General features: G+C 72.4%; 52 protein-coding genes and 1 tRNA gene (1 of these 53 running past the window's edge). 24 read left to right on the top strand and 29 right to left on the bottom strand.

Features of this window, described 5'->3' with window-relative positions; all coding sequences use genetic code 11:
- Window positions 1-3: 3 nt before the first annotated feature.
- From KG102_RS15340 to KG102_RS15355, 4 genes are all read left to right on the top strand, one after another.
- The gene (locus tag KG102_RS15340) at window positions 4-945 is read left to right on the top strand and encodes a carbohydrate ABC transporter permease (RefSeq protein WP_208212793.1); all 942 of its coding nucleotides are present in this window, start codon (window positions 4-6) and stop codon (window positions 943-945) included.
- Window positions 938-1,858: a carbohydrate ABC transporter permease gene (locus tag KG102_RS15345; RefSeq protein ID WP_208212794.1), complete on the top strand. Its 921-nt coding sequence runs from the start codon at window positions 938-940 to the stop codon at window positions 1,856-1,858. Before KG102_RS15340 ends, KG102_RS15345 begins: the two co-directional genes overlap by 8 nt.
- A 66-nt stretch (window positions 1,859-1,924) precedes the next feature.
- On the top strand, window positions 1,925-3,232 hold the full coding sequence (locus tag KG102_RS15350; RefSeq protein ID WP_208288185.1) for an ABC transporter substrate-binding protein: 1,308 nt from the start codon (window positions 1,925-1,927) through the stop codon (window positions 3,230-3,232).
- 168 nt (window positions 3,233-3,400) lie between these two features.
- Window positions 3,401-4,606, top strand: a complete 1,206-nt coding sequence (locus KG102_RS15355; protein ID WP_208212796.1) for a dolichyl-phosphate-mannose--protein mannosyltransferase — start codon at window positions 3,401-3,403, stop codon at window positions 4,604-4,606.
- A gap of 6 nt (window positions 4,607-4,612) precedes the next feature.
- Here the strand turns inward: KG102_RS15355 and KG102_RS15360 are convergent, their stop codons facing one another.
- From KG102_RS15360 to KG102_RS15370, 3 genes are all read right to left on the bottom strand, one after another.
- Complete coding sequence (locus KG102_RS15360) at window positions 4,613-6,064, bottom strand: serine hydrolase domain-containing protein (RefSeq protein WP_208212797.1); 1,452 nt, start codon at window positions 6,062-6,064, stop codon at window positions 4,613-4,615.
- 77 nt (window positions 6,065-6,141) lie between these two features.
- Window positions 6,142-8,718 carry an ATP-dependent Clp protease ATP-binding subunit gene (locus tag KG102_RS15365; protein ID WP_208212798.1) on the bottom strand — a complete coding sequence of 859 codons (2,577 nt, stop codon included), beginning with the start codon at window positions 8,716-8,718 and terminating at the stop codon, window positions 6,142-6,144.
- A gap of 137 nt (window positions 8,719-8,855) precedes the next feature.
- Entirely contained in the window at window positions 8,856-9,497 is a 642-nt protein-coding gene (locus KG102_RS15370) for a helix-turn-helix domain-containing protein (protein WP_208288184.1), read from the bottom strand.
- Between the two features lie 175 nt (window positions 9,498-9,672).
- Between KG102_RS15370 and KG102_RS15375 the strand changes: the two genes are divergently transcribed.
- From KG102_RS15375 to allB, 3 genes are read left to right on the top strand one after another with little or no spacing between them, the layout of a single operon-like run.
- Entirely contained in the window at window positions 9,673-11,274 is a 1,602-nt protein-coding gene (locus tag KG102_RS15375) for an NCS1 family nucleobase:cation symporter-1 (RefSeq protein WP_208212800.1), read from the top strand.
- 3 nt (window positions 11,275-11,277) lie between these two features.
- Complete coding sequence (locus KG102_RS15380) at window positions 11,278-12,036, top strand: aspartate/glutamate racemase family protein (RefSeq protein ID WP_208212801.1); 759 nt, start codon at window positions 11,278-11,280, stop codon at window positions 12,034-12,036.
- Between the two features lie 26 nt (window positions 12,037-12,062).
- Window positions 12,063-13,400, top strand: a complete 1,338-nt coding sequence (allB, locus tag KG102_RS15385) for an allantoinase AllB (RefSeq protein ID WP_208288183.1) — start codon at window positions 12,063-12,065, stop codon at window positions 13,398-13,400.
- Window positions 13,401-13,404: 4 nt separating this feature from the next.
- Here the strand turns inward: allB and KG102_RS15390 are convergent, their stop codons facing one another.
- Window positions 13,405-14,085 carry a YoaK family protein gene (locus KG102_RS15390; RefSeq protein WP_307802829.1) on the bottom strand — a complete coding sequence of 227 codons (681 nt, stop codon included), beginning with the start codon at window positions 14,083-14,085 and terminating at the stop codon, window positions 13,405-13,407.
- 26 nt (window positions 14,086-14,111) lie between these two features.
- On the opposite strand from KG102_RS15390, the gene KG102_RS15395 reads away from it, so the two are divergent.
- From KG102_RS15395 to KG102_RS15425, 7 genes are read left to right on the top strand one after another with little or no spacing between them, the layout of a single operon-like run.
- Window positions 14,112-15,194, top strand: coding sequence for an acetamidase/formamidase family protein (locus KG102_RS15395; RefSeq protein WP_208288181.1), 1,083 nt, complete (start codon window positions 14,112-14,114; stop codon window positions 15,192-15,194).
- Window positions 15,191-16,699 carry an AtzH-like domain-containing protein gene (locus tag KG102_RS15400; protein ID WP_208288180.1) on the top strand — a complete coding sequence of 503 codons (1,509 nt, stop codon included), beginning with the start codon at window positions 15,191-15,193 and terminating at the stop codon, window positions 16,697-16,699. The genes KG102_RS15395 and KG102_RS15400 overlap by 4 nt, the downstream gene beginning before the upstream one ends.
- Entirely contained in the window at window positions 16,696-17,904 is a 1,209-nt protein-coding gene (locus KG102_RS15405) for a pyridoxal-phosphate-dependent aminotransferase family protein (protein WP_243883885.1), read from the top strand. The genes KG102_RS15400 and KG102_RS15405 overlap by 4 nt, the downstream gene beginning before the upstream one ends.
- Window positions 17,904-19,148: an allantoate amidohydrolase gene (locus KG102_RS15410; RefSeq protein ID WP_208212806.1), complete on the top strand. Its 1,245-nt coding sequence runs from the start codon at window positions 17,904-17,906 to the stop codon at window positions 19,146-19,148. Before KG102_RS15405 ends, KG102_RS15410 begins: the two co-directional genes overlap by 1 nt.
- Window positions 19,149-19,160: 12 nt before the next feature.
- The gene (locus KG102_RS15415) at window positions 19,161-19,967 is read left to right on the top strand and encodes a Cof-type HAD-IIB family hydrolase (protein ID WP_256440356.1); all 807 of its coding nucleotides are present in this window, start codon (window positions 19,161-19,163) and stop codon (window positions 19,965-19,967) included.
- Entirely contained in the window at window positions 19,964-20,494 is a 531-nt protein-coding gene (locus tag KG102_RS15420) for an alpha/beta hydrolase family protein (protein ID WP_208212807.1), read from the top strand. Before KG102_RS15415 ends, KG102_RS15420 begins: the two co-directional genes overlap by 4 nt.
- Before the next feature lie 33 nt (window positions 20,495-20,527).
- On the top strand, window positions 20,528-21,580 hold the full coding sequence (locus KG102_RS15425; RefSeq protein ID WP_208288179.1) for an aminotransferase class V-fold PLP-dependent enzyme: 1,053 nt from the start codon (window positions 20,528-20,530) through the stop codon (window positions 21,578-21,580).
- Window positions 21,581-21,622: 42 nt separating this feature from the next.
- Here KG102_RS15425 and KG102_RS15430 read toward each other — a convergent pair whose 3' ends face one another.
- The 7 genes from KG102_RS15430 to KG102_RS15455 all read right to left on the bottom strand — a co-directional run bounded on the left by KG102_RS15430 (window position 21,623) and on the right by KG102_RS15455 (window position 27,652).
- Entirely contained in the window at window positions 21,623-22,177 is a 555-nt protein-coding gene (locus KG102_RS15430) for an O-acetyl-ADP-ribose deacetylase (RefSeq protein WP_208212809.1), read from the bottom strand.
- Window positions 22,178-22,966: 789 nt separating this feature from the next.
- Entirely contained in the window at window positions 22,967-23,401 is a 435-nt protein-coding gene (gene dtd, locus KG102_RS15435) for a D-aminoacyl-tRNA deacylase (protein WP_208288178.1), read from the bottom strand.
- Entirely contained in the window at window positions 23,398-24,363 is a 966-nt protein-coding gene (locus KG102_RS15440; RefSeq protein WP_243883962.1) for an asparaginase, read from the bottom strand. Before KG102_RS15440 ends, dtd begins: the two co-directional genes overlap by 4 nt.
- On the bottom strand, window positions 24,357-24,698 hold the full coding sequence (locus KG102_RS18845) for a DUF2516 family protein (RefSeq protein WP_249667354.1): 342 nt from the start codon (window positions 24,696-24,698) through the stop codon (window positions 24,357-24,359). The genes KG102_RS15440 and KG102_RS18845 overlap by 7 nt, the downstream gene beginning before the upstream one ends.
- Before the next feature lie 70 nt (window positions 24,699-24,768).
- A complete protein-coding gene (locus tag KG102_RS15445) occupies window positions 24,769-25,887 on the bottom strand; it encodes an FUSC family protein (RefSeq protein WP_249667355.1) in 1,119 nt (372 codons plus the stop codon).
- Window positions 25,884-27,071 carry a CAF17-like 4Fe-4S cluster assembly/insertion protein YgfZ gene (gene ygfZ / locus KG102_RS15450; RefSeq protein ID WP_208288176.1) on the bottom strand — a complete coding sequence of 396 codons (1,188 nt, stop codon included), beginning with the start codon at window positions 27,069-27,071 and terminating at the stop codon, window positions 25,884-25,886. The genes KG102_RS15445 and ygfZ overlap by 4 nt, the downstream gene beginning before the upstream one ends.
- Window positions 27,068-27,652, bottom strand: coding sequence for an FABP family protein (locus KG102_RS15455; RefSeq protein ID WP_208288175.1), 585 nt, complete (start codon window positions 27,650-27,652; stop codon window positions 27,068-27,070). Before KG102_RS15455 ends, ygfZ begins: the two co-directional genes overlap by 4 nt.
- Before the next feature lie 198 nt (window positions 27,653-27,850).
- On the opposite strand from KG102_RS15455, the gene KG102_RS15460 reads away from it, so the two are divergent.
- Window positions 27,851-28,222 (top strand): DsrE family protein, encoded by a 372-nt coding sequence (locus KG102_RS15460; RefSeq protein ID WP_208212814.1) that lies wholly within the window; start codon window positions 27,851-27,853, stop codon window positions 28,220-28,222.
- Here the strand turns inward: KG102_RS15460 and KG102_RS15465 are convergent.
- From KG102_RS15465 to KG102_RS15475, 3 genes are all read right to left on the bottom strand, one after another.
- Window positions 28,219-28,671, bottom strand: a complete 453-nt coding sequence (locus KG102_RS15465) for a DUF4395 domain-containing protein (protein ID WP_208212815.1) — start codon at window positions 28,669-28,671, stop codon at window positions 28,219-28,221. The genes KG102_RS15460 and KG102_RS15465 overlap by 4 nt on opposite strands.
- 87 nt (window positions 28,672-28,758) lie before the next feature.
- Window positions 28,759-29,220 carry a thioredoxin family protein gene (locus KG102_RS15470; protein ID WP_208212816.1) on the bottom strand — a complete coding sequence of 154 codons (462 nt, stop codon included), beginning with the start codon at window positions 29,218-29,220 and terminating at the stop codon, window positions 28,759-28,761.
- A gap of 1 nt (window position 29,221) precedes the next feature.
- Complete coding sequence (locus tag KG102_RS15475; RefSeq protein ID WP_208288174.1) at window positions 29,222-29,956, bottom strand: hypothetical protein; 735 nt, start codon at window positions 29,954-29,956, stop codon at window positions 29,222-29,224.
- A gap of 215 nt (window positions 29,957-30,171) precedes the next feature.
- Between KG102_RS15475 and KG102_RS15480 the strand changes: the two genes are divergently transcribed.
- From KG102_RS15480 to KG102_RS15490, 3 genes are all read left to right on the top strand, one after another.
- Window positions 30,172-30,900, top strand: a complete 729-nt coding sequence (locus KG102_RS15480) for a winged helix-turn-helix transcriptional regulator (protein WP_208212818.1) — start codon at window positions 30,172-30,174, stop codon at window positions 30,898-30,900.
- 63 nt (window positions 30,901-30,963) lie between these two features.
- Window positions 30,964-32,244 carry a Na+/H+ antiporter NhaA gene (gene nhaA / locus KG102_RS15485; RefSeq protein ID WP_208212819.1) on the top strand — a complete coding sequence of 427 codons (1,281 nt, stop codon included), beginning with the start codon at window positions 30,964-30,966 and terminating at the stop codon, window positions 32,242-32,244.
- 11 nt (window positions 32,245-32,255) lie between these two features.
- The gene (locus KG102_RS15490) at window positions 32,256-33,194 is read left to right on the top strand and encodes an alpha/beta fold hydrolase (RefSeq protein ID WP_208288173.1); all 939 of its coding nucleotides are present in this window, start codon (window positions 32,256-32,258) and stop codon (window positions 33,192-33,194) included.
- Between the two features lie 3 nt (window positions 33,195-33,197).
- Here KG102_RS15490 and nth read toward each other — a convergent pair whose 3' ends face one another.
- Window positions 33,198-33,896 (bottom strand): endonuclease III, encoded by a 699-nt coding sequence (gene nth / locus KG102_RS15495; RefSeq protein WP_372438140.1) that lies wholly within the window; start codon window positions 33,894-33,896, stop codon window positions 33,198-33,200.
- Between the two features lie 162 nt (window positions 33,897-34,058).
- On the opposite strand from nth, the gene KG102_RS15500 reads away from it, so the two are divergent.
- Window positions 34,059-34,472: a hypothetical protein gene (locus KG102_RS15500; RefSeq protein WP_208288172.1), complete on the top strand. Its 414-nt coding sequence runs from the start codon at window positions 34,059-34,061 to the stop codon at window positions 34,470-34,472.
- A gap of 130 nt (window positions 34,473-34,602) precedes the next feature.
- Complete coding sequence (locus tag KG102_RS15505) at window positions 34,603-35,280, top strand: Crp/Fnr family transcriptional regulator (protein WP_208212822.1); 678 nt, start codon at window positions 34,603-34,605, stop codon at window positions 35,278-35,280.
- Between the two features lie 23 nt (window positions 35,281-35,303).
- On the opposite strand, the gene KG102_RS15510 is transcribed toward KG102_RS15505, so the two are convergent.
- Genes KG102_RS15510 through KG102_RS15520 form a run of 3 tightly spaced genes read right to left on the bottom strand, consistent with a single transcriptional unit; the run spans window position 35,304 to window position 36,289 of the window.
- Complete coding sequence (locus KG102_RS15510; RefSeq protein ID WP_208212823.1) at window positions 35,304-35,798, bottom strand: RidA family protein; 495 nt, start codon at window positions 35,796-35,798, stop codon at window positions 35,304-35,306.
- Complete coding sequence (locus KG102_RS15515) at window positions 35,798-35,956, bottom strand: DUF4177 domain-containing protein (protein WP_208212824.1); 159 nt, start codon at window positions 35,954-35,956, stop codon at window positions 35,798-35,800. Before KG102_RS15515 ends, KG102_RS15510 begins: the two co-directional genes overlap by 1 nt.
- Window positions 35,957-35,995: 39 nt before the next feature.
- The gene (locus KG102_RS15520) at window positions 35,996-36,289 is read right to left on the bottom strand and encodes a WhiB family transcriptional regulator (protein WP_208212825.1); all 294 of its coding nucleotides are present in this window, start codon (window positions 36,287-36,289) and stop codon (window positions 35,996-35,998) included.
- Between the two features lie 227 nt (window positions 36,290-36,516).
- Between KG102_RS15520 and KG102_RS15525 the strand changes: the two genes are divergently transcribed.
- From KG102_RS15525 to KG102_RS15535, 3 genes are all read left to right on the top strand, one after another.
- Complete coding sequence (locus KG102_RS15525) at window positions 36,517-38,952, top strand: transglycosylase domain-containing protein (protein WP_208212826.1); 2,436 nt, start codon at window positions 36,517-36,519, stop codon at window positions 38,950-38,952.
- Window positions 38,952-39,911, top strand: a complete 960-nt coding sequence (locus KG102_RS15530; RefSeq protein WP_249667356.1) for a metallophosphoesterase — start codon at window positions 38,952-38,954, stop codon at window positions 39,909-39,911. The genes KG102_RS15525 and KG102_RS15530 overlap by 1 nt, the downstream gene beginning before the upstream one ends.
- A 48-nt stretch (window positions 39,912-39,959) precedes the next feature.
- A tRNA-Pro gene (locus KG102_RS15535) sits at window positions 39,960-40,036 on the top strand.
- A gap of 79 nt (window positions 40,037-40,115) precedes the next feature.
- On the opposite strand, the gene KG102_RS15540 is transcribed toward KG102_RS15535, so the two are convergent.
- The 7 genes from KG102_RS15540 to KG102_RS15570 form a co-directional block, all read right to left on the bottom strand.
- Window positions 40,116-41,126, bottom strand: a complete 1,011-nt coding sequence (locus KG102_RS15540) for a LacI family DNA-binding transcriptional regulator (RefSeq protein WP_208288171.1) — start codon at window positions 41,124-41,126, stop codon at window positions 40,116-40,118.
- A gap of 75 nt (window positions 41,127-41,201) precedes the next feature.
- A complete protein-coding gene (locus KG102_RS15545; protein WP_208288170.1) occupies window positions 41,202-43,166 on the bottom strand; it encodes a right-handed parallel beta-helix repeat-containing protein in 1,965 nt (654 codons plus the stop codon).
- 43 nt (window positions 43,167-43,209) lie between these two features.
- A complete protein-coding gene (locus tag KG102_RS15550; protein WP_208288169.1) occupies window positions 43,210-44,169 on the bottom strand; it encodes a glycoside hydrolase family 43 protein in 960 nt (319 codons plus the stop codon).
- A 28-nt stretch (window positions 44,170-44,197) separates the two neighbouring features.
- A complete protein-coding gene (arfA, locus tag KG102_RS15555) occupies window positions 44,198-45,709 on the bottom strand; it encodes an arabinosylfuranosidase ArfA (RefSeq protein WP_208288168.1) in 1,512 nt (503 codons plus the stop codon).
- A 112-nt stretch (window positions 45,710-45,821) separates the two neighbouring features.
- On the bottom strand, window positions 45,822-47,159 hold the full coding sequence (locus KG102_RS15560; RefSeq protein WP_208288167.1) for an ABC transporter substrate-binding protein: 1,338 nt from the start codon (window positions 47,157-47,159) through the stop codon (window positions 45,822-45,824).
- 48 nt (window positions 47,160-47,207) lie between these two features.
- A complete protein-coding gene (locus KG102_RS15565; protein ID WP_208288166.1) occupies window positions 47,208-48,116 on the bottom strand; it encodes a carbohydrate ABC transporter permease in 909 nt (302 codons plus the stop codon).
- Window positions 48,113-49,066, bottom strand: a complete 954-nt coding sequence (locus tag KG102_RS15570) for a carbohydrate ABC transporter permease (RefSeq protein WP_249667357.1) — start codon at window positions 49,064-49,066, stop codon at window positions 48,113-48,115. The genes KG102_RS15565 and KG102_RS15570 overlap by 4 nt, the downstream gene beginning before the upstream one ends.
- Before the next feature lie 451 nt (window positions 49,067-49,517).
- On the opposite strand from KG102_RS15570, the gene KG102_RS15575 reads away from it, so the two are divergent.
- Window positions 49,518-50,591: a LacI family DNA-binding transcriptional regulator gene (locus tag KG102_RS15575; protein WP_208212833.1), complete on the top strand. Its 1,074-nt coding sequence runs from the start codon at window positions 49,518-49,520 to the stop codon at window positions 50,589-50,591.
- Between the two features lie 25 nt (window positions 50,592-50,616).
- On the opposite strand, the gene KG102_RS15580 is transcribed toward KG102_RS15575, so the two are convergent.
- The 4 genes from KG102_RS15580 to cbhB form a co-directional block, all read right to left on the bottom strand.
- On the bottom strand, window positions 50,617-51,480 hold the full coding sequence (locus KG102_RS15580; RefSeq protein WP_208212834.1) for a DUF4097 family beta strand repeat-containing protein: 864 nt from the start codon (window positions 51,478-51,480) through the stop codon (window positions 50,617-50,619).
- Window positions 51,477-52,145, bottom strand: a complete 669-nt coding sequence (locus tag KG102_RS15585) for a response regulator (protein WP_208212835.1) — start codon at window positions 52,143-52,145, stop codon at window positions 51,477-51,479. The genes KG102_RS15580 and KG102_RS15585 overlap by 4 nt, the downstream gene beginning before the upstream one ends.
- On the bottom strand, window positions 52,133-53,500 hold the full coding sequence (locus KG102_RS15590; RefSeq protein ID WP_208288165.1) for a sensor histidine kinase: 1,368 nt from the start codon (window positions 53,498-53,500) through the stop codon (window positions 52,133-52,135). The genes KG102_RS15585 and KG102_RS15590 overlap by 13 nt, the downstream gene beginning before the upstream one ends.
- 138 nt (window positions 53,501-53,638) lie before the next feature.
- Window positions 53,639-56,305 carry the 3' portion of an exoglucanase CbhB gene (cbhB, locus tag KG102_RS15595; RefSeq protein ID WP_208288164.1) on the bottom strand. Its footprint extends 327 nt past the window's final position, so 2,667 of the gene's 2,994 nt are visible here — the last part of the coding sequence; its start codon lies beyond the right edge, outside the window; the stop codon is at window positions 53,639-53,641.

Raw genomic sequence — 56,305 nt, forward strand, 5'->3', positions numbered from 1 at the left:
GACATGTCCGTAGTGACGGAGCTGCGCCGGACCGCCAAGGTCGCGAAGCCGGCGCCCTCGCGGCGCTCCCTGCGCAACGGCGACGGACGCGCCGCGGCGATCTTCCTGCTGCCGTGGTTCCTGGGGCTGGGCCTCATCACCATCGGCCCCATGGTCGCGTCCGGTTACCTGTCCTTCACGGACTACAACCTGCTGCAGCCGCCGCAGTGGACCGGCCTCGAGAACTACGCGCGCCTGTTCGAGGACCCGCGGCTGCTCAACTCACTGCGCGTCACGTTCACCTACGTGTTCACGGCGGTACCGCTTCAGCTGATCGCCGCGCTGGGGCTCGCGCTGATGCTCGACCGCGGGCTGAAGGGCCTCCCGTTCTACCGGTCGGTCCTCTACCTGCCCTCCCTGCTGGGCGGCTCCGTCGCGGTCGCCATCCTGTGGCGTCAGGTGTTCGGCGTCGACGGCCTGGTCAACTCGTTCCTCGGCCTGTTCGGCATCGAAGGGAAGGGCTGGGTCTCGGACCCCGAGACCGCGCTCAGCACCCTGGTGCTGCTGCACGTCTGGACGTTCGGCGCCCCGATGATCATCTTCCTCGCCGGCCTGCGGCAGATCCCGGAGATGTACTACGAGGCGGCCGCCATCGACGGCGCGGGCGTGCTGCGCAGGTTCCGCTCGATCACGCTGCCACTGCTCACGCCGATCATCTTCTTCAACTTGGTGCTCCAGGTGATCGGGGCGTTCCAGAGCTTCACGCAGGCCTTCGTCGTCTCCGGCGGGACCGGCGGGCCGGCCGACTCGACGATGTTCTACACGCTCTACCTGTACCAGAAGGGCTTCACGGCCTTCGACATGGGGTACGCCTCGGCCATGGCGTGGCTGCTGCTCCTCATCGTCGCGGCGATGACGCTGGTCAACTTCTTCGCCTCCAAGTTCTGGGTCTTCTACGATGACTGAGGTCCACGTGCGCGACACGCCCCCCACGACGCTGACGGCCCTCGCCGCCGAGGCTCGGCCGCTGCCGCACCGCCGCTCCCCCTGGCCCGACCGCCGCCGCTCGGCGCTCAAGCACCTGGGCCTCATCGCGCTCTGCGTCCTGATGCTCTACCCGCTGCTCTGGCTGCTGGTGAGCTCCTTCAAGCCCACCGAGCTGATCTTCCGGGACGTGTCACTGATCCCCACGGACATCGACCTGAGCAACTACTCCGAGGGCTGGAACGCGCTGCAGTACCCCTTCGGGCGGTACCTGCTGAACTCCGCGGTCATCGTGCTCGGCTCGCTGCTCGGGAACCTGGTGGCCTGCTCGATGGCGGCCTACGCGTTCGCCCGCCTGGAGTTCCGCGGCCGGCGGCTGTGGTTCGCGGTCATGCTCATGTCGATCATGCTGCCGATCCACGTGATCATCGTCCCGCAGTACATCCTGTTCGCGAAGCTGGACTGGATCAACACGTTCCTGCCGCTGATCGTGCCGAAGCTGCTGGCCACGGACGCCTTCTTCATCTTCCTCATGGTCCAGTTCTTCCGCGGCATCCCCCGCGAGCTGGACGAGGCCGCGCGCCTGGACGGCTGCGGGCACGGCCGCATCTACCTGCGGATCATGCTGCCGCTGTCGCTGCCCGCTCTGGCCACCACGGCGATCTTCACGTTCATCTGGACGTGGAACGACTTCTTCAGCCAGCTCATCTTCCTGGTCAGACCGGACATGTACACGGCGCCGGTCGCGCTGCGCACCTTCCTGGACTCGACGGGCGCCAGCTCGTGGGGCCCCATGTTCGCGATGTCGATCGTCTCCCTCATCCCCGTCTTCCTCGCGTTCCTCGTCGGCCAGAAGTACCTGGTCAAGGGGATCGCGACGACGGGCATCAAGTAGCACCACCGCACCAGATCCGCCGGCCTTGAGACAGCACACCGTCGTCCTCGTCACCCAAGGAGAACCATGCGCCCCCGTCCATCCCTCCGCGCAGGAGCTTTGCTGGCTGTCGCCGCGCTCGCGCTGACCGCCTGCGCCGGCTCGGCCGACGAGCCCGCCGCCTCGCCGACCTCCTCCGGCCCGCCCGAGCCCGTGGAGATCCGCTTCTCCTGGTGGGGCTCCGACACCCGCCACGAGCTGACCCAGCAGGTGCTGGACAAGTTCACGGAGAAGTACCCCCACATCACCGTGGTGCCCGACTACACCGACTGGAACAGCTACTTCGACAAGCTGGGCACGGCGGTCGCCGGCGGGGACGCCCCCGACGTGATCACGCAGGAGGAGCGGTTCCTCAACGAGTACGCGTCGCGCGGCGTGCTGGCCGACCTGAACGAGCTGGGCCTCGACACCTCGAAGGTCGACGAGGGCGTGCTGCAGTCGGGCACCATCGACGACGCGCTGTACGGCGTCGCGACCGGGGTGAACGCCTACGCGATCATCGCCGACCCGACGGCGTTCGAGGCGGCCGGCGTCGAGATGCCGGACGACTCCACCTGGACGTGGGACGACTACGTCGAGATCGCCGAGCAGATCTCGACGGCCACCGGCAAGTCCGTCTACGGCGCCCAGGACTACGGGTTCAACGAGCCCGGGTTCTCGATCTACGCCCGCCAGCGCGGTGAGGCCCTGTACACCGAGGACGGCGAGCTCGGGTACGACGACAAGACGATCGCGCAGTGGTGGCAGCACTCGCTCGACCTGCAGGCCAACGGCGGCCAGCCCGACGCCGCGACCACCGTCGAGGTCGACGCGGGTGGCCCCGAGCTGTCGCTGGTGGGCACGGGCAAGGGCGCCATGGCGTGGTTCTGGACCAACCAGCTGACCGCGATCACCAACGCGTCCGGCAAGGAGCTCAAGCTGCTCCGCGTCCCCGGCGAGACCGAGGAGGAGCGCACCGGCATGTACTTCAAGCCGGCCATGTACTACTCGATCTCGGCCAAGTCCGAGCACCCGGAGGAGGCCGCGCTGCTGGTCGACTTCCTGCTCAACGACCCGGTGGCGGGCGAGATCATCCTGTCCGACCGTGGCCTGCCCGCGAACACCGACGTCCGCGCCGCCGTCGAGGACAAGTTCTCGGCCACCGACAAGCAGGCCGCCGAGTTCCTGGCGGGCCTCGAGGCCGACATCGTCGACGGTCCCGCCGTCCCGCCGGTCGGTGCGGGCCAGGTCGCCGAGATCACGCGGCGCATCAACCAGGAGGTCCTGTTCGGCCGGATGACGCCGGCCGAGGCCGCCAAGCAGTTCCGGCTGGAGGTCGAGTCGGCCATCGGCTGACCCGCGCACCACGACGCGACGCCCGCGCCCCGCACCGAGGGGCGCGGGCGTTGCGCTGTCCACCGGTGCGGGAGCCCCGCGTATCTCGAGCCTGCTGTTTCGACTCCTTCGTGTCACCCTCGACGTGAGGGCGCCGCCCGGTGCGGCTCATCCGGGGAGAGGGACGTCATGTCGGAGCAGGTCCTCGCGCGAGGTGCGGTCGCGTTCGACCCGGCCACCCACGGGTTCGCGTTCCCCAACGCGTTCGTCAACGAGGTCCTGACCCTGCCCAACGGCGCGAAGATCACGACCGCGGGCCGCTGCGGCGGCATGGCGTACGCGGCGCTGGACTACTTCCTCGCCGGTCAGCCGGCGCCCGCGTGGCGCGCGGACCTGTGGGCGCCGGGGCGCGTCCCGCCCGACAGCCACTGGCTCGCGCAGCTGTTCACCCAACGCCTGCGCGACTCGTTCCTCACGGGCTCCGCCGCCAAGTTCGTCACGTGGTCCATGCACTCCGACGACGAGACCTGGGTGTTCAAGGGCGTCTCCCGCTGGACCAAGGAGGAGGAGCTCCCCCGGCTCATGGCGCTCATCGACCGAGGGCGGCCCGCGGTCCTCGGGCTCGTGGTCGCGCGGGGTCTCGGCGCCATCGGCGACAACCACCAGGTGGTCGCGTACGGCTACGAGCACGACCCGGCCTCGGGGCGCACCACGGTGCGGATCCACGACAGCAACACCCCGCGCAGGCCGGTGACCCTGACGTCGGACCGGGACCAGGGCGACTGGACGGCGTCCAACGGACGCCGCTGGCGCGGCTTCTTCGTGCAGGACTACACCCCCCGGCCACCGCGGGTGCCGACCGGGCACCCGCCGGGGGTCAAGGACGAGGTGCGCACCGGCGACACCGTGACGCTGTCGCACGTCTGGACCGGCCTGACGCTGCACTCCGACGACCAGCGCTACGCCCAGCCGGGCACCGACGGCGCCCAGCTGATCACGTGCGTCCCCGGTTCCGGCGACGACGCCCGCTGGCTGCTCGTCGGCGCCGACGTCCCCGACGGCACGGATCTGCGCAACGGCTCGGTGGTCCGCCTGCGGCACGTGTCCACCGGCCGCTGGCTGTCCAGCACCGCCGGGGTGCGCTCCCCGCTGTCCCGCCAGCAGCAGGTCGGTGCCTCGCCGTCGCCGGACGCCTCGGCGGACTGGCGCATCGAGGTCGTCGACGACCGTCCGTGGACCGCAGGTGCCCGCGTCCGGCTGGTGCACGTCGCGACCGACGCGGCCCTGCACTCGCACCGCGCGGCCGACCCGCGACTGACCGCGGGCCGGCAGGAGGTCACCGGCTACCCGGGCCGCGACGTCAACGACTGGTGGACGGTCCTCGAGCTGGGCTGAGCCGGCTCAGCCGATCCAGACGTCCTCGTCCTGCGAGACGGTGCCGGTCAACTGCGGCGCCGTCGTCGGCCCGAAGCTGACGTTGATCCCGCTGTCGACGGCGACCTGGTCCCCCGTCACGGTCGCGGTCGCCGTGACGACGAACGGGGACTCCACGAACCTCGCGGTGAGCACGTAGGTGTCCGGCGACGTCCAGGTGCCGCTGACCAGCATGTCTTCGGGGTCGGGACGCCGCAGCGTCGTGCGCGTGAGCACCGGCTCGGCGTGCCCGACGGAGAGGATCACCGTCCCCTCCTCCTGGTCGACGGTCAGCCGGTCATGGCCGTCCCCGGTCTCGAGCACCGCGTTGCGGATCCCGAGCGTGTTGGGCTCGAAGCTGATCGTCCGGCCGTCCAGCCGCGTCCCGGTCGGCGAGGTCGGCGCGCCGTGCGGCGGGTCGAGCCGGAGCCCGGCGAGCCGCTCCGTGAGCAGCCGTCGTCCCTCGGGGTCGTCGGGGACCGGACCGTCGGACAGGCCCGGGAGCAGGTGCTCCCAGACCAGGGCGAGCTGCGCGTGCATGTCGGCGACGCCCGAGGTGATCGCCACGACCACGCCCTGGTCGGGGAGCACCACGCAGAACTGCCCGAAGGCGCCGTCCCCGCGATAGCTGCCGTGGCGCCCGCGCCAGAACTGGTACCCGTACCCCTGCGCCCAGTCGACGTCGGGGTTCGCGTCGTTGCGCACCTGGACCCGCGTCGCCTCGGCCACCCAGCCCTCGGGCAGGACCCGCTGCCCGTCCCAGACGCCGTCCTGCAGGTAGAGCTGGCCGAAGACCGCGACGTCCTCGGTGGTCGCCGACATCCCGCTGCCGCCCACGTCGACGCCGGTCGGCGACTGCTGCCACGTCGCGCCCTCGATGCCGAGCGGCGCGAACAGCCGCGGACCGAGGTAGTCGAGCAGCCGCAGTCCCGTGGCCTTCTGGACCAGCGCCGACAGGACGTAGGTCGCCGCCGTGTTGTAGGTGAAGAACGTGCCGGGCTCGTGCACGACCGGCTCCGCGAGGAACCCCTTGACCCAGGTCCCGGTCGCGAACAGCCGGTCCGTCGGGTCGTCCGGGTGCCCCGTGGTCATGGTGAGCAGGTCCCGGACCCGCATCCGGCGCAGGTTCGGACCCGGGTCCGCCGGCGCCTCGTCGGGGAAGTGGTCCAGGACCAGGTCGTCGACGGTGAGCAGGCCCTCGGCGACCGCGAACCCGACCGCGGTGGACGTGAAGCTCTTGCTCAGCGAGTAGAGCTCGTGCAGCCGGTCCGGCGCGAACGGTGCAGCCCATCCCTCCGCGACCACCGCGCCGTGCCGCAGCACCATCACGGAGTGCAGCTCGGGCCAGCCGACGAGCGCGTCGACCAGCCGCAGCAGCGCCCGCGGGTCGACCCCCTGCTCCTCGGGTGCGGAACGGGGAAGTCGTCGTTGTCCGGGCATGCGCCCACCCTGCCACCCCGCACCCACACGACGAACGCCCCGGTCCGCGAAGGACCGGGGCGTTCGTGTGGTGCGTGTCAGCTCACCTGGGGCAGGGTGCCCGTCCCGGAGTCGCTGACGACGGGCCCGGCAGCGGGCAGGTCGGTACCCGAACCCGGCGTGCCGTAGGCGCCGACCGGGACCGGCTCGGACGTGTACGCACCGCGCGGGACGCCACGGAACGTGAACTCCCCGAGCAGACCCTCGCCCTCGGCGTCCACGATCACCTTCTGGCCCGCCTTGAGCTCGCCGAACAGGATCTTCTCGGACAGTGCGTCCTCGATGTCCCGCTGGATCGCACGGCGCAGCGGCCGAGCACCCAGGACCGGGTCGTAACCCTTCTCCGACAGCAGCTTCTTGGCCGCGGGCGTGATCTCGATGTCCATGTCCTTGTCCCGCAGGCGCTTCGCCAGCTTGGCGACCATGAGGTCGACGATCTGGAAGATCTCCGGCTGGGACAGCTGCGGGAACACGACCACGTCGTCCACGCGGTTGAGGAACTCAGGCCGGAAGTGCTGCTTGAGCTCGTCGTTGACCTTGGACTTCATGCGCTCGTACGACGTCGACAGGTCCCCGCCGGCCTGGAAGCCGGTCATGAGGCCCTTGGCGATGTCCCGGGTGCCGAGGTTCGTGGTCATGATGATCACGGTGTTCTTGAAGTCGACCACGCGGCCCTGCGAGTCGGTCAGGCGACCGTCCTCGAGGATCTGCAGCAGCGAGTTGAAGATGTCCGCGTGGGCCTTCTCGACCTCGTCGAACAGGACCACCGAGAACGGCTTGCGCCGCACCTTCTCGGTCAGCTGACCACCCTCGTCGTACCCGACGTAGCCGGGGGGCGAGCCGAACAGCCGCGAGACGGTGTGCTTCTCGGAGAACTCCGACATGTCGAGCTGGATCAGCGCGTCCTCGTCCCCGAACAGGAACTCCGCGAGCGCCTTGGCCAGCTCGGTCTTCCCGACGCCCGTGGGCCCGGCGAAGATGAACGACCCACCGGGGCGCTTCGGGTCCTTGAGGCCCGCACGCGTACGACGGATGGCCTGCGAGAGCGCCTTGATGGCGGCGTCCTGGCCGACGACCCGCTTGTGCAGGTTCTCCTCCATGTGGAGCAGGCGGCTGGACTCCTCCTCGGTCAGCTTGAACACCGGGATGCCCGTGGCGATCGCCAGCACCTCGGCGATGAGCTCCTCGTCCACCTCGGAGACCGCGTCGAGGTCGCCGGACTTCCAGGCCTTCTCCTTCTCCACGCGCTTGAGGCCGAGCTGCTTCTCGGCGTCGCGCAGACGGGCTGCCTTCTCGAAGTCCTGCTCGTCGATCGCCGACTCCTTGTCGCGGCGCGTCTCGGCGATCTGCTCGTCGAGCTCGCGCAGCTCCGGCGGAGCCGTCATGCGGCGGATGCGCAGGCGCGCGCCGGCCTCGTCGACCAGGTCGATCGCCTTGTCCGGCAGGTAGCGGTCGTTGACGTACCGGTCCGCCAGCGTCGCGGCCGCCACCAGGGCGCCGTCCGTGATGGACACGCGGTGGTGCGCCTCGTACCGGTCGCGCAGGCCCTTGAGGATCTCGATCGCGTGCTGCAGGTTGGGCTCGGCCACCTGGATCGGCTGGAAGCGACGCTCCAGGGCCGGGTCCTTCTCGACGTACTTGCGGTACTCGTCGAGCGTGGTGGCACCGATGGTCTGCAGCTCGCCGCGCGCCAGCATCGGCTTGAGGATGCTCGCGGCGTCGATGGCGCCCTCGGCGGCGCCCGCCCCGACGAGCGTGTGGATCTCGTCGATGAACAGGATGATGTCGCCGCGCGTGCGGATCTCCTTGAGCACCTTCTTCAGGCGCTCCTCGAAGTCACCGCGGTAGCGGCTGCCGGCCACGAGCGCGCCCAGGTCCAGCGTGTAGAGCTGCTTGTCCTTGAGCGTCTCGGGCACGTCGCCGCGCACGATGTCCTGCGCGAGGCCCTCGACGACGGCGGTCTTGCCGACGCCGGGCTCCCCGATGAGGACCGGGTTGTTCTTGGTGCGGCGGGACAGCACCTGCATGACCCGCTCGATCTCCTTCTCGCGCCCGATCACCGGGTCGAGCTTGCCGTCGCGCGCAGCCTGCGTGAGGTTGCGGCCGAACTGGTCGAGGACGGCGCTGCCCGAGGGCTGCCCCTCCTGCGGACCGCCGGCGGCGACGGGCTCCTTGCCCTGGTAGCCGGAGACGAGCTGGATGACCTGCTGGCGCACGCGGTTCAGGTCCGCACCCAGCTTGTTGAGGACCTGGGCGGCGACGCCCTCGCCCTCGCGGATGAGGCCGAGCAGGATGTGCTCGGTCCCGATGTAGTTGTGGCCCAGCTGGAGCGCCTCGCGCAGCGAGAGCTCGAGCACCTTCTTGGCGCGCGGGGTGAAGGGGATGTGGCCCGACGGAGCCTGCTGGCCCTCGCCGATGATCTCCTGCACCTGGGCGCGGACGGCCTCGAGCGAGATGCCGAGCGACTCGAGGGCCTTGGCGGCGACGCCCTCACCCTCGTGGATCAGGCCCAGCAGGATGTGCTCCGTGCCGATGTAGTTGTGGTTGAGCATCCGTGCCTCTTCTTGGGCAAGGACGACCACGCGACGGGCTCGGTCCGTGAATCTCTCGAACATGTGCACTCCTCACGAGCTGCGTGCCGGCTCCCCCAGCTGGCGCACCAGGGGTCGACGGTCGGCGTTGTTCGATGCTAACGGCGGGGTGGTGCCAGTACTGCCTGTGTTCGCCGCAGGCGTGACGCGGGCCGCCCGGTTCAGGCGACCGGGTGCACGATCACCCAGGTCGCCACCGTGACGCCGTCCGACTGGTTGCTGAGCCTGTGCGGGGTGCCGCACGCGTAGGAGATCGTGTCGCCGGCCCGGACGACGACGCGCTCGTCGGGGAAGTCGATGGTCAGCTCGCCGTGCGTGACCGTGCCGATCTCGTACCCCACGTGGGTCAGCAGCTCGTTCTGCTCCGCGCCCGTGGAGCCCGGCGGATAGGTCGACTCGAAGAAGTCGACGTCGCGCGACGGCCCCGGGGACAGGCGCCGGAAGACCACGCCGCCGGCGAGGCGGACGACGTCGGCCTCGACCGCGCGGCGCACGACGTAGCCGTCGACGACGGACTGCCGCGCGACGACCGACGGCCCGCCGAACACGTCGACCAGCCCGGCGTCGAGCGCCGTCACCAGCGCGAAGAGGCGGTTCACGGAGGGCCGCAGGACGCCGCGCTCGATCTGGGACACCGCGCTGGCGGAGACGCCCACGCGCTCGCCGACCTCGCGCAGGGTCAGCCCGCGCTCCTCGCGCAGCTCGCGCAGGCGCGCGCCGAGCTGCTCGGAGTCGAAGGCGTCGAGCAGGGCGCCCGACTCGTCCACCGAGGTGGTCACCAGCGACTCCTCCCGCGGACTCACGAATGAAGTCCAAAGTTCACAGAGCGGAAACCGATCGCGGGTTGTGAAGTCATAGATTCACAACCGTTCAGCAATCGCTTCACCGTACGGGATGACAGACACAGACGGACAGAGCTCGTCGGGACGCCGACGAGCCCGCTCCGACCCCAGCGCCCCTCCCCGCGTGAGGACCACCATGAACCCTGGACAAGCTCCGTCCGAAGCTCTGCCGAACGACGTCTTCGAGGCCGCCGGCCTGCCCCCGGGCGCCGGGGTCATCAAGCCGAGCTACGACCCGCAGCTCACCAACGAGGACCTGGCGCCGCTGAAGAAGCAGACCTGGTCGTCGTACAACATCTTCGCGTTCTGGATGTCCGACGTGCACAGCGTCGGCGGCTACGTCACGGCCGGCAGCCTGTTCGCGCTCGGCATCGCCAGCTGGCAGGTGCTCGTCGCGCTGATCGTCGGCATCGTCATCGTGCAGGTCTTCTGCAACCTCGTCGCCAAGCCGAGCCAGAAGACGGGTGTCCCCTACCCGGTCATCAACCGCGCGGTGTTCGGCGTGCTCGGCGCCAACATCCCCGCGATCATCCGCGGCCTGATCGCGGTGGCCTGGTACGGGGTGCAGACGTTCCTCGCGGCCGAGGCGCTCAACATCATCTTCCTGAAGTTCATCCCGAGCTCCGCGCAGCTGCTGGAGACCAGCTTCGTCGGCCTGTCGACGCTCGGCTGGATCTCCTACGCGATCCTCTGGGTCGCCCAGGCCGCGCTCTTCTGGCGAGGGATGGAGACCATCCGCAAGTTCATCGACTGGGCCGGTCCGGCCGTGTACGTCGTGATGATCATGCTGGCGGTCTACCTGGTCTCCGAGGCGGGCTGGAGCAACATCTCGTTCAGCCTGTCGTCCGGACCGCCCAAGGGCTTCTGGGCGTCGATCCCCGTGATGCTCGGGGCGATCGCGCTCGTCGTGGCCTACTTCTCGGGGCCGATGCTGAACTTCGGCGACTTCGCCCGGTACGGCAAGAGCTTCGGCGCGGTGAAGAAGGGCAACTTCCTCGGGCTGCCCGTCAACTTCCTGTTCTTCTCGCTGCTGACCGTCATCTGCGCGTCGGCGACCGTCCCCGTGTTCGGCGAGCTCATCACGGACCCGATCCACACGGTCGAGCGGATCGACACCCCGTTCGCGATCCTGCTCGGCGGCCTCACCTTCGTCATCGCAACGGTCGGCATCAACATCGTCGCCAACTTCATCTCCCCCGCGTTCGACTTCTCCAACGTCTCCCCGCAGAAGATCAGCTGGCGGATGGGCGGCATGATCGCGGCCGTCGGCTCGGTGATCCTGACGCCGTGGAACTGGTACTCCAACGCGGACGCCATCCACTACACGCTCGGCGTCCTGGGGGCGCTGATCGGCCCGCTGTTCGGCATCCTCATCGCCGGTTACTACGTGATCAGCAAGCAGCGCGTGCACGTCGACGACATGTTCACGCTGGCCCCGACCGGCAAGTACTGGTACTCCGGCGGCTACAACCGCAACGCGGTGTCCACCGTGCTCGTCGCGGGGCTCGTGGCGATCGCCGCCGCCGTGCTGCCGAAGGCGTTCGCGGACGCGGGTGCGTTCGACGTCACCTGGATCGCGCAGTACAGCTGGTTCATCGGGTGCGGGGTGGGGTTCGCGCTCTTCGTGTTCCTCGAGCGCCGCAACCCGCAGATCCCCCAGCTGGACCCGGCCGACGAGCACGTCTCCGACGGCACGGTCGAGGAGCGCACGGGCATGTCGGTAGAGGTTGTGGCCTGACCCATGCACATCCGGGTCATCAACCCCAACACCACCCGGGCGATGACCGACCTGATCGGTCGGTCAGCCCGGGTGGTGGCGGCCCCGGGCACCGTCGTCGACGCGGTCCAGCCGACGATGGGTCCGGCGTCGATCGAGAGCCACTACGAGGAGGCGCTGGCCGTGCCAGGGCTCCTGGAGCAGGTCGCCCTGGGCGAGTCGGAGGGGGTCGACGGGTACGTCGTGGCCTGCTTCGGGGACCCCGGCGTCGACGCTGCGCGCGAGCTGGCGCGCGGGCCGGTGATCGGGATCGCCGAGGCCGCGATGCACGCCGCGGCGCTGGTCGGCCGGCGCTTCACCGTGGTGACGACGCTGGGCCGCACCACGGCGCGGGCCCGCGAGCTCGCGGACCGCTACGGCTTCCGTGAGTCGTGCGTCGCCGTCCGCGCGTGCGAGATCTCCGTGCTGGGCCTCGAGCAGCCGGGCGCCCGCGAGCGGCTCACCGCCGAGTGCCGCCGCGCGGTCCAGCAGGACGGCGCCGACGCGGTCGTCCTGGGCTGCGCGGGCATGGCGGAGCTGTGCGCGGCGATCGCCGACGACATCGGCGTGCCCGTGGTCGACGGTGTGGCGGCCGGCACGGTGCTCGTGCAGTCCCTCCTGGCGCTCGGTCTGCGACCCGGCGCCGGCGGGGAGTACGCGCCGCCGCCAGCCAAGCCGATGTCCGGCCTGCTGGCGGGCTTCGAGATCCGCGCGGACGCGGCCGTGCCCGTGGCCGTAGCCTGACGCAGCAGACCACCACGGGAGCCGCCATGAGCCTGCCTGACCTCGTCGTCCGCGCGCACCGCGCCTGGGTGGGCAATGCCTGGCGCCCGGCGCACGTCGCCGTGACCGACGGGCGCATCGCGGCGCTCGACGGCCCCGTCCCCGACACCGTCCCGGTGGTCGACCTGGCCGACGACGAGGTGCTCCTGCCCGGCCTGGTCGACAGCCACGTGCACGTCAACGAGCCCGGCCGGACCGCCTGGGAGGGGTTCGCGTCAGCGACCCGCGCGGCCGCCGCGGGTGGCGTGACCACGCTCGTCGACATGCCGCTCAACTCGATCCCGCCCACCACGACCGTCGAGGCGCTGGACGCCAAGCGCGCCGCGACCGACGGCAAGCTCAGCGTCGACGTGGCGTTCTGGGGCGGCGCGGTGCCCGACAACCTGGGCGGGCTGGGCCCGCTGCACGCGGCGGGCGTGCGTGGGTTCAAGGCGTTCCTCGCCCCGTCGGGGGTCGACGAGTTCGGGCACCTGGACGACGACCAGCTCGAGGCCGCCCTGGCGGAGGTGGCCGCGCTCGGCAGCGTGCTGATCGTGCACGCCGAGCACCCCGCCGACCTGCTCGGCGGCGGTGCGCTGGGCCCGCACTACGCCGACTTCCTGGCGAGCCGGCCGCCGGTCAGCGAGCGGCACGCCATCGCGGGCCTGATCGACGCGATGCGGCGCACGGGGGCCCGGGCGCACGTCCTGCACCTGTCGGACGCCGGCTCGCTCGACCTGATCCGCGCCGCCAGGACCGAGGGCCTGCCGCTGACCGTCGAGACGTGCCCGCACTACCTGGCGCTCCGGGCACAGGACGTGCCGGCCGCCGCGACGCAGTTCAAGTGCTGTCCCCCGATCCGGGACGGCACCAACCAGGACCTCCTCTGGGAGGCCGTGCTGGACGGGACCGTCGACGCGATCGTCTCCGACCACTCGCCCTCCACCGCCGATCTCAAGAACGCCGACTTCGGGCTGTCCTGGGGCGGCATCGCCGGCCTCCAGCTCGGGCTGTCGGTGGTCTGGACCGAGGCGCGCCGCCGCGGGGTCCCCCTGGAGGCGCTGCTGCCGCTGCTCACCACCGGGCCCGCGCGCGTCGCGGGCGTGGCGGCGGGGACCCTGGCGGTCGGCGCACCCGCGCACCTCGTGGCGTTCGCACCCGACGACGAGCGGGTGATCGACGTGCACACGCTGGAGCACCGCAACCCGGTGTCGCCCTACGACGGCGCCACGGTGGCCGGAGCCGTGCGGACGGTGTGGCTGCACGGCGACGTCGTGGTCAGCGCGGGCCGGGTGACCGGCCCCGGGCGCGGGCGCGTGCTCCTGCCGGAGACCGCCCGTGCCTGAGCCGTCAGGCCTCGCGGTGCCGGTGCCCGAGCACCGCGACCGCCACGGCCAGCACCCCCGCCACCAGCATCCCCACGCCGACGCCCTGATCGCCGCTGGCGCGCAGCAGCAGCGCGCCGACCGCAGCACCCACCAGGATCAGCAGCACGGCGAGCGAGCGCCGCGCCCAGCCGTCACCCGCGCCGCCGGCCAGCCGGCTGTCCGCGGCGAGACCCGTGAGGGTCGAGGTCACGACGACCGTGGTGACGTCCTTGACGGCCAGCCGTCGCGCGCTCGCGGCCTGCAGGCCCATCGCGAGGGCCAGCACGGTGGTGACGGTCAGCGCCCAGAGGCTGCCCTCCTCCGGCGGCGCGACGAGCGCACCGACGCCGAGCAGGATCGCCAGCACACCGGTCGCGGCGAACGTGCCGCTCGTGCGGTCCGACCAGCCGGCGGGCGCGGTCCGCAGCACACGTCCGCCCAGCGCGGCACCCACCAGGAAGCCGACCAGCGCGAGCGCCGGCCCGAGCACGGGCAGGTCGTCGGCGCCCGCGAGCCCCATGCCGAGGATGACCACGTTGCCGGTCATGTTCGCCGTGAACACGCGGTCCAGGCCCAGGTATCCGACGGCGTCGACGATGCCGGTCGTGAACGTCAGTGCCAGCATCAGCACCAGGTGTCGGCGCGCGTGGTCCCAGGTCTTCACGGCGTCATGGTGGGGGTGCATGGCCGATGAGTGCAATTCTGCAGCCCGGTGCCGGGCAGATCCGCGGGGCGGCCTACCTCCCGTCCACCCCGCAGACCGTCCTGTGGGGGCGGCTGCCGTGCGAGGCCGACGCCCCCGTGCTCCGCATCGAGCCGGGCACCGAGGTCACGATCGACACCGTCAGCCACGAGGGCCTGCTCGACGACCAGGGCAGCGACCCGCTGGCGTACTTCGGCGGCCACGGCGTCGCGCCGCACGACGTGCTCACCGACGCGGTCGAGATCGTCCGCACCCTGACGCGCGACCCCGCCGACGGGCCGCACGTCGTGACCGGGCCGATCCACGTCGCGGGTGCGCTGCCGGGCGACCTCCTGGCGATCACGGTCCTGGAGACGACCCCGCGCGTGCCGTACGGCGTGATCTCGAGCCGGCACGGACGCGGGTCCCTGGCCGGGGAGCTCCCGCGCGGCCCGCAGAACGTGAGCGTCTTCACCACGGTGGAGAGCAGGGACACCGGCCTCGTCGGCTGCCTGCCCGCGGTCGAGGGCGGCGCGCGCCTGGTCGAGTTCCCGCTGGCGCCCTTCCTCGGGATCATGGGTGTCGCGGTGCCCGGGCACGCCCGCCCGCACTCCGTCCCGCCGGGCACCCACGGCGGCAACCTCGACATCAACCTCCTCCAGGTGGGCAGCACGCTCTACCTGCCCGTGCAGGTGCCGGGCGCGCTCGCGTACGTGGGCGACCCGCACTTCGCGCAGGGCGACGGCGAGGTGGCGCTGACCGCGCTGGAGGCGTCCCTGCGGGTCACGCTGCGGTTCGACGTGGTCCCGGCCGCCGAGGCGCTGGTCGAGTTCGGCCCGTTCGTCGGGCCGCTGGTGCGCACGCCCGAGTACCTGGTGCCGACCGGCCTGGACGCGGACCTGGGCGAGGCGGTGCGCAAGTGCGTCCGGGCCGCGCTCGCGCTGCTGGAGGCGCGCTGGGGCCTCGACGAGCACCTCGCGTACGCCTACCTGTCGGCGGCCACCGACATCGACATCTCCCAGGTGGTCGACCAGGTGTGCGGGGCGCACGCGCGGATCCGCGTCGCCGACCTGGACGGGGTGTCCCGATGAACCTCCCGCCCGACCTGCAGGGGGCGTTCGCCGCCTACGAGCGCGCGCTCGCGTCCGACGACGTCGCAGCCCTCGACGACGCGTTCGCGCCGGGGCCGGACACGCTGCGCGGTGACGCCGACGGCCTGCTCGTCGGGCACGACGCCATCAGCGCGTTCCGCGGCACCCGCGGCGGCATCACGCCCCGCGTGCTGGACCGGGTCGAGTACCGGCGCCTGGCCGACGACTGCTGGTTGATCGTCGCGACCTCCCGCTACCAGGGCGGGGGCACCGGCCTGCAGACCCAGGTGTGGCAGCGGTCCGACGGGCGCTGGCGCATCACGGCGGCCCACGTCACCGGCCGCACACCGAGCTTCGACCGCTCGGTGTGGCGCACGGTCGGCGACCCGCTCTACCAGGGTGCGTTCGAGGGGCCGCTGCTCGGCCTGCGGGTCGCCGTCAAGGACGTGTTCGCCGTGCGCGGCTACCGGATCGGCGCGGGCAACCCGGTCTGGCTGCGGGAGGCCGCCCGCGAGCGCCAGCACGCCCCGGCGGTGCTCGACCTGCTCAAGGGCGGGGCGTCGGTGCGCGGGCTGGCCCGCACGGACGAGTTCGCGTACTCGATCGCGGGCGCCAACCCGCACTACGGCACCCCCGCCAACGGCGCGCTGCCCGGGGCCCTGCCGGGCGGCTCGTCGAGCGGCCCCGCGACCGCCGTCGCCACGGGCCAGGCGGACGTGGGGCTGGGCAGCGACACCGCCGGCTCGATCCGGGTCCCCGCGAGCTACCAGGGACTGTGGGGGTTGCGCACGACGCACGGGCTGGTGCCGCGCCAGGGGATGGCACCGCTCGCGCCGTCGTTCGACACGGTCGGCTGGCTGACCAGGGACGGGGCGACGCTCGAGGCGGTCGCCACCTGGTGCCTGGAGGACGACGCGCCCCTGCTCCCGTCCCGCCGGGTCGTCCCGGTCGAGGTCCTGCGGCTGGTCGAGCCCGCGACCCGCGAGTCGTTCGAGGCGTGGGCCGCGGGCACCGTCGAGGAGATCGAGGTCGGACCGCTCGACGCGTGGTTCGAGGCGTTCCGGGTGGTGCAGGCCGCCGAGGCGTGGCGGGCGCACGGCACGTGGATCGAGGCACACCCGGATGCCGTGGGACCCGGCGTGCGGGAGCGGTTCGCGACCGCGCGGGACGTGACCGCGGAGCAGGAGGCGGTCGCGCGCGCCGAGGTCGAGCGGCTCGCGTCGGTGATCCAGGCGATCGCCGACGATGCCGTCGTGGTGCTGCCGACCACGCCCGGGCCGGCCCCCTCCCGCACCGCGAGCGCCGACGAGCTCGACCGCGTCCGCGCCGCGACCCTGCGGATGACCGCCGTGGCCGGCATCGGCGGCCTGCCCGCGCTGTCCGTCCCCCTCCTGCGCTTCCCGTCCCCGCTCGGCACCGCCCCCGTCGGTGTCTGCTTCGTCGGCCCCCGCGGCAGCGATCTGTCGCTGGTCCGGCACGCCCGCTCCCTGGAAGGACCCGCATGACCGCCCCGGTCAACCCGCCCACCCGCCTGCTGATGGGACCCGGGCCGGTCAACGCCGACCCGCGCGTGCTGCGCGCCCTGTCCACGCCGCTGGTCGGCCAGTACGACCCGGTGATGACGGGCTACATGAACGAGACCATGGCGCTGTACCGCGAGGTCTTCGCGACGAGCAACGAGGCGACCGTGCTGGTGGACGGGACGTCGCGGGCGGGCATCGAGGCCGCGCTCGTGTCGCTGGTCCGGCCGGGCCAGCGTGTGCTCGTGCCGGTCTTCGGGCGCTTCGGGCATCTGCTCGCGGAGATCGCCCTGCGGGCGCAGGCCGAGGTGCACACGATCGAGGTGCCGTGGGGGCAGGTGTTCCCGGCGTCGGTCATCGAGGAGGCGGTCGTCCGCGTGCGCCCCCACCTGCTGGCCGTCGTGCAGGGCGACACGTCGACCACCATGCTCCAGCCGCTCGACGAGCTCGGTGCGATCTGCGAGCGGCACGGCGTGCTGTTCTACACCGATGCCACGGCGTCGCTGGGCGGCAACGCGTTCGAGATGGACGCGTGGGGCCTGGACGCCGCCACGGCAGGCCTGCAGAAGTGCCTGTCCGGCCCCTCGGGCAGCGCGCCGATCAGCCTCTCCGACCGGGCCGTCGAGGTCGTCCGGGGCCGGCGCCGCATCGAGGCCGGGATCCGGGAGGAGTCCGACGAGGACGTCGGCGAACCCGTGCACTCGAACTACTTCGACCTCGGCATGATCCTCGACTACTGGGGGCCACGGCGGCTCAACCACCACACCGAGGCGACGAGCATGCTGTACGCGGCGCGGGAGTGCGCCCGGATCATCCTCGAGGAGGGCCGGCAGGCCGTCATCGACCGGCACGAGCGGGCCGGCCGCGCGATGCTCGCGGGGGTCCGCGGCCTGGGGCTGGGGGTGTTCGGGGACGTGGCGCATAAGATGCACAACGTGGTCGCCGTCGAGATCCCCGACAGCGTGGACGGCGACGCCGTGCGCGCCGCGATGCTGCGGGACTTCGGCATCGAGATCGGCACGTCCTTCGGCCCCCTGCACGGCAGGGTGTGGCGGATCGGCACCATGGGCGCCAACGCGCGGCTCGACACCGTGCTGACCACCCTGGCGGCGCTGGAGCAGGTGCTGCGGCGCGCCGGCGCGCGCGTGCCGCACGGGGGCGGCGTCGACGCCGCCTACGCGGAGGCCTGATGCTCGACGCCGCCACCGCCGCGCGTCGGATCATGGCCCGGTGCGACGAGCTCGCCGCGTACACGTCGATGACCGGGGGGATCGAACGGGTCTACCTGTCCGCCGAGCACGCCCGCGTCAACCGGCTGGCCGCCCGTTGGATGCGCGAGGCCGGCCTCGACACCTGGCAGGACGCGGCCGGCAACCAGTGCGGGCACCTCGCCGGCGCCGACCCCGAGGCGCCCTCGCTGCTGCTCGGCTCGCACCTGGACACCGTGCGCGACGCCGGCCGGTACGACGGCATCCTCGGCGTGCTCATGGCGATCGAGGTGGTCCGCGCGCTGCGGCCGGTGGCGGGCACCCTGCGGTTCGGGCTGGACGTCGTGGCGTTCTGGGACGAGGAGGGTGCCCGGTTCGGCACGGCGCTGCTCGGCAGCTCGGCGATGGCCGGCCACTGGGACGAGGCGTGGTGGGACCTGACCGACGAGCACGGCACCACGCTGCGGTCGGCGTTCCGCGACTTCGGCCTGGACCCCGGCCGGGTGGGCACCGCGGCGCGGTCGCCGCAGTCGCTGGTCGGCTACCTCGAGGCGCACATCGAGCAGGGCCCGGAGCTCGACGACGGCGGCGCCCCGCTGGGGGTCGTCACGTCCATCGCGAGCGCGCGGCGGTTCGCCGTGCAGATCGACGGCGAGGCCCGGCACGCGGGCGGCGCCCGGTACGAGACGCGGCACGACGCCCTGCTGGGCGCCAGCGAGGTGGCGCTCGCCGTCGAGCGGCTGTGCCGCGTCGAGCACCACGTCATCGGCACGGTCGGCCGGCTGGAGACGTTCCCCGGCGCCGTCAACGTGGTGCCCGGCGAGGCCCGGCTCACGGTCGACCTGCGCGGCGAGCACGACGACGACCGGGACCGGGTCTGGGGCGCCATCACCCGCGAGCTCGAGGAGATCTCCGGGCGACGCGGTCTGACCTGGTCGGCGCGCGAGCTGCACGAGGCACCGGCCGTGATGTGCGACTCCCTGCTGCAGGACGTCGTGCGGGCCGGGATCGAGAACACCGGTCGCCGCCACGTCCCCGCGCTGTTCAGCCGGGCGGGCCACGACGCCATGGCGCTCGGGGCGGTCACCGGCGTCGGCATGCTGTTCCTGCGCAACGCCGACGGGATCAGCCACCACCCCGACGAGCACGTCAGCCTCGCCGACGTCGAGACCGGGCTGACAGCCCTGGTCGCCACGGTGGAGCACCTGGCCCGCGAGGCCGCCTGAGAGGATCGAGGCGTGGAACCCCCCGTCTTCGACACCGTGCCCGACATCCGGCTCATCGCCGTGGACATGGACGGCTCCCTGCTGGACGACCAGAAGCAGATCCACGACGACTTCTGGCCGCTGCTCGACGAGCTCGACCGGCGCGGGATCCGGCTGTGCCCGGCCAGCGGCCGCCAGTACGCCACGCTGCGTCGCCAGCTCGGGCGCGACGAGCTGGTGTACATCGCGGAGAACGGCGCCTACGTGGTGCAGCACGACGAGGAGCTCAGCTCCGACGTGCTCGACCTCGATGTCGCGCGCAAGGTCATCGAGACCGTCCGCGCGGCCGACCACCTCGACCTCGGCACCGTGCTCTGCGGCAAGCGGTCGGCCTACGTCGAGCGCACGGACGACCCGTTCCTGGCCCAGGCGACGCCGTACTACGCGAAGCTCGAGGTGGTCGACGACCTCTCGGCGGTCGAGGACGACATCCTCAAGGTCGCGGTCTACGACTTCGGCCCGGCGGCAGCGGGCGCCGGCCCGCTGCTCCAGCCGTTCGACGCCCTGGTGTCGGGCGAGCACTGGGTCGACGCGATGAGCCCGACGGCGGACAAGGGGCACGCCCTGCGCCAGGTCCAGGCCGCACTCGGGGTCAGCGCGGAGCAGACCATGGCGTTCGGCGACTACTTCAACGACGTCGGCATGCTGGACGCCGCGTACTGGTCGTTCGCGATGGACAACGCGCACCCGGACGTGCGGACCCACGCCCGGTTCGTCGCGCCGGCCAACACCGACAACGGCGTGGTGCGCACGATCGCCTCGGTGCTCGGTCTGCGATGAGCGTCGCCGGCCTCCTGCTCACCCCCGGCTTCGGCGGGAGCCGCGACAGCGCACCGCTGGTGGCGGTCGAGTCGGCCGTCGCCCCGCTGCCTGTGCGGCGGATCGACCTGCCGAAGACCGCCGGACCGGCCGTCGCGGAGGTCCGGGCGCAGGCCGAGGCCTTCGCGTCCTCCCTCGGCGTCGGCACCGATGCCCTCGTGCTCGGCGGCCGCTCGTTCGGCGGACGGATGTGCTCGATGGCGGTCGCGGCGGGCATGCCCGCCGCCGGCCTGGTCCTGCTCTCCTATCCCCTGCACCCGCCGGGACGCCCGGACCAGCTCCGCATCGCGCACCTGCCCGACCTCCGCGTCCCCGTCCTGGCCGTCTCGGGCACGACGGACCCGTTCGGCTCCCCGGAGGAGCTCACCGCCCACCTGTCGGTGGTCCCCGGCCCGCTCACCACCGTCTTCCTGCCCGGTCCTCACCTGCCCACGAGCACCGCCGCCGTGGCGGAGGCCGTCCGGGACTGGCTCGCGACAATGGGTTGACCGCGGCCCGTCGGGGTGCGCGACGATCGACCCATGCAGTCCCTCGCCACCCTGCGTGCCGCCTTCGCGCCGGTCCCCGGCTACCTCGACGCCGCCACGTGCGGGCTCCCCGCCCGGGCGACCGTCGACGCCATGCACGCGGCCCTCGACACCTGGCAGGCGGGGAAGGCGGACCTCGGCATCTACGACGAGGCCGTCGCGGCGTCCCGCACCTCCTACGCCCGGCTCGTCGGCGTCGACCCCTCGTGGGTGGCGGTCGGCTCGCAGACGTCGGTGCTGGTCGGGATGGCCGCCGCCACCGTGCCGGACGGCGCCGAGGTGCTCGCGGTCGACGGTGACTTCAGCTCCGTGACGTTCCCGTTCGTGGCGCACGCGGACCGCGGCGTCACGGTCCGGCACGTCCCGCTGGAGTCGCTCGCCGACGAGGTCCGGCCCGGCACCCACACGGTGGCGTTCTCGCTCGTGCAGTCGCGGGACGGCCGGGTCGCGGACGTCGACGCCGTGCTGGCCGCGGCCACGGCCGTCGGGGCGCGGACCGTCTGCGACATCACGCAGGGCGCCGGCTGGCTCCCCGTCGACGCGAGCCGCTTCGACATCACCGCCTGCGCCACGTACAAGTGGCTCGCGGCGCCGCGCGGCACGGCGTTCCTGACGGTCCGACCCGAGCACCTCGACCTGCTCCGCCCGTCAGCGGCCGGGTGGTACGCGGGTGCCCAGATCTGGTCCTCGGTCTACGGGCCGACCATGGCCCTCGCGCAGGACGCCCGACGGTTCGACGTCTCCCCGGCCTGGCTGTGCTGGGTGGGCGCCGCACCCGCCCTGGACCTGTTCGCGGACGCCCCGGCCCAGGACCTCCACCGCTACGCCGTCGGCCTCGCCGACGCGTTCCGCGCGGGTCTCGGACTCGCGCCCGGCGGCAGCGCCATCGTCGCGCTGGCCGACGACGCGGTCGGCTCCCGCCGTGCGCTGCTGGCGGCGGGCGGGACCCGCGCCGCCGGTCGGGGCGGCGGCGTCCGGCTCGGGTTCCACGTCTGGAACGACACGGACGACGTCGCGCGGGCGGTCGCCGCCCTGCGCGGACCCTGACCGCGTCTGCCCGTCGCCGGCCTCCCGCGCACGCGGCCGGGGCTAGGCGCGGGCGAGCTCGCGCTGGAACGCGTCGAGGGCGTCGGGCGAGAAGAGCACGAACCGCACGAGCTCGATGCCCTGCGGCCGGGTGCGCCCGGGCTCGGCATCCTGCTGCACGCCGTCCCGCCACATCCGCACGGTCCCGACCGCGATCCGCGCCACCTCCGCCACCGGCCAGCCGTAGATGCCGGCGCTCACGGCCGGGAACGCGATGCTCGACGCGCCGAGCTCCACGGCCAGCTCCAGGGGGCGCGCGAAGCACGACTCGAGCAGCACGGGGTCGCTCTGGCCGGCGTGCAGGTTGGGGCCCACGGTGTGCACCACCCAGCGCGCGGGTAGCCCGAACCCCGGGGTAGCGACGGCGTCGCCGACGGGGAGCCCGTCCGGGAGCACGGTCCGGCGCAGCTCGCGGCACGCCCGGAGCAGCTCGGGACCGGCGGCGGCGTGGATCGCACCGTCGACCCCGCCCCCGCCGAGCAGGGAGGAGTTCGCTGCGTTGACGACGACGTCGACGTCCTGCGTGGTGATGTCGCCCTGGACGGCCTCGATCAGCATCGCGCCATCATCGCGTGCCGACACGGGTAAGGCCCCTCGGACGCTTACTCCGAGGGGCCTTGACCGATGCCCAGGTTACAAGGGCGGGCACGCCCGGACGGGTGAACAACACGCCGGCCGTCCACACATTCTGTCCACACCCCTGTGTCAACGCGGTGTTTCCGCAGGTGAACCTGTGGATAAGGCTGTGGGGTAAACGGTGGATAAAGAACGCTTCCGGAAGCCCTTGTGGCCCGGCCCCACGGAGGACTAGAACTCTCTTATCGAGATCGACAGATCGAGAACCGCAGGTGAAGGATCCCTCCCGGGATACCTGAAACCGCAGGTCAGGTGGGCTTTTCGGAGCCTGCGTGGACCGGGTTGAGGGTGGATCGGGCAGGACCGGAACCTCGACGCACGGCCCCCTCCGGGGAGCCGAGCAGGCGGCGCGGAACGCCCTTCGGGGAGGACGCGCCGGTGGGGACAGGCTGTGGATGTCGGGCCGACCGGAGAACGGACGACCACATCGTCGTGGTGACACGACGACCCGCGGATGACGACGCGGGGGACGTCACAGGCCCGGAAGGTTGCTCGCAGTCGTCCCGCCCGCGGCGGGCCGTCGGCGTCGGAGCCCTCTCGAGGGTGACCGCGCCGGGGGTGAACCGGGTGTCGGGACGTAGCCGCACCGTCAGCGCGGCGTCGGTCGCCGGTCCGCCGGTGACACCTGACCTGCGAACACGGTAGGGCCCCTCGGACGCTTACTCCGAGGGGCCCTCTCCGTTTGCCGGGCCGGTGTCGAGGCGTCCGGGCTCAGCCGGGCGCCGACTCCAGCAGCAGGGTCACCGGTCCGTCGTTGACCAGCTCCACCGCCATGTCCGCACCGAACACCCCGGTCGCCACCTCGAGCCCTCGCGACCGCAGCGCGTCGACCACGGCGTCGACCAGCGGCTGCGCCACCGGGCCCGGCGCCGCCGCGTTCCACGTGGGCCGCCGGCCCTTACGGGTGTCGCCGTACAGCGTGAACTGACTCACCACGAGCACCGGGGCGCCCACGTCGACGGCGGACCGCTCGTCGCGCAGGATGCGCAGGTCTGCGATCTTCCGAGCGATCACGGCCACCTGCTCCGGGCCGTCACCCGGCGTCACGCCCACCAGGGCGAGCAGGCCGGGCCGGTCGATCTCCCCGACGACCACGCCGTCCACGGTGACCGAGGCGCGCGTGACGCGCTGGACGACCGCCCTCATGCGCCGAAGGTCGCCAGGACCTCGCCGACCGGCGCCCCGTGCCCGAGGACGGGGGTCAGGCCGACCGCCGCCACCAGCGTGGGGTCGACGCCCGCGACCGTGAGGGCGGCGGCGAGGACAGCGGGCCGGGGCCGCGACGACCCGTCGACGATCTTCAGCGCGACAGCGCCGCCGTCCGCCAGGCCGGCCGCGTAGACGCCGTCGGCCCCGTCCTTGGCCACCAGGCCCGGGACCGCCTCCATGAACCGGGTGGCGTCCCGGCCGGTTCCGGCCACGTGCCACGGGTGCGTCGCCATGGTCCGGCCGACCCGTCCCTCCTGTCCGCCGCCGGACGCCAGGTGCCCGAACGACCGGGCCAGGCCGCGCAACGTCGTCGAGAACAGGGGTGCGCCGCAGCCGTCGACGGTCGCACGCTCGACGGGGACGCCCGTGAGCTCGGCGATCACGTCCCGGGTGGCCCGCTGCAACGGGTGTTCCGGGTCGAGGTAGTCGGCCGTCGGCCAGCCCGCGGCGACGCACGTCGCGAGCATCCCGGCGTGCTTGCCGGAGCAGTTCTGCGTGAGCGGCTCGGTGCCGTGGCCCTCCGCGCGCCACCGCCACGCGGAGTCGGCGTCCAGCGGCCAGTCGGGCGTGTTGTGCAGGTCGTCCGGGCCGAGGCCGGCACCGGCGAGCAACCCACGCACGACGTCCAGGTGCCCCGGCTCGCCGTTGTGGCTCGCGCAGACGAGCGCGAGGTCCACGCCGTCCACGTCCAGCCCCGCCCGCAGCATCGCGACCGCCTGCAGCGGCTTGAGCGACGAGCGCGCCCACACGGTCGCGTCGGCGTCGCCCAGGACCAGCCGCTCCGAACCGTCCGGCGCCAGGACGACGACGTGGCCGAAGTGCACCGACTCGACCAGCCCTCCGCGCAGCACGCGCGCGAGCGGGACGGCGGCCGTGCCGATGTCGGGCACGCTCACCAGCCGCCCGAGCCGCCGCCTCGCGGTCCCCGCGGTCCGCGGCGCCGCGAGTAGGGCGTGACGGCGGGCTTCACGTCGACCAGGTACACGATGGCCCCGACCGCGGCCAGCAGCGCGAGGAACGACGGCAGGTGCGGCACGCCGGGGACCGGGATGACGCTGAAGGAGACGACCGTCGCGACGGCGAGGATGGTTCCCCAGAAGCGCTTGGTCCGCTTGCCCGCCTGCGAGAACGCGGCGGCCGGCCTGCGCAGCAGGTCGATCAGCGCCCATGCGGACAGCCCGAAGATGACGAGGTAGAAGGCGACGAAGACGACGACCTGCGCGCTAGCGATCACGGGCCGAGCCTACGAGACATCACGCGACGGCGAGCGCCGCCGGCCCACGGACCGCCCGGCTCTCGAGCGGTCAGATCTCCGGGAGCGCCTCGCGCGCCTCCTGCGGGGCGACACCCGACGCCTCCAGCAGGTCGACCACCAGGGATCGTGCCAGCAGGACCAGGCTCTGCACCTGCCAGTCCTGCGCCGCCAGCCGGAACGGGTCGAGCGCCGCCGCGATCGCCAGCAGCTGCGCCCGCGCGCGTTCGGGGTCACGTCCCACCCCGAGCGCGGCGGCGAGGTCGTCGGTCGCCTCCGCGGTCGCCTCGACCTGCTCGGCGATCGGCGTCAGGTCGTGGCTCTGCGCGGCGACCACGGAGCGGCAGCGGCGCGCCAGCACCCGGGCGTTGCGCATCGCCCGGTCGGCCAGCACCGCGTTGCCCGCCAGTGCGGCGAGCTCCTCCCGGTACCTGCGGTTGGTCGGGGACACGCGCGCCAGGTCGCCGGCGTTCTTCGCGGTCTCGGACCAGTCGTCGATGGCCGGCTGCGAGGCCCGGCCCCGCACCAGCGCGTCCTCGACGTCCGCCGTGGAGCCCTCGGCCAGGCCACGACCGAGGATCCGCAGCACGCCCGCCAGGTCCTCGACCGCCGTCCGGGCCAGCGTGCGGGGGTGCCGACGGGGGTCGCTCGGCGTGAGCAGCGTTATCGCCAGCGCCACCACGCCGCCGACCACCGCGTCGGTCCACCGGCCGACCGGTCCCCCGGTGGCCGTCATCGCGGGCAGCCCCACGATGACCAGCGCCTGCACGCCCGCCTGCGTGGTGAGCATCGCACCGCGGTCGATGAACCGGGCGATGATCGCGGCGGCGAACAGCACCACGGCGACCTGCCAGACGCCGGTGCCGATGACGTGCACCACGAGGTCCCCGAGGGCGACACCGATCGCGACGCCCACGGCGAGCTCCGCCACCCGGCGCACCGACCGGTCGGCCGTGAACCCGAGGGCGATCCAGGCGCTCACCGGGGCGAAGAACGGGTACGCGTGGCCCAGGACGTAGAACCCGATCGCGAACGAGAGGGCCCCGGCCACGGACGCCTGCAGGATGGGGAACCAGGCGGCCTGCACCCGCGTCCAGCCCTGCCGGACGCGGGCCGCGAGCCGCAGCCGCACATCGCGTCGGACGATGGCGCGGGGCTGCGGGGCGGTCACAGGCTCGGGTGCTGCCCCAGGCCGCGGGCGAGGGGTCCGCGGGCGGCGGGCCGGTCCACCGAGACCCCGTCACCCGGCACGATCTGCTCCTGACCCGCGGCGACGGACCCGGCCTCGGACTGGACGACCAGCTCGACGTCGGGCGGCACCGACCGCTTGACCACGGCGAGCGCGACCGGTCCGAGCTCGTGGTGGCGCGCGACCGAGGTGACCTGCCCGACCACCCGCCCGGGCTCCTGGGAGTCCGCGCTCTGGACCACGTCGTGCACCGCCGACCCCGGTTCGGGCAGCAGGTGCCCGGAGCCGTCGAGGTGCAGCATCACCAGCCGGCGCGGCGGCCGACCGAGGTTGTGCACGCGCGCGACCGACTCCTGGCCGCGGTAGCAGCCCTTGTTCAGGTGCACGGCGGTGCGCAGCCAGTCGAGCTCGTGCGGGATGGTGCGGTGGTCCACCTCGTGGGACGCCCGCGGGCGCCACGCCTCGATGCGTGCGGCCTCGCTGGCCCAGGTGCCGACCAGGCGCCAGCCCGCCGCCTCGCGCGCCCGCACCTCGTCGACCAGCCGCTCGCGCGGGACCAGGACCAGGCGCCAGTCGCGGTCGGCGCCCGGGTGCTCGTCGTCGGGCGGCCCGTACCGGGTGCCGCCGGGGGCGGTGCGCGGCCACGGGTCCCGCCAGGTGACCGGCTCGTCCGGGGCACCCTCGGCGTCGACCGGCTCGCCGATGGCCGCCCAGTCGTCCGTGACGTCGGCGACCTCCACCCGGAGCATGAACTTCATCCGGTTCAGCCACGCCGCCAGCGACGTGGGCGTCTCGGTGAGCAGCCACGTGGTCTCGCCGTCGTCGACGACGCCCGCCGCGTGCTCGACGTGACCCTGCGGGCTGAGCACGAGCAGCTCGGTGGACGTGCGCGGGGGCAGCGCCGTGAGCTCCTGCGACGTGATCGAGTGCAGCCACGTCAGGCGGTCCGGCCCGGTCACGGTGACGACCCCGAGGTGCGACTGGTCGACCACGGCCCCGCCGCGCGACAGGGCACGCTGCTCCGCGGTGGGGTCGCCGTAGTGCCAGGCGACGCCGTCGTCCGGACCGGAGCCGCGGACCGCACCCCGGCGCGCGAGCAGCGCGCTGACGTGCCGCGGCGGCTCACCGTGCGCCGCGGGGACCTCGACGGGTGCGTCGGTGCTCATGCGGCGTCGTCGTCCGTGGCGGCCTCGACCCGCGCGAGGCGGCCGGAGGCGTAGGACTGCATGGGGTGGCCGAACGCCGCGAGGTCGTGCGCCCACATGAGCTCACCGTTGACCAGGCCGTAGAGGCGCTTGCCGGCGCTCACCTCGGCGCCGCTCGCCGTCCGGACGATCGCGTCGCTGACCAGGTCGATCCGGCCCTTGCCCACGGCGCCGATGTACAGCGCCACGTGTCCGGACGGGTCCGCGACCAGCAGCTCGACCGCGTGCTGCTCGGGCGTCAGGCCCCAGTCCGTGGGCCGCTCCGGCGGGATGCGCCAGTACCCGGACTCGGTCTGCCAGACGGGCGCGGGCGGTTCGTCCTCGAGCGCGCCCGTGTCCGCGGGGGCGGTGACCAGCCGGATCGTGGACGTGTAGGACAGGTACGGCCCCCCGTCGCTGGCCACGACGATCTCCTGCGTGAACGCGCCCTCGTCGATGCCGGGGTACGCGACCACGCCCTCGCCGCGCCAGGTGCCCAGGAGCCAGGCCAGCGGGTACACCTCGGGAGCGAGTCCCTCGGGGTCGGGCAGGACGAACGGCATGGCGGTCTCCCAGTCGGTCAGGGCGCTGCGTCAGAACATGTCAGCACATGTCAGCGCTGGCCCTTGTACAGGCGGTAGACGACGAAGCAGGCGAACCAGCCGATCGTCAGCGTCGCCGCGACCAGCAGGCCGATGAAGACTCCCTCGAGCGCAGTCATGCAGACGATCCTAACGAGCGCGCACCCCTAGCCTGTTCCGATGAGTCCGACGCCACGCCCCCTCGTGATCAAGACCACCTCCGGCACCGAGCGTCCGGAGGCGACCAACCAGGCGTTCACGGTGGCTGCCACGGCCGTCGCCGCCGGTGCGGAGGTCAGCCTCTGGCTCACGGGCGAGTCGGCGTGGTTCGCCCTGCCGGGACGTGCCGCGGACCTGGTGCTCGAGCACGCCGCCCCGCTGGCGGACCTGCTCGCCGCCGTGCTCGACGGCGGCCGCGTGACCGTGTGCACGCAGTGCGCCGCCCGCCGCGGCATCGGCCCCGAGCACGTGCTGCCCGGCGTCCGGATCGCCGGCGCCGCAGCGTTCGTCGAGGAGACCCTGGCCGAGCGCGCGCAGGCGCTCGTCTACTAGGCGGTCCTGGCGGCGCGCACCCGCAGCGCCAGCAGGTACATCTCGCAGCCGAGGCACAGCCCGAACACCGCGTTGAGGAACGCCGCGACCAGCGCGACCGCCGCGGCGACCGGCACCGCGACCGCGACACCGGCCAGCCCGAGGACGAGGCCCGCCCCGGTGATCACGAGGCCCACCAGCTGTGCGAACCTCGGCGGGCGCGGGTCCTCGAGGTCGGCCGGCGGTGCCAGGCGGGGGCGGACCAGCGTGGCGAACACCCGGCCCTGCCAGGTCCGGGCCACCCCGCCGACGGCACCGAGCGCGAAGCTCGCGACGACGACCCCCAGCACGACCAGGGCGGCGGTGCCGTCGAGCAGCAGCACGGCGACGAGCAGGACGGCGGTGAGGGCGGCGCCGAACCGCGGGCCGCGGGGGTCGATGCCGGCGGGGGTGGGCGAGGACGTGCTCACGGGTGCTCCTGGAGGACGGTGCTGGATGGGGGGTCCGTCGGCCGGGGCCGTCGCGCGCCCGGCCTGCCGCCCCACCGGGGCACAGCGTCAGACGGCGCAGACCCCGCCCGGACACGACGCCAGGGCCGCGAGCGCGTGCCGCCGGTCCGTCGCCCCGGACATCCGTCCGACCACGACGCCACGGGCGTCGAGCAGGAGCGTCGTGGGGGTGCGCATGATGCCGAAGCGTCGCACGAGGTCCAGGTGCTGCACCACGTCCATCTCGACGTGCGAGAGGTCGGCGTTCTCGGCCGCCAGGGTGGCGAGCACCGCGTGGGTGCGCCGACACGGCGCACAGACCTCGCTCGAGAACTGCACGAACGTGGCCCGGGCACCCAGCGGCGCCCCGAGCTCGGCAGGCGTCAGCCGGGTGTCGTCCGCCCGGTCGGCCGGGGCGGACCCGAGCAGCGCCGCATCGACCGCGGTGTAGCGGCCGTTGCGGGCACGCCACCACAGGCCGAGCGCCGTGGCGACGGCCAGGACCGCGAGGACGAGCAGGACCCGGGACACGTCAACCGACCAGGACGCGGCCCACGACGTAGACCAGGATCCCCGTCACGGTGACCGGCAGGGTCACGACGGCGAGCGACGGGAGCCGGCGCTCGAGCGAGGGCAGCTGGTCGAAGAGCGCGTGCAGGGTGGCGACGAGGACGCCGACCGCGAGGCCCAGGATCACGCCCGCCAGCGGGTCGATCCCGGGCAGCAGGAAGCCTCCCAGCGCGCCGGCACCGGCCGCGGCAGCTGCGGTGACCAGGGCGCCGATCCAGGGCGTCAGGTGCAGCACCACGACGACCGACCCCACGGCGAGGGACAGCGCCCCGACCACCGCGATCGGCTCGCCGTCGGGCGTGCGGCCGATCGCGACCCAGCCGGCCACCGCTGCGGCGACCAGGGTCCCGGCGACCGTCCCGGACACCGACTCGACCAGCCGCGTGCGACCGTCACGGCGCAGGAGCTCGTTGACGAACGCCAGCAGGATGGCCCCGGCGAACACCACCGGCAGGTGCCGCAGGTACGGCTCCGAGTCGGTGAGGTGGACCACGGCCACGGCCCCGACCCCGCCGAGCGCGACGACCACCGCCGAGCCGGGCGCGAAGGGCAGGCCCGCGAGCGCCGGCCAGCCGACGGCGAGCGCGACGGCGAGCACGGCGGCGGTGATGCTCAGCGGGAGGCCGCCGACGTAGCCGGCGACGGCCACGGCGGTGGCGAGCACCGCCGTGACGACGGCTCTGGTGGCAAGCTGCACGCGCCCTCTACCGTCCCTCGACCGGGGTCACGGACGTGCCGCGCGGAGACGCGGCGTGCGGGCGCGGACCAGCTGTCTGCAAGGAGGGCACGCCGCAGATTGTCGCACCCCGGCATGCCGCCGGGCGGCACCGCCCGCCATCACCCGACACCGTGACGCACCCACGGTTGCCCGCGCGGTACCGTGTCCCCCACTCGCTCGCGGGGAGGTCCCAGGTGGCAGACCTGCTGCTGCTCACTCCAGCGTCCGGGGGCTCCGCCCAGGTGCTCCCGGCACTCGGTCTGTTGTCCCACCGTGTCCGCGTGCTCCCCGTCGAACCCTCGGCTCTGGTGGATGCGCCGGATGCGGACATCGTGGTGCTCGACGCACGACGCGACCTGGTCACCGCCAGGACCACGTGCCGGCTGCTGCGCGCCACGGGCCTGACCGTCCCGCTGATCCTCGTGCTGACCGAGGGTGGCCTCACGGTCGTCACCGCCGAGTGGGGCGCGGACGACATCATCCTGGAGACCGCCAACCCCGCCGAGGTCGAGACGCGGTTCCGGCTCGTCATGGAGCGTGCCGCCACCACCCGGTACGACGACGCTCCGCAGGAGATCTCGTCCGGCGAGCTCACGATCGACGCCGGCGGGTACACCGCCCGGCTCCGCGGTCGCCCGCTCGACCTCACCTACAAGGAGTTCGAGCTCCTCAAGTACCTCGTCCAGCACCCGGGCCGCGTGTTCACCCGCGCCCAGCTGCTGCAGGAGGTCTGGGGCTACGACTACTACGGAGGCACCCGGACGGTCGACGTGCACGTGCGACGGCTGCGCGCCAAGCTCGGCCCCGAGCACGAACAGCTCATCGGAACCGTCCGCAACGTCGGCTACCGCTTCGACCCGCCCAAGGACCGCCGCGGCGCGGTCGACGGCCGGTCGGAGGTCCCGGAGCCCGCGGACGCGTAACCTGGCTCCTGGTGCGCCGGGAAGTCTGGTCGGCAGTCCCTTACGCCTGCCCGGAGGTCTCCCATGCCTACGCCAGCCGCCCGCCTGTTCGCCGCCCTCTCCCCCGGTTCCGAGCGCAACCTGCTCGACACGCTGCGCGAGGAGCGGGTCGGGGGCGCCCTGCTCCTCGCCGGCACCGTCGTCGCCCTGCTCTGGGCCAACCTCGACCCGTCGTCGTACGCCGGCGTCTCGGACCGGGTCGTCGGACCGGCGGCCCTGCACCTCGACCTCACGTTGTCCGCCTGGGCGACCGACGGCCTGCTGGCGATCTTCTTCTTCGTCATCGGGCTCGAGCTCAAGCGGGAGATCGTCGCCGGGGAGCTGCGCAACCCGCGCACCGCCATCGTGCCCATCGTCGCGGCCGTCGGCGGCATGCTCGTGCCCGCCGGGCTCTACCTCGCCGTCAACCTGACCGCGACCGACGGGGCCCCGCACGGCTGGGCCGTGCCGACGGCGACAGACATCGCGTTCGCGGTCTCCGTCCTCGCGATCGTCGGACGGAGCCTGCCCAACGCCCTGCGCGCCTTCCTGCTCACCCTCGCCGTGGTCGACGACCTGCTGGCGATCATCGTCATCGGTGTCGCGTACACCGAGTCCGTCTCCGCGCTGTGGCTCGGCGCCGGCGCAGCGGCGATCGCGGTCTTCGCGCTCCTCATCCGGCGCGGTTGGGTCAGTGGCTGGCTGCTGGTCCCGCTCGCTGTGGCCGCCTGGGCGGCCGTGCACGCGTCGGGCGTGCACGCCACCATCGCCGGGGTCGCGCTCGGGCTCGTCGTCCCCGGGACCCCCGAGGCCACCCGCAGGGCGCTGCGGCTCACCGCGGTCCCGCGCGAGTCGCTGGCGGAGCGGTGGGAGCACACCTGGCGACCGCTGTCGGCCGGTCTCGCGGTGCCCGTGTTCGCGCTGTTCGCCGCCGGCGTGACCCTCAGCGCCGAGGCCCTGCGGTCGACGTTCGGCGACCCGGCGGCCCAGGGCGTCGCGCTCGGGCTCGTGCTGGGCAAGCCGCTGGGCATCCTGGGTGCCACCTGGCTGGTCGCCCGGTTCACCCGCGCCACGCTGGCGCCCGGGCTCGGCTGGGCGGACGTCGGCGCCGTCGGGCTGCTGGGCGGGATCGGGTTCACCGTCTCGCTGCTGGTCGGTGAGCTGGCCTTCGGTGCCGGCAGCGCGCACGACAACCACGTGGTGGTCGCGGTGCTCAGCGCCTCCCTCGTCGCCGCCGTGCTGGGCGGTGCCGCCCTGTACCAACGCGACCGGTATCACGCCCGAACCGCGGCGACGACTTCACGCGAGACCCCCCGGACCGGGTAGGTTCGGCTCCGATGAGCACCGTCGACTCCGCCACGCTCCTCATCGACGGCCCCTGGGAGCACCGCTACGTGGCCGCGAACGGCGCCCGGTTCCACGTGGCGCTCGCCGGACCCGACGACCGCGACGCCCCGCTGGTCGTCCTGCTGCACGGCATCCCCCAGTTCTGGTGGGCGTGGCGCCACCAGCTGCCCGCGCTCGGCGACGCCGGCTACCGCGTCGCCGCGATGGACCTGCGGGGGACGGGTGGCTCCGACAAGCCGCCCATCGGCAACGACATCCCCACTCTCGCGGCCGACGTCGCCGGCGTCGTCCAGTCGCTCGGCGCCACGGAGGCCGTGGTCGTGGGCAGCGGGACCGGCGGGGAGATCGCCTGGGCGATGACCGGCCTGCACCCCGACCGCGTCCGCGCCGTCGCGGTGCTCTCGGCCCCGCACCCGCTGGACGCGCGCGGGCACCCCCGGGTGGCCATCCGGCCGTCGGCGCTGCGGCGGCTCGCGTTCATCCAGCTGCCGTCGGCGCCCGAGCGCGCGCTCACGCACGGCGACCTGCTGACCCAGCTCCTGCACGAGTGGAGCGGCGACCCGGGCTGGCCCGACGCCCGTACGGAGGCGACGTACCGTGCCGCGGCGCGGGTGCCGTTCGCCGCGCACAGCCAGATGGAGCAGCTGCGCTGGCTGGTCCGCTCCATGCCGCGTCTCGACGGTCGGCGCTACCACGCCGCCCTGGCGGAGCGCACGCGTCCCCTGCCCGTCCTGCAGCTGCACGGCGGACGGGACGGGCTGCGGCCGGCCTTCCGCGCGGCCCTGTCCAGGGACACCAGCGCGCTGGTCGCGAAGCCGTACCAGTTCGAGCTGCTCGCGCGGGCCGGTCACTACCTCGCCGAGGAGGAGCCCGAACGAGTCACCGAGCTGCTGCTCACGTGGTTGGACGAGGTCGTCGGCACGGCCTGACCGTCACTGCTTGACCATGGCCAGTGCGCGGACCGGATCGATCTCCCCGATGCCGGCCGAGGGGCACATGGCCGCCACCGGGCACGCCCCGCACGCGGGCTTGCGCGCGAAGCAGGTCCGCCGGCCGTGGAAGATCAGGCGGTGCGACGCCATGGTCCAGTCCGCCCGCGGCAGCAGCGCGCCGAGCTCCTGCTCGACCACCAGCGGGTCGTCGCTCACCGTGTACCCGAGCCGCTTCGAGAGCCGCATGACGTGCGTGTCGGTGGTGATGCCCGGGATGCCGAACGCGTTGCCGAGCACCACGTTCGCCGTCTTGCGCCCGACCCCGGGCAACGAGACCAGGTCCGAGAGCCGGGGCGGGACCTCCCCGCCGAACCGCTCGACGAGCTCCCGCGACAGCCCGGTCACCGACTTGGCCTTGGCCCGGAAGAACCCCGTCGGGCGCAGGATCTCCTCGAGCTCCTCGGGGTTCGCCGCAGCGAGCGCGGCCGCGTCCGGGTAGCGCGCGAACAGCACCGGCGTCGTGAGGTTCACCCGGACGTCCGTGGTCTGCGCCGAGAGCACCGTGGCGACCAGGAGCTCGAACGGTGAGGTGAAGTCCAGCTCGCAGCGCGCGTCCGGGTAGCGCACGGCGAGGACCCGGTCGATGCGCCGGGCCCGGCGGGTGCGGGCAAGGGCGGACTCCTCCGCGGCTGCGATCACCTCGGCAGCCTACGACGGACCGCCCACAGGCCCTCGAAGTGCCATCTGACCTGGGACGTTGCTCCCTTGGAGTGATCCGGGGCGCTTTCGTTCGCCCCGCCTCAAGGTGGTGGCCAGCGGGGTCGAATCTCGGGTAGTCCCTTGTGAGGAGGAGCTGCTCCCATGTCGTCGCCAGTCCAGCAGCGGGCCAGTGACCCTCGCCTCGACCGCCGTGCCCTGCGCGCGGAGCACGCCCGGGTCACCTGGTGGCAGCGTCTCGTGCGCGCCCGGCTCGACCTTGCGGTCGCCCAGGTGACGCGTCCGGACCCGCTCGGCGAGGAGATGGCGTTCCAGCTCCCCCTGGACGTCGGGATCGACGTGCCGCGCCCGGCCACGCTCGCGGACCTGCTGCCCGGGGGACCGGTCGTCGACGTCGAGCGGCTGCGCGAGCTGCGCGCCCTCGACACGCAGCTCGCCCTGTACGCGGCCGGGGTGGAGGACGCCCTCTCCCGCGCCACGGATCGCCTCATCGAACGCCTCGCCGCGGACCCGCACGTCGCCCTCGCGGGCTTCCCGGAGACTCCGAGCCGCGGATGACGCCCGGCATGGGGCAGACTGAGAGCCGACCACGCCGCTGCGAAGTGGCGGGCTCGTCTGAGCTCTGTCGAGAACGATGCCGCCACCGGGGCCACCCGGGTTGTCGCGGCCAGAAAGGTGAGGTGTCCCCGTGGAGGACGACATCGTGCTGTCGGCGCCGCTGTTCGCCGGGCTCGACCCGGAAGCGTCGGAGGCGCTCGTCGCGACCATGAAGGCGATCGACGTCGCCCGCGGGGACGCCCTGTTCCACGAGGGTGAGCCCGGCGACCGGCTCTACGTGGTGCGCGAGGGCAAGATCAAGCTCGGCCGACGCTCCAACGACGGACGCGAGAACCTGCTGGCCGTCCTCGGCCCGGGAGAGATGTTCGGCGAGCTCAGCCTGTTCGACCCCGGCCCCCGCACCGCGACCGCGACCGTCGTCGCCGACGCCGTGGTGCTCGAGCTCGGGCACGGCGACCTGATCCGCTGGCTCCAGGACAAGCCCACCGTCGCGCAGCACCTGCTGCAGGCGCTCGCCCGCCGGCTGCGTCGCACCAACGAGGCGCTGGCGGACCTGGTGTTCTCGGACGTCCCCGGCCGCGTCGCCAAGGCGCTGCTCGACCTGTCGACCCGCTTCGGCGAGAAGGTCGACGAGGGCATCCGCGTGGCCCACGACCTCACGCAGGAGGAGCTCGCCCAGCTGGTCGGCGCCTCGCGCGAGACGGTGAACAAGGCGCTCGCCGACTTCGCCGCCCGCGGCTGGGTCCGCCGCGAGGGCCGCGCGGTCGTGCTGCTCGACGTCGAACGCCTCGAGCGCCGAGCCCGCTGAGCCGGCGTCGGGCCGGGCGGTCGTCAGCCCAGCTCGACGACGATCTCCACCTCGACTGGCGAGTCCATCGGCAGCACGGCGACCCCCACCGCGGAACGCGCGTGGACACCCGCCTCGCCGAGGACCTCGTGCAGCAGCAGGCTCGCGCCGTTGACGACGGCGGGCTGACCCGTGAACGTCGGGTCGCTCGCCACGAAGCCGACGACCTTGGTCACGTGCACGATCCGGTCCAGCGCGTCGGCGCCGTGGGGCCCGCCGTCGGCCGCGACCACCGCGGCGACGGCGGCCAGGGCGTTCAGCGCGCAGATCCGGGCACAGTCCGCGGCGTCCTGCGGCGAGACCAGCCCGTCGCCGTCACCCACCTTGCCCGTCGCCGGCAGGGCGCCCGCGACGAACGGCAGCTGACCGGAGGTGTACACGTAGGCACCGGACCGCACGGCCGGCACGTAGGCCGCGAGCGGGAGCGCCACCTGCGGGAGCTCCAGACCGAGCGCTGCCAGCCGTGCTGCGGCGCCCATCAGGACTGCCGGGGCCGCTTGAGGTACGCCACGAGCCCGGCGTCCGGGCCCTGCACCACCTGGACGAGCTCCCACCCGTCTGCACCCCACTGATCGAGGATCGCCTTGGTGGCGTGGATGATGAGCGGAATCGTCGCGTACTCCCAGGTCGTTGCCATGAGAGCCAGCCTAGGGCCCGTCCCCCCGTCGGAGCGCTCTCACAGCGCGTCGACGACGTCCCGCCCGACCAGCTCGCTCTGCCACGACCGCACATCCGGCCGCCGCCGCAGGAGCGCCCGGCGCTCCCGCTCGGTCATCCCGCCCCACACCCCGAAGTCCATGTGGTTGTCGAGCGCGTCCGCGAGGCAGGCGAGCCGGACGGGGCACGTGTGGCACACCGCACGAGCCTCCCGCTGTGCGGCTCCCTCCACGAAGAGGGCGTCGGGCGAGATCTTGTCCGCCGCGCACGCCGCGCCGGCGGTCCAGTGCGCGTCCTGCGCGACTGTGGTCACTGAGCCTCCCGCACACCGAGGGGGCGTGCCGTGGCGTCCGCACCCGAGTTCTTCGGGGAAACTACTGGGTGAAGCACCCCCGTGGCGAGACTCCGTTCGGGTAATTTCGTCAGGTGGACGTGTGACCAGGTCATCGGGACCGTCACGCCTGTGCAGGTCCCGTGCAGGTCGACCGGGTGCCGCGGTTCCACGCGAGGATGGACGGGGCGGCGGACTACCCTGACGGCATGCCGAACCCTGCGCGCCAGCGCGGCCGACAGGTCAACGCCTTCCAGGCGTTGGCCCTTCTGCTCACCTTCGCGCTGGTCGCGGGTGTGGGCGGGGTGCTCGCCGCCGGTCTCGTCCTGCCCGGAGTCGCCGTCGCCAACGGGGTGACCGACCTGACCGTCACCGCCTTCGACGACCTGCCGACCGAGCTGCAGGAGAAGCCGCTTCCGGAGAAGTCGGTCATCCGGGCGGCGGACGGCCAGCTGCTGGCGACGTTCTACGACCAGAACCGGGTGGTCGTCCCGCTCAGCGAGATCTCGCCGCTCCTGCAGCAGGCGGTCATCGCCACCGAGGACAAGCGGTTCTACACGCACGCCGGGGTCGACCCCACGGGCATGCTCCGCGCCCTGGTGAAGAACCAGATGGAGACCGACGGCGGCCAGGAGGGCGCGTCGACGCTCACCCAGCAGTACGTCAAGAACGTCCTCATCGACGCGGCCCTCGCCAAGGACACCGAGGCGGAGCGGCTGGAGGCCATCCGCGCCGCGCAGGAGGCCGAGGGTGCCGAGGGGTACGCCCGCAAGCTGCGCGAGGCGAAGCTCGCCATCGCCCTCGAGAAGAGGGAGACGAAGGAGCAGATCCTCGAGAAGTACCTGAACATCGCCCCGTTCGGCGCCTCCGTCTACGGCGCCGAGTCGGCCGCGCAGTACTACTTCAGCAAGCCGGCCAAGGACCTCAACTACCTCGAGGCCGCCACGATCGCGGGCGTGACGCAGAGCCCGACCAAGTGGGACCCGGTGCTCTACCCGGATGCCTCGCAGAGTCGTCGCAACATCGTCCTGCAGCTCATGCGCGACCAGGGCTACATCACCGCCGAGGAGTACGCCGCGGGCGTCGCGACCCCTCTCGTCGACACCATGCACACGCAGCCCCTGAAGCAGGGCTGCATGACCGCCGGCGACGCGGTCCCCGGGTCGGGCTACTTCTGCGACTACGTCACCAAGGTGATCCTCAACGACGAGGCGTTCGGCGCCGACCGAGCCGCCCGCAAGGGGCTGCTGTACCGCGGCGGCCTCACGATCACGACGACGTTGGACCCCCGGCAGCAGGCGGCGGCCGACGCGGAGGTCAAGGCGGGCGTGCCGGTCGGCGACCCGTCCGGCGTGAAGTCCGCGATCTCGGTGGTCGAGCCGCACACCGGCAAGATCACCGCGATGGCGCAGACCACCAACTTCAACCCCACGTCGAACCCGGGCCCGGGCGAGGACGCGGTCAACTACAACACCGACGCGGCGTACGGCGCCTCGAAGGGGTTCGCCCCGGGCTCGACGTTCAAGCCGTTCACCCTGGCGCAGTGGCTCAAGGAAGGCCACAGCCTCAACGAGAGCATCAACGGCACGCCGATGCAGTACCCGATGTCGGCATTCAACGCCTCGTGCACCCGGCTCGCCGGTCCCCCGTACAAGTTCGGCAACGCCGAGGGCAAGGGCGCCGTCATGTCGGTCCTCGACGCGACGAAGAACTCGGTCAACTCCGGCTACATCGCCATGGCCACCAAGATCGACCTCTGCGGCATGATCGACACGGCCACCTCGCTGGGCATCCACCAGGCCAACACGGGCGAGCCGTTCAAGGTCCTGCCCGCCAACGTGCTCGGGTCGGACGGGGTCGCGCCGCTCACGATGGCCGCCGCTTTCGCCGCGTTCGCCGCCGACGGCATGTTCTGCAAGCCCATCGCGATCGTCAGCGTCGTCGACACCAACGGCGCGTCCCTGCCCGTTCCGCAGGCGGGCTGCACACAGGCGCTCGAGCCGCAGATCGCCAGGGCCATGAACTTCGCGATGTCGAACGTCTGGAAGGGCACCGCCGAGTCCGTCGGCGCCCCGCCGTTCCCGTCGGCCGGCAAGACCGGCACGACGTCGGAGAACGAGTACACGTGGTTCGTCGGCTACACGCCCCGCCTGGCGGCGGCCGTCTGGGTGGGCCACAGCGAGGGCATGATCCCGGTCAAGGACGTCTGGATCGGCGGCAAGTTCGTGCGCCGGGCCTTCGGCTCGTCGGTCGCGGCTCCCACCTGGAAGCGGTTCATGACCACCGCGCTCAGCGACGGCGGAGCCAACCCCGACTTCGCGGCCCCGGCCGAGAAGGAGGTGTTCGGCGAGAAGGTCGCCGTGCCGTCCGTCGTCGGGCTCAGCGAGGGTGACGCGCGCAACCGGCTGGGCGGAGCCGGGTTCAGGACCTCCGTCGCCCCCGAGCAGGTCGGCTCGTCGCTCCCGGCGGGCACGGTGGCCGCACAGAGCCCGTCGGGCACTGCGGTCAAGGGGTCGTGGGTCACGCTGACACTGTCCAACGGTCAGCCGGCCGCGCCTCCGCCGGCGCCCGAGCAGCCCGGCCTGCCGGGGGGGCCGGGCGCAAACAGGCCAGGACCGGGCAACCCGCCCGGACAGAACCGCTAGTGGCGGTCACGCTGTCGGGCGCGGCCCGCGCCACCGGTGCCCTGGCGGCGGCCGGCGCGGGTGCGCTCGCGTACGCGTCGCTGGTCGAGGTGCGCTGGTACGCGCTGCGGGAGGTGACGGTCCCCGTGCTCCCCGCGGGCCAGGACCCGCTGCGCATCCTGCACCTGTCGGACCTGCACCTGACCCCCGGCCAGCGGCACAAGGTCGACTGGGTCAGGGACCTGGCGACGCTGGACCCGCACCTGGTGCTCGACACGGGCGACAACTGGGCCCACCTGGACGCGATGCCCGACCTGATGGACGCCCTGGAACCGCACCTCGCGGTCCCGGGCGCGTTCGTGCTCGGCTCCAACGACTACATCGCGCCGATGCCCAAGAACCCGGCCCGCTACCTGCTGCCGGACGCCCGTCGCCGGCCCGCGGCGCCGCCGACCGAGCTGCCCTGGCGTGAGCTGGTCTCGCGGTTCCGCTCCGCCGGCTGGGTCGACCTGTCCAACCGCCGGGACGTGCTCAAGGTGGACGGCCGTGTGCTGTCGCTCGTCGGCACCGACGACGCGCACCTGGACCGGGACGAGTTCCCGGCGGCCGGCGGACCCGACGACGCCCGCACCGGCGGCACACCCGTCGACCTGCACCTCGGCGTCACCCATGCCCCCTATCGGCGCGTGCTGGACGCCATGCACGCCGACGACGTCGACCTCGTCATCGCCGGCCACACGCACGGCGGTCAGCTCGCGCTGCCGTTCTGGGGCGCGCTGGTCACCAACTGCGACCTGGACACGCGCCGCGCCAAGGGCCTGCACGGCTGGCCCGGGCCGCGTCCGGACCAGCCCGGGGGCGCGGGATCCACGTGGATGCACGTGTCCGCGGGGCTCGGCACGTCGCCGTACGCGCCCGTGCGCTTCGCGTGCCGGCCGGAGGCGACGCTCCTCACACTGGTTCCGCCCGCTCACGGCTGATCCGGTTTCGTCCCAGCCCTGGTCGTCGGCTATCCTTACCAGGCTCCACGGGGTGTGGCGCAGCTTGGTAGCGCGCTTCGTTCGGGACGAAGAGGTCGTGGGTTCGAATCCCGCCACCCCGACCAGCAAGAATGGCCCCTGGCCTGCGGAAACGCAGGACAGGGGCCATGTCTTTAGGCATCTGGGCGGCCGCGCCGCACCGGATCAGCGCGTGCTCTCCCGCAGGACGAGCCGGGCGCCGGCCGTGTTCGTCGCCGGTGGACGCGATCCCCCTGCACCGTCTGCACGGATTCGCTGCTGGAGCACCGCGAGGATCTGGTCGGTGATCGCCTCGTTGCCCGGCTCCACCGACGAGAGCCGGGGAACCGTGAACTCCGCTTCGGGACCGTTGTCGAACCCGATCACCTGCACGTCCCCCGGCACCCGCAGGCCGAGGTCCGCTAACGCTCGCAGCGCTCCCATCGCGAGCGCGTCGGTCACGCAGAACACCGCGTCGAAGGACGGGTCGCGCTCGTGCAGGGCGAGTACCGCGCGATGACCCTGGTCCGACGAGTAGGAGGGGACCTCGATGACGAGGCCCGGGTCGACCGCGAGGCCGACGTCGTCATGGGCCTCGCGGTAGCCGCGGGTGCGCAGCGAGGCCATGTCGTCGGTGTCCTCGTGCCCACCGCCGACGATCGCCACCCGGCGGGACCCCGTGCCGAGCAAGCGGCTCGTGGCGGCGCGACTTCCGCCGACGTTGTCCATCATCACGTGGTCGAACCTGCGCGGCACCGGACTCTCCCCGATGAACACCACCGGGATCTCCAACCGCAGCCGGGTGAGGTCCGCGGGACGGAGCCGGACGAGGTTGACGATCGCGCCCTCGAACCGGCGCAGGTGCGCGGGCGAGATCGCCGCCAGCTCGCCCTCGCGGCTGCCGCCGGTGCGCTGCAGGAGCAGGTGCCAGCCGTGGCTCTCGGCCCCCGCGGCGAGCCGGTTGAACAGGTGCGCGTGGTACGGACCCTCGAGGTCCGGCAGGACGAGGCCGACCGCTCCGGTCCGGCCGGTGCGCAGGCTGCGGGCGGTCGCGTTGACCTCGTAGCCGAGCTCCGCGACCGCCGCGAGGACGCGCGCGCGGGTGCCGGGGCTGACGCCGGGCCGACCGTTGACGACGTTCGACACGGTCATGGGCGACACGCCGGCCTGCCGGGCCACGTCGACCATCCTCACCATGCGCTCGATCCTTCCAGCGGCATGCCGCTCACGGGGGCGGACGTCGGCTGAAGATGGACCGCGCGCGCGGCGGGGTCACCAGACGCGGATGCGGCCGGCGCCGGCCGGCAGCGTCGCGAGAGGGCCGGCCGGGTAGTCCGTGCCGGCGGTCTTCACCGCGCCGAGCAGGTCGGTGTCGAGCACCAGGGCGGAGCCGTCGGCCTCCTCGAAGTCGGCGCCGACGAAGCGCACGGGCGGCAGGTCGGCGCTGGTGACCGGGCCGGACCGGACCGGCAGGGCGTCCGCGGGGACGTCGAGGTCGAGGTAGACGCGGTCCCCCTCGTCGACGACGCGCACCGCGACCGGCTCACCCAGGACGACCGGCTCCGTCTCCGACTCGTACGGGGTGGCGCCGTTGGCGTACGCGTTGTGGTGGATGTACGCGGGCTGCGCGCGACCGTGGAATCGGCGGTGGTCACCCTCGCCCTCGCGCAGGCCACCCAGGTAGTCGGCGAGCGTGGCGGGATGCCCGTCGTACCCTTGCGTGCCGAACGTGGCCCCGTCACGCGCCGCCGTGCCGGGCCGGTACGCCAGGTCGGCGTCGCCGCCCAGGAAGAGGTTGCCGAGGTAGCGGTCGTCGCCGCCGTAGACCACCGCGTACCCGCTGACCTGGGTGCTGTGCGGCCGGTGGTACGGGGTCGCGCGGTCGATCACGGGTTCGAGCCGGACCGTTCCCGCCACGAGGTTGTGGACGAAGCCGCCACCCTGGCTGAACACCTCCAGAGCCGCCCGCGAGCCCAGGATGTTGTGGTCCACCACGTAGGGACCGTGACTGACCTCGACGAACAGGTCCCGGGTGTTCGCGTACAGCAGGTTGCGCGTCACGCGGGTGCCCTGCGTCTGCCAGTCGAGCCAGATCCCCAGGGTGCAGTCGTGGATCCGGTTGTGCACGATCTGCACGTCGATGGCGGCGTGGAGCTTGATCCCGCCGATCTCGTGCCCGTAGAACTCGCGCTTGGTCGCGATGTGGTGGATGTGGTTGTCCTCGATCGTGGAGAACACGGCGCCGAGGTGTCCCACGATCGCGTTCTGGCCGCAGTCGAAGATCGTGTTGCGACGCACGACGTGCGATCCGATGTGCTCGCGGTCCCAGCCGATCTGCTCCGCGGCGAAGACCGACTCGAGCTGGTACTGGTAGCCGGGCTTGTCGCCGCGCTCGGTCGAGTAGTTGTGCCCGGTGGACGCCTCCTTGCCCAGGGAGATCGCCGAGCACTTGGCGTCGTGGATGACGTTGTCCTCGATGACCCAGCCCTTGGCCCAGTTGGGCCCGACGAGCCCGGGCTGGTCCGCGGTCGGCGGTGCCCACGGCGTGGCGGCGTGCGCCATCTCGAAGCCACGCACCGTGATGTAGTCGAGGTGGTGCTCCGTCGGGGAGAACACCGACCGGCGCACGTTGACCTCGACGAGCGCGACGTTGGGGTCGGCGCCGTGGAAGTTCGCCCACAGGGTCGTCGACGTCTCCCCAGGCTCGGCGTACCAGACGTAGCGCGTCTGGTCGGCGTCGGCGATCGGCTCGGACGTCTCGGTCCATCCGTCGACGGATTCGGTGCGCCGCGGCGGGTCGGTGAGGGCGTCGACGTCGTGGACCTCGAAGAAGCTGCGCCCCTCCAGGTAGACGTCACCGAGGTGCGCGCGCTCGCCGGATGCCGGGGGGATGAGCCAGTCGCCCTGGACCTCGTGCGCGAACGGGTTGAAGTCGCCGAACAGCGTCTGCGGGATGACGACCTTCCAGACGGTCCCCGTCACCGGCGTCCAGCCGGTGATGCGCTCCGACCCCTTGATCACGACCCGCTCGCCCGGCGCCGCCTCGTAGGTGATCCGCCGCTGGTCGCTGAGGCCGCCGCGCGCCGGGGTGACCCACTCGCGGTACTCGCCCTCGTGGACCCGGACGGTGTCGCCCGGGCGCGCCAGCGCGGCGGCGCGGTTGATGGTGCGCAGAGGTGACGCCGCGGAGCCGTCGTGGTCGTCGGAGCCCGTGGTGGCGACGTGGTAGTGCGTCATCGGGTGCAACCTTCGGTCGTCGGGGTGCGGCCGTGCATGGGGGTCACGCCGGGTAGGCGGCGCGGAGGCGTGCCCACTCGTCACCGCACAAGGGCAGCACACCACCGTGCTTCGTGTCGGGCGGCATGCGGAACGTGTCCGTCGGGATCGGCTCCCACCGGCCGGAGGTCAGGTCCGTCGTCCGGTACCCCACGTAGCCCTGCGGGCGCCGCGAGTACTGGTCGACGAACAGGTACCAGACGTCGTCGTGGTGGTCCCGGAAGAGCACGGGCGCCTCGAGCCTGTCGTGCGCGTCGGCACCGATGCGCGTCGCCACCGTGCGGTACCCGCCGGACAGGAGCGCCGGCCCGGTCTCGTGGTAGACACGCAGCGAGCCGGGCGCGAACGACTCCTCCTTCGAGATGCGGTGCACGATGCCGTCCTCGACGAGGATCGTCGTGTCGATGACGCCGGTGCCCCGGTCGATGAGCACCTGCGTGTCCCCGAGCCGGCGGAGGTCCGGCGTCCAGGCCGCGAGGACCCGGCTGTAGGAGTCCCCGCGGTGCTCGACGTCGTCCGGCTCGTAGAGCGCCGAGGACCAGAACAGCAGGAACTCGCCCCGGTCCGGGTCGTACACGGCCTCCGGAGCCCACGCCATGCCCGCCTCGGGCGGTGCGACCTCGAGGGCCCACGGCTCCGACCACGTCACCAGGTCGGTCGATCGCCACACGAGGATGCTGCGGCTCCCGTGGCGCGTCCACGCGTCCCAGCCGGCGTCGTCCCCGCCGTAGATGCGCAGGTCCGTGGCGACGATGTAGAACGCGTCAGGTCCCCGCACGACGAACGGGTCGCGGATCCCGGTGGTGCCCACGGTCGACCGCAGCAGGGGCGCTCCCCCGTTGAGCCGGACCCACGCGCACGGGTCGTCGCCGTCGCTGAGGGAGAAGTAGACCTGCTCCCCGTACCCGTCGGGGTCCTCGACGAAGTGCACGAGCAGGTACCCGAACCCGTCAGTCGCCGACATGGCTCTCCCCCTCCGTGGCCGCCAGCGCCTAGCGGGCCACCTGCAGCAGGAACATGCTCCACGAGGCGGGCGGAAGCTGCGCGCGCAGCGTCGTGCCGGCGACCGTGCTGGAGGGGTGCGAGCGCGGAACGACGCGGTCGGGGTCCTCCTGGGTGTTGGCGGCGAACAGGTCGTCGTCCGCCAGGAGGACCGCCTCGGTGAGGCTGGCCTCGCCGAAGCCACGCAGGTCGGTGGAGAAGTCGACGGCGTCGGTAGGGTTCCGGTTCACCACGAAGACCGCCAGCCGACCGGTGTCGGCGTCGTAGGTGGCGACGGAGTCCAGGACCGAGACCTCGCCGTGCTGGGCCGTGACCAGGGTCGGCGCGTCGACGCGCAGGTCCAGCACCTGCCCCTGGGCGTGCCGCGCCGTGAGCGCGAAGGGGTGGAAGATCGACTGGCGCCACGCGGGGCCGTCCGGCTCCGAGCGGATGGGGCTGATCGTGTTGACCAGCTGCGCCTGGCAGGCGACGGTCACCCGGTCGCTGTGCCGGAGCAGGGTGATGAGCAGCGAGCCGACGACGACGGCGTCGAGCACCGTGTACGCGTCCTCGCTCAGCCGCGGCGCGACGGTCCAGTCCCCCGGCGTCTCGTCGCTCTGCAGCGCGCTCTGGTACCAGACGTTCCACTCGTCGAAGGCGATGTCGATCGTCTTGGAGGAGTTGAGGGTGGCGCCGACGTGGTCCGCCGTGGCGACCACGTCCCGGATGAACCGGTCCATGTTGACCGACGAGGCCAAGAAGCTGGCGACGTCGTCGCCGGCCAGCTCGTAGTACGCGTGGGCCGAGATGTAGTCCACCAGGTCGTAGCTGTGCTCCAGGACGGTGGCCTCCCACGTGCCGAACGTGGGCATGGAGCGCCCCGACGACCCGCACGCGACGAGCTCGAGGTCGGGCTCACGCTGGCGCAGGGCGCGCGCCGTCTCGGCCGCGAGGCGCCCGTACTCGGCGGCGGTCTTGTGCCCGAGCTGCCACGGCCCATCCATCTCGTTGCCGAGGCACCACATCCGGATGCCGTGCGGCTCGGCCACGCCGTGCTCGACCCGCAGGTCCGACAGCGCGGTGCCGTGCGGGTGGTTGGCGTACTCCAGGAGGTCGAGCGCCTCCTGCATGCCGCGCGTCCCCAGGTTCATCGCCATGATCGGCTCGACGTCGGCCTTGCGGGCCCAGGTCATGAACTCGTTCAGGCCGAACGCGTTGCTCTCGATGGTGCGCCAGGCGGGATCGAGCCGCGTCGGCCGGTCCTGCACAGGGCCGACCCCGTCCTCCCACCGGTACCCCGAGACGAAGTTGCCGCCCGGGTAGCGCACCGCGGTCACGCCGAGCTCGCGCACCAGCTCCAGGACGTCGCCGCGCAGCCCGTCGTCGTCGGACGTCGGGTGGCCGGGCTCGAAGATCCCGCCGTACACGCACCGACCCATGTGCTCGACGAACGACCCGAAGACCCGGCGGTTGACGGGTGCCACGACGAAGGCGGGGTCGATCGACAGCGTGCCGCTCTGCATTGCTACTCCTGGGGTGTGGTGGAACTCGCGCGCCGGATCTGGTCGACCGACGACGGTGACGTGCTGGTGCGATCCCGGGCGCCGGCGGACGCCGGCGCCCGGGATCAGGGACCTACTTGCCGATCTGGTTCTCCAGGTCCTTCTGCGCCTGGTCGAGCGCCTCCTGGGGCGCCATGCCGTTCTCGAAGATCTGCGTCCAGGTGACAGTGGTGAAGATGTCGTCGACCTTGGGCAGGTTCGGGTTGGTGAAGGCGCCGAAGTGGCCGATGTCCGCCTTGACCTCGTTGAGCACGTCGAACAGGTTCGTCTTGAAGTACTTGTTGAACTTGTTGTCCGGGTTGTGCGTGACTGCCTCGTTCTCCCACACCGACATGTTCACCGGGTCGAAGCCGAGCACCTCCCAGACGGCGACGTTCGCCTCGGGCGAGAGCTTGGCGAACGCGAGCCACTCCGCCGCGAAGTCCTTCTTCTTCGACGACTCGATCACCGCGGTACCGGTGCCACCGCCACCGATCGTCGCGACGTCACCGCCCTCGATCACGGGCGCCGGGGCGATGGCCACGTCACCGGCGAGGTCGGGCATGTAGTCGACGAACCGCGACGTGTACCAGGCGGGGTAGACGATGGCCGCGTAGTCGCCGCGGTTGATGGCGCCGAACGCCTCGTCCGTGTCGGGTCCGCCACCGGGGATCGTCGAGATCGCGCCCGCGTCCAGCATCCGCTGCTCGAGCTCGAGGGCCTCGACGACCTCCGGGCTGTTCACCGCGACGGCGCCGTCCTCGTCGAAGAAGCTGCCGCCCAGCTGCGCGACGATGAGAGGCTCCACGAAGTCGACGCTCGTACTGGCCACGCCGAACGCCTTGCCCGTCGCCTGGTTGTACGCCGCGCCGGCAGCCTCGAAGTCGTCCCAGGTCTCGATGGTCGTGTAGTCGATGCCCTGGGCCTCGAGCAGCGCGGTGTTGTAGAACGCCACGAACGCGCCCACGTGCATGGGGAAGCCGTACATGCCGTCGGCCCGGCTGTACAGGTCCAGCCGCGCCTGGACGATGTCGTCCTGGTAGGGCTTCGCCGCCTCGCTCAGGTCCATGAGCGGGGTCTTGCCGTCCGCCGTGACGAAGTTCGAGAACTTGCTGACCTCGATGTCGACCACGTCGGGCAGGCCCGCCTTGGCGTTGACCGCGAGCTGCAGCTTGTTGTGCATGTCGTCGTACGGGTACACCGTCACGTCGAGGTCGACGGGGCGGTTCGGGTTCTGCTCGTTCCACTCCTCGGCCATCTGCTCGTAGTAGGCCGCGTGCAGCTCGGCGAACACCCACATGTCGAGCGTGGTGGCCTCACCGTCAGCGGCCGGCGCGGCGTCGCTGTCTGCGCCGCCGCTGCATGCCGACAGCATCAGCAGGCCTGCGACGCCTGCCGCAGCAAGCGGGAGGAACCTTCGCGATACAGCCATGATGTGACTCCGTTCTTTCGTGTTCTTTCGTGTTGCGGTGGGTTTCGGTCAGCCCTTGACTGCGCCGGCCGTCATCCCGGCGACGAAGAACCGCTGGAAGGCGACGAACAGCACGAGGACAGGGAGCAGCGAGAAGAACGCGCCGATGATGAGCAGCGAGTAGTTGTTCCCGTAGGGGGTCAGGAGCGTGTTCAGCCCGATGGGGAGCGTGAACTTCTCGCTCGACCGCAGCACGAGCAGCGGCCACAGGAAGTTGTTCCAGATGACCATCCCGTTGAGGATCGCCATCGCGCCGAGAGCAGGCTTCGAGATCGGCAGCACGAGCTTGAAGAAGATGCCGAACTCCGTGACGCCGTCCACCCGGCCCGCTTCGAGGAGCTCCTTGGGGATGCCCAGGAAGTACTGGCGGAAGAAGAAGATCGTCACGGAGGCCGCGAGGAACGGGAAGATGATCACGGCGTAGTTGTCCGCGAGACCGAGGTCGTTCACCATCACGAACAGCGGGAGCATCATGATCTCGAACGGCACCGTCATGAGCAGCAGCACCGCGACGAACCAGGCGTTCTTGCCCTTGAAGTCGTACATCGCGAACCCGTAGGCGACGAACGAGCTGACCAGGAGCGTGCCGGCCACCTGCACCGCCGTCACCACCACCGAGTTGAGGAACCACCGGAAGTACGGCCCGGAGTCGGTGAAGAGCATCACGTAGTTCTGGAGCGACAGGGCGTCGACGTCGATGTCGAACGAGAGCCCGTTGCGGATGATCTCGTTGCCGTCCTGGAACGTCGCGACGAAGATCGCGACCAGCGGCACGAGCACGATCAGGGCGATGGCCACCAGGAAGCAGCCCTGGATGGTCGCGAACAGCCATTGCGGCAGCGGGTGCTTCTCCCGAGGGCCGCCCCGACGACGCGGGGTCGTCGGCGACGGGGTGACCGCGGTGGTGGGCGCGCTCATCGCGACTCCTCCTTCTTGAACGTGCCGGTCGCTGACAGGTAGGTCAGGTTGATCGCCATGATCACGATGAGGAGCACGACGCCCACCGCGGAGGCGAACCCGAGGTCGTTCTCCTCGATCCCTCTGCGGTACAGGTAGCCGACGACCGTCAGACCCTGGTTGTTCGGGGAGTTGTTGCCGGCGTAGAGCATGAAGCTCTCGAGGAACATCGCCAGGCCGCCGTAGATGCTGATCGTCGTGACGTAGACGAACGTCGGCTTGAGGTTCGGCACCGTGATGGAGAAGAACTGCCGCACCTTCCCGGCGCCGTCGATCGACGCTGCCTCGTAGTACTCGTCGGGGATCGACTGCATGCCGGCGAGGAAGTAGAGGATGTTGACGCCGGTGTACCGCCACATCGCCAGCGCAAGGAGCGCGACGAGACCCCCCGTGTCGGTGCGCAGCCAGCGGACCGGGTCGGCACCGAACAGGCCGATTGCCTGGTTGACCAGGCCCGTGCTGCTCTCGGCGAACATGAGCCGGAAGATCACGCCGGCGACCACGATCGAGGTGAGGGCGGGCACGAAGAGGGACGCCTTGAACAGACCCTTGAGCCGCTCACTGCCGAGCTTGGAGTTGATCACCGCGGCGAGCGCCAGCGGTACCGGGATCAGGAGGAGGAGCGTGAGGACCATGTACCGCGCACTGTTGGACATGGCCTGCCAGAAGACCCGGTCCCGCCACAGGCGCTCGTAGTTGTCCGCGCCGACGAAGCTGGCGTCGCCGAACACCACCTCCTGCGTGCTCATGATGAAGGTCCGCACGAGCGGTACCGCCCAGAACGCGAGCAGGGTGATGACGAACGGGGCGATGAAGAAGTACGGGGCCAGGCGCTGGGAGTAGAGCAGGGCCCGCAGAGGACGCCTGCCTGATGTCTTCGGCGGCGCCTGGCGCCCGTGCGACCGTGCCACTTCGTACTCCCGCTCTCCAGGGGTTCCGGACGCCTCACGAGACTCGACGACCGTGTCTCGTTGTGCGATGCGCCCTCGGGCCGACGTTCACTGGTCCGGCGTGTACAACGTCAACTGTGACGTTATACAGCTGTGACCTGCGTTATTACGACGTCGTAACTGCGCCCCGCCAGCATTGCCCTCGATGACCGTCGCTGTCAACCTCTGACCGTGTCGCTCACTGCGTGCCTGGTCCGGTCGGTGTGGGGCACGCCCGCGACGTCGCAGCGTCAGCCGGGACGATGCGGCCCCGGCGCGCTGTACGCTCTGGGACTTGCGTCGGCCGGGAGACCCGGGCGCGCCCTCGGCGTCGCGGCGGAACGGATGCCGACCCGGCTCCGGGACACGATGATGCGCCGGGGGACGTCCACGAGTGCGTCCGGCGGGACTACGAGAGCGCGGAGCTGCCGTCGTGAGTGTGACCATGCGCGATGTCGCGCTCCTCGCGGGCGTGTCGAACAAGACCGTCTCGAACGTGGTCAACGACCACCCGCACGTGCATCCGACGACGCGCGCACGCGTCCAGCAGGCGATCGCCGACCTCGGCTACCGTCCGAACCTGTCGGCCCGCGGGCTGCGCTCGGGCCGGACGGGGGTCATCGGCCTGGCCGTGCCCGAGCTGCGCCAGCCCTACTTCGCCGAGCTGGCGGACGCGGTGATCGCGGCCGCGGAGCGTCGCCACCTCAGCGTGATCATCGGCCAGGCCGGCGCGGACCGCGAGCACGAGATGGCGGTGCTCACCCGCGGGCTGCGGCAGACCGACGGCCTGCTCTTCAGCCCCGAGCACCTGGGCACCGAGGACCGCGGTCTGCTCGGTGACGTCGAGTACCCCCTGGTGCTGCTCGGCGAGCGCATCTTCGGCGGGCCGAGCGACCACGTCACGATGCACAACGTCGAGGGCGCACGTGCGGCCGTCGAGCACCTGCTGGGCCTGGGCCGCCGCCGGATCGCCGTCGTCGGCGCGCACCCCGACCGGCGCACCGGCCAGCTGCGCCCGTCCGACCTGCGGGTGCAGGGCTACCGGGAGGCGCTGGACTCGGCCGGCGTCCCGCAGGAGCGACGCCTCGAGCGCGCCGTCGCGCCCTGGCACCCGGAGAACGGCGCCGACGCGATGCGCGAGCTGCTCGACTCGGGCCTCGAGTTCGACGGCGTCCTCGCGCTCAACGACAGCCTCGGCATCGGCGTGCTGCGGGCACTCGGCAAGGCCGGGCGCCGCGTACCGGACGACGTGGCCGTGATCGGGTTCGACAACATCGCGGACGGTCGCTTCACCACGCCGTCGCTCTCGAGCGTGGATCCCGGGCGGGACGAGATCGCCGAGACCGCCGTCGCGATGCTGGTCGAGCGGATCGAGTCCGGCAGCGGTGCGCCACGAGCCCCCCGCCTGCACAAGGCGGCGTTCCACATCGTGGCCCGCGAGTCCACGGGCGGGCACGACGAGGAGCCGCTGCGCCACGGGGCGACGGGCGAACCCGCGGAGGGCTGAGCCCTGCCGCGGGCCGCCCGCCGCCTCAGCCGCGGGGGCGCAGGTAGGCGGCGTGCCCGTCGTTCACGCGGATCCGCACGTGCGTCGAGGAGGTTGGGTCGACCGGCCCTTCCACCGTCTGACCGCCGTCGGCGGTCGTGATGTCGAGCGCCACGGGCCTGCCGGTGCCGTACACGGTCACGTCGCCGTCGGCCGCCTGGGCGTCGACGTCGCCCTGGACCCCGGAGATCTCCGTCCGGCCGTCACTCGAGCGCGTGGTGACCGAACCGGACACGCGCGCGACGGTGACCGCACCGTCGGCAGACTGGAGGGACACGTTCCCGCGCACGTCGCTGACGTCCACGCGGCCGTCGGCGACGCGGACCGTGACGTCGCCGTCGATGTCGGAGATGGTCGGGTCGCCGTCGGCGGCATCGATCTCGAGCGGTCCGCTCAGCGCCGTCGCGGTCACCGACCCGTCGTGGGAGCGGACGACCACGGCGGTGCCCTCCGGCACGGTGACGTCCAGCGACGTGCTGCAGAAACCGGGCCGCCACCAGTCGCACCGGTAGCTCACGCGCAGCCGGTCGCCGGACTCGTCGGCCCGGTAGGTCGGGGTCGACAGCGCCGACCTGGCGGACCGTGCCACCTGGACGCGGTCGCCGCCGGTCGTCACGGTCACGAGGCCGTCGGCCTCCAGCTCCACCACCCGCGCGGCACCGTAGCTCGCGTCCTGCGACGCCGTGGTCACGTCGTCCGACCCCAGCACGAGCAGGTCGACGGCGCTGTATGCCCCGAACAGCAGCAGGAGGCCACCGACGACGCCGCCGATCCAGGTCAGCGCGCGGGCCGCCGGGCTGCGCGGGGCCGCGCTCGTCGCGTCCGCCGGTCGTTCCAGGGTGCTGGTCATGTGCGTTCTCCGTTCGTGGGTTCGTGCTCCAGCCAGCGCAGCACGGCGAGCACGCGGCGGTGGTCGTCGGCGTCCTGCGGGAGGTCGAGCTTGGTGAGGATCGACGTGACGTGCTTCTCCACGGCGGGCAGGCCGACGACGAGCCGGTCGGCGATGGCGGCGTTGGAGCGGCCCTCCGCCATGAGGCCCAGCACGTCCCGCTCGCGCGGGGTGAGCGTCTCCAGGCCGGTGCGGCGCGTCCGGGCGAGGATCTGCGCGACGACCTCGGGGTCGATGACCGTCCCCCCGCGGGCGACGCGGCCCAGCGCGTCGAGGAACTCGTCCACGTCCGCCACCCGGTCCTTGAGCACGTAGCCCAGGCCGCGCACGTCACCGGCGAACAGCTCACGGGCGTACCGCTGCTCGACGTACTGGGACAGGACCAGCACCGGCAGCCGCGGGTGCAGGCTGCGCAGGTGGATGGCCGCGCGCAGGCCCTCGTCGGTGTGCGACGGGGGCATCCGGACGTCGGTCACCAGCACGTCGGGCACGTCGGCCGAGGACCCGAGTGCCGCGACGACGTCGTCGGCCGTGGTGTAGCCGGTGACGTCGTGGCCCTCCGCCACGAGCAGGCGGGTCAGGCCGTCCAGGAGGAGGACGGAGTCCTCCGCGATCACGATGCGCACGGCACCTCCACGGTGAGTCGGGTGCCGGCTCCGGCCGGGCTGTCCAGGTCGAACGTGCCGTCCAGGGCGGCGACACGGCTGCGCAGGCCGTCGAGCCCGCTGCCGGGCGTCGCGGTCGCTCCCCCGCGGCCGTCGTCGGAGATCACGAGGCGCAGGGTGTCTGCGGGCGTGACGTCGGCGAGCACGGTGATCGCGCCGGCCTCGGCGTGCTTGGCGGCGTTCGTCAGCGCCTCGGCGGCGACGAAGTACGCGGCGGCCTGCGCCGACGCGCTCGCGCGGGCCAGGGACGGCGGGTCGGGCACCTCCACGCGCACGGGGACGGGGCTGCGGGCGGCCAGGGCCGAGAGCGCCGCGTCGAGGCCGCGGTCGGTGAGGACCGCTGGGTGGATCCCCCGAACCAGGTCGCGCAGCTCCGCCAGGGTCTCCTTCACCTCGCGGTGCGCGTGCTCCAGGGCCGCGGACGCGTCGGGGTCGCTCGACACCTTTCGCCGGGCGGAGCCGAGCTCCACCCCCAGGGCGACGAGCCGCTGCTGGGCGCCGTCGTGCAGGTCGCGCTCGATGCGGCGGCGCTCCTCGTCGGCCGCGCCGACCGCGGCCGTGCGCGTCTCGGTCAGCTCGACCGCTCGCCCCTCGGCCTGCGTGGCTCGGGCCTGCGCCTGCGCGGCGCGGGTCTGTGCCTGCCGTGCCGCCTCGACGGCCTCCGCCCGGGGCGACGCGCCCACCAGGGCGCGAGCGGTGCGGACCATGGCGAGCGATCCGGCCTGCGTGATGAGCGCCGTGATCCACGCGAGCAGCACGCCTCCGGGAAGCAGGAGGACCAGCGGCACGGGCGGCGCGCCGAGGTCGCCTGCCACGGCGACGACGGGGTAGACCAGCGCGCCCAGGGCGAAGCTGCCGGTGGCGGTCACCAGGAGGCCCTGCACCGTCAGGATCAGGCCGGCGACCACGATGTAGGCGACGTGCGCCCACGTGCGGCCGTCCGTCAGGACCGCGCCCCAGGACGCCAAGATGCCGTCGCGACGCGGGTACCGGGGCGCGGGGATCTCGACGCCGAGCTGGGCGTGCAGCCGGGCCCGCTCCAGCCGGGCGAACGGCCGGCAGAGCAGCAGGGTGCCGACGAGCAGCGGGATGCCGACGAACAGGATCGCCAGGCTGAGGCCGAGCGAGAGCCCGATGGTCAGCAGGAGGGTCGCGAGCACCAGGACGAACGAGCCGACGACGATCTGGGAGATGCCGCGCCACGTCGCGGCCGACACCGGCGCCAGCAGGAGAGCCCGTGGGTCGGTGAAGGCGGGGGCGACGGTGCGCAGGTCGTCGGAGACGGAGACGCTGCTCGGAGGCGTCGGTGAGGTCATGACAGTGACGCTAGGGCTCCGCGTCGGTCGGCAGACAGCCTGACCACCCACGAGCACCCGGGGGGTTAGCCCTACCGAGCCGAACGGGCCGGTCCTCCGTGGAGGACCGGCCCGTCCGGTGCCGGCTGTCGAGCCCGGCTAGCCGATGGTGCAGGTGGCGCCGTTCAGGGTGAACGCCGTCGGGTTGTTGTTGGTCCCCGTGTGGGAGCCGTTGAACCCGATGTCGATGCTCTGACCGGCGCCGAGGGTGCCGTTCCACGCGGCGTTCTTGGCCGTGACCGCCGTGCCCGACTGCGACCAGTCGGCGCTCCAGCCCTGGGTGACCCGCTGCCCGTTGGCGAACGAGAACCCGAGGGTCCAGCCGCTGAGGGCCGTCGTGCCGGTGTTCGTCACCTTGACCGAGGCCGTGAAGCCCGAGTTCCAGCTGTTGGCGTTGTAGGACACCTTGCAGGAGCCGGTCGGGGTGGTCGACCTCGTCGTCACCGACAGGGCCGACGACGCGGCGGACACGTTGCCCGCGTTGTCCCGGGCCCGGACGGTGTACTGGTACGCCGTCGCCGCCGTGAGGCCGCTGTCCGTGTACGAGGCCGCGGTCGGTGTGCCGACCTTGGTGGTCCCCCGGTACACGTCGTAGCCGGCCAGGCCGGAGCCGCCCGTGTCCGTGGACGTGGTCCACGTGAGCGCGACGCTGGTCTCGGTGACGGTCGTCGCGACCAGGCCCGTGGGCACCGACGGTGCGACGGTGTCCTGCGTCGTGCCCGGCAGAGTGGTGACCGTCACCGCGCTCGACGCCGCCGACACGTTGCCCGCCACGTCACGTGCCCGGACCGTGTACGCGTACGCCGTGGCCGGGGTCAGCCCGGTCTCCGTGAACGACGTGGTGGTCGACGAGCCGACCTTCGTCGTGCCGCGGTAGACGTCGTACCCGGCCACGCCGGAGCCGCCGGCGTTGTCCGTCGAGGCCGTCCACGAGATCGTGGCCGACGTCGACGTTCCGGTGCCGGCGACCAGGCCCGTCGGGACGGACGGTGCGGTGGTGTCGGTCGGCGGCGGCGCGTCGTCCTCGAACAGTCGCGCGTAGTCGCCGAGGGCACCCGCGATCGCCGTCTGCGCCCAGAACCGGTGGAACGTGAACTGCGGCGCCACACCGGTGGCCAGCGCGGTCTCGATCTTCGACCAGCTGGGGTCGTCCTTGTACCAGGTGCGGATGTCGAGGAACGAGACACCGGGCTTGATCACGTCGCCGTTGGGCATGGTTCCCGTCCAGCCGGCCGGGACGTAGACCCCGTTGCCGCCCGCGACGTAGGTGTCGTCGAAGCGCAGGAAGTCCGCGCGGGTCTCGACCGTGCCGACGCCGAGGGTGTCCTGGTTGGAGTCCCAGATGGCGTCGAGCAGGGCCTTGGCCTTGTCACGCGACGCGGTGTCGCCCGACTTGGCGGCGTAGAACAGCAGGGCACGGGCGGTGTCGCCGGCGACGCCGACGTCCTGGCCGTAGCTCTTGACCGCCACGGACAGCCCCGAGTTGGCGCCGGGGGTGGCCTTGTTCCAGGTGTCCGGCTTGCCGGTCCAGGTCAGCTCCGAGGGAACCTTCCAGTTGGCGCCGTCCGTCGAGATGTTCGCGACGACCCACGGGACCCACTTGTCGAGGATCGCCTTGGCCTGCGCGTTGCCGGAGGCGTAGTACAGCTCGGCGACGCGCTGGACGCCCCACGCCTGCATGCCGAACCACTGGTTGGACGGCGGGTCGTTGTAGACCGGCGCCTCGGTGTAGGCCATGCCGTAGAACGTCGGCGTGCCGGCCGGAGGCGTCGCGTACGCGCCGTCCCAGCTGTTGGTGGCACCACCGGCGATGCCGCCCTGGGGCGACTGCAGCCAGCGGTAGAACTCGAGCTGGCGCTCCATCGACGTCGACCAGTCCGCCTTGGCGGTCGGCGACTTCGGCGTCAGGGCCGGGTCCGTGGACAGCACCCAGGCCGCGAGCGGGTTCTGGTAGCCGAAGTGCGCGTGCGAGGACCCGATCCGCCAGGCCCAGCCGGCCGACGAGTCGAGCGCGCCGCCCCAGGCGTAGTACCAGGACAGCAGGTAGTGGGCGCTGTTCTTGCCCGAGCCCGCGGGGCACGAGGGCGAGGTGCAGCCGATGGTCTTGAAGTACTTGTCGAACAGTGCGTACCGCAGGTAGTCGCCCATCTTGGCGGCCTTGGTCACGGTCGCGGCGATGTCGGCCTGGTTGCCCTGGTCGGTCGCCCACTGGTTGGCCCAGTACACGGCCTCGACCGCACGCGCGTCGGCGTCGGGCGCGTTGGTGTACTTCCACTGCTTGGCGTACGAGGCGTCCTTGGTGAAGATGTCGAGGAAGCCGTTGGGGCCGCCGTACTTGAACTCCTCGCAGGACGGCTGCGGGATGGTCTCCCAGACCGACTCCTGCGCGCCGCGCTGGAACGTGTTGATGTACGACGTGCCGGTCGCTGTCGGGCCGAGCTCGCAGCCCGCACCCGGCGTCGCGCCGAACCCGTACTTGTTGTCGACGTCGGCGAGCCAGTGCATGCCGTAGATGTCCGGGGTGCCGTAGGTCGACCTCAGCTCGGCGCCGATCGGGTCGGTGCCCGAGGTGACGCCGCTCTGCAGCTGCGACGGGTAGGAGCTCGGGTGGTTGAACTCGGACGCGTAGGTCGCCGGGCTGGCCGGGTTGTAGAACGAGTTCGTCGGCTGATCCGCGGTGGTCGGGATCATGTACTTCTCCATGGTGTCCCACGCCTCGTTGAGCGGGGCCCAGTCCTCGGTCACCTGGCCGTAGAGCGCCTCGAG

It is taken from the genome of Cellulomonas fengjieae, assembly GCF_018388465.1.
In the GTDB taxonomy this organism is placed as follows: Bacteria; Actinomycetota; Actinomycetes; order Actinomycetales; family Cellulomonadaceae; genus Cellulomonas; species Cellulomonas fengjieae.

What these genes read in the sequence shown, in the direction of transcription:
- KG102_RS15545 (WP_208288170.1), bottom strand. Translation starts at nt 43,166, where the DNA reads ATGACGCACTACCACGTCGCCACCACGGGCTCCGACGACCACGACGGC.
- KG102_RS15550 (WP_208288169.1), bottom strand. Translation starts at nt 44,169, where the DNA reads ATGTCGGCGACTGACGGGTTCGGGTACCTGCTCGTGCACTTCGTCGAG.
- KG102_RS15490 (WP_208288173.1), top strand. Translation starts at nt 32,256, where the DNA reads ATGAGCACCGTCGACTCCGCCACGCTCCTCATCGACGGCCCCTGGGAG.
- KG102_RS15345 (WP_208212794.1), top strand. Translation starts at nt 938, where the DNA reads ATGACTGAGGTCCACGTGCGCGACACGCCCCCCACGACGCTGACGGCC.
- KG102_RS15375 (WP_208212800.1), top strand. Translation starts at nt 9,673, where the DNA reads ATGAACCCTGGACAAGCTCCGTCCGAAGCTCTGCCGAACGACGTCTTC.
- arfA (WP_208288168.1), bottom strand. Translation starts at nt 45,709, where the DNA reads ATGCAGAGCGGCACGCTGTCGATCGACCCCGCCTTCGTCGTGGCACCC.
- KG102_RS15405 (WP_243883885.1), top strand. Translation starts at nt 16,696, where the DNA reads ATGACCGCCCCGGTCAACCCGCCCACCCGCCTGCTGATGGGACCCGGG.
- KG102_RS15565 (WP_208288166.1), bottom strand. Translation starts at nt 48,116, where the DNA reads ATGAGCGCGCCCACCACCGCGGTCACCCCGTCGCCGACGACCCCGCGT.
- KG102_RS15420 (WP_208212807.1), top strand. Translation starts at nt 19,964, where the DNA reads ATGAGCGTCGCCGGCCTCCTGCTCACCCCCGGCTTCGGCGGGAGCCGC.
- KG102_RS15365 (WP_208212798.1), bottom strand. Translation starts at nt 8,718, where the DNA reads ATGTTCGAGAGATTCACGGACCGAGCCCGTCGCGTGGTCGTCCTTGCC.
- allB (WP_208288183.1), top strand. Translation starts at nt 12,063, where the DNA reads ATGAGCCTGCCTGACCTCGTCGTCCGCGCGCACCGCGCCTGGGTGGGC.
- KG102_RS15410 (WP_208212806.1), top strand. Translation starts at nt 17,904, where the DNA reads ATGCTCGACGCCGCCACCGCCGCGCGTCGGATCATGGCCCGGTGCGAC.
- KG102_RS15460 (WP_208212814.1), top strand. Translation starts at nt 27,851, where the DNA reads ATGAGTCCGACGCCACGCCCCCTCGTGATCAAGACCACCTCCGGCACC.
- KG102_RS15355 (WP_208212796.1), top strand. Translation starts at nt 3,401, where the DNA reads ATGTCGGAGCAGGTCCTCGCGCGAGGTGCGGTCGCGTTCGACCCGGCC.
- KG102_RS15455 (WP_208288175.1), bottom strand. Translation starts at nt 27,652, where the DNA reads ATGCCGTTCGTCCTGCCCGACCCCGAGGGACTCGCTCCCGAGGTGTAC.
- KG102_RS15350 (WP_208288185.1), top strand. Translation starts at nt 1,925, where the DNA reads ATGCGCCCCCGTCCATCCCTCCGCGCAGGAGCTTTGCTGGCTGTCGCC.
- KG102_RS15515 (WP_208212824.1), bottom strand. Translation starts at nt 35,956, where the DNA reads ATGGCAACGACCTGGGAGTACGCGACGATTCCGCTCATCATCCACGCC.
- KG102_RS15400 (WP_208288180.1), top strand. Translation starts at nt 15,191, where the DNA reads ATGAACCTCCCGCCCGACCTGCAGGGGGCGTTCGCCGCCTACGAGCGC.
- KG102_RS15360 (WP_208212797.1), bottom strand. Translation starts at nt 6,064, where the DNA reads ATGCCCGGACAACGACGACTTCCCCGTTCCGCACCCGAGGAGCAGGGG.
- KG102_RS15340 (WP_208212793.1), top strand. Translation starts at nt 4, where the DNA reads ATGTCCGTAGTGACGGAGCTGCGCCGGACCGCCAAGGTCGCGAAGCCG.
- KG102_RS15500 (WP_208288172.1), top strand. Translation starts at nt 34,059, where the DNA reads ATGTCGTCGCCAGTCCAGCAGCGGGCCAGTGACCCTCGCCTCGACCGC.
- KG102_RS15525 (WP_208212826.1), top strand. Translation starts at nt 36,517, where the DNA reads ATGCCGAACCCTGCGCGCCAGCGCGGCCGACAGGTCAACGCCTTCCAG.
- KG102_RS15560 (WP_208288167.1), bottom strand. Translation starts at nt 47,159, where the DNA reads ATGGCTGTATCGCGAAGGTTCCTCCCGCTTGCTGCGGCAGGCGTCGCA.
- dtd (WP_208288178.1), bottom strand. Translation starts at nt 23,401, where the DNA reads ATGAGGGCGGTCGTCCAGCGCGTCACGCGCGCCTCGGTCACCGTGGAC.
- KG102_RS15590 (WP_208288165.1), bottom strand. Translation starts at nt 53,500, where the DNA reads ATGACCTCACCGACGCCTCCGAGCAGCGTCTCCGTCTCCGACGACCTG.
- nhaA (WP_208212819.1), top strand. Translation starts at nt 30,964, where the DNA reads ATGCCTACGCCAGCCGCCCGCCTGTTCGCCGCCCTCTCCCCCGGTTCC.
- KG102_RS15580 (WP_208212834.1), bottom strand. Translation starts at nt 51,480, where the DNA reads ATGACCAGCACCCTGGAACGACCGGCGGACGCGACGAGCGCGGCCCCG.
- KG102_RS15510 (WP_208212823.1), bottom strand. Translation starts at nt 35,798, where the DNA reads ATGGGCGCCGCAGCACGGCTGGCAGCGCTCGGTCTGGAGCTCCCGCAG.
- KG102_RS15540 (WP_208288171.1), bottom strand. Translation starts at nt 41,126, where the DNA reads ATGGTGAGGATGGTCGACGTGGCCCGGCAGGCCGGCGTGTCGCCCATG.
- KG102_RS15395 (WP_208288181.1), top strand. Translation starts at nt 14,112, where the DNA reads ATGAGTGCAATTCTGCAGCCCGGTGCCGGGCAGATCCGCGGGGCGGCC.
- KG102_RS15425 (WP_208288179.1), top strand. Translation starts at nt 20,528, where the DNA reads ATGCAGTCCCTCGCCACCCTGCGTGCCGCCTTCGCGCCGGTCCCCGGC.
- KG102_RS15380 (WP_208212801.1), top strand. Translation starts at nt 11,278, where the DNA reads ATGCACATCCGGGTCATCAACCCCAACACCACCCGGGCGATGACCGAC.
- KG102_RS15430 (WP_208212809.1), bottom strand. Translation starts at nt 22,177, where the DNA reads ATGCTGATCGAGGCCGTCCAGGGCGACATCACCACGCAGGACGTCGAC.
- ygfZ (WP_208288176.1), bottom strand. Translation starts at nt 27,071, where the DNA reads ATGAGCACCGACGCACCCGTCGAGGTCCCCGCGGCGCACGGTGAGCCG.